This is a genomic window from Streptomyces sp. RLA012, from assembly GCF_056270325.1.
The window spans coordinates 4,979,312-5,036,982 of record NZ_JBWDPA010000002.1 but is presented as its reverse complement, the minus strand read 5'-3'; the positions used below and the strand labels follow the sequence as shown (position 1 = coordinate 5,036,982).

The 57,671-nt window shown below is 69.2% G+C and carries 46 protein-coding genes, 3 rRNA genes and 3 pseudogenes (2 of these 52 running past the window's edge); 33 read left to right on the top strand and 19 right to left on the bottom strand.

Annotation, left to right across the window (positions count from 1 at the left end):
• Both RV986_RS22915 and RV986_RS22910 read right to left on the bottom strand, forming a co-directional pair.
• Positions 1-262, bottom strand: partial view of a DUF5937 family protein gene (locus RV986_RS22915; protein WP_475919184.1) — the 5' portion only. Its footprint begins 845 nt before the window's first position; the window shows 262 of its 1,107 coding nt (coding positions 1-262); it begins with the start codon at positions 260-262; the stop codon falls past the left edge of the window.
• 356 nt (positions 263-618) lie between these two features.
• On the bottom strand, positions 619-1,797 hold the full coding sequence (locus RV986_RS22910; RefSeq protein WP_475924388.1) for a threonine aldolase family protein: 1,179 nt from the start codon (positions 1,795-1,797) through the stop codon (positions 619-621).
• A gap of 206 nt (positions 1,798-2,003) precedes the next feature.
• On the opposite strand from RV986_RS22910, the gene RV986_RS22905 reads away from it, so the two are divergent.
• The 10 genes from RV986_RS22905 to RV986_RS22860 all read left to right on the top strand — a co-directional run bounded on the left by RV986_RS22905 (position 2,004) and on the right by RV986_RS22860 (position 10,705).
• Entirely contained in the window at positions 2,004-2,936 is a 933-nt protein-coding gene (locus tag RV986_RS22905) for a Rossmann-like and DUF2520 domain-containing protein (protein ID WP_475919183.1), read from the top strand.
• On the top strand, positions 2,933-3,973 hold the full coding sequence (panC, locus tag RV986_RS22900; RefSeq protein ID WP_475919182.1) for a pantoate--beta-alanine ligase: 1,041 nt from the start codon (positions 2,933-2,935) through the stop codon (positions 3,971-3,973). Before RV986_RS22905 ends, panC begins: the two co-directional genes overlap by 4 nt.
• On the top strand, positions 3,970-5,781 hold the full coding sequence (locus RV986_RS22895) for an L-aspartate oxidase (protein WP_475919181.1): 1,812 nt from the start codon (positions 3,970-3,972) through the stop codon (positions 5,779-5,781). Before panC ends, RV986_RS22895 begins: the two co-directional genes overlap by 4 nt.
• Before the next feature lie 5 nt (positions 5,782-5,786).
• Positions 5,787-6,797, top strand: coding sequence for a carboxylating nicotinate-nucleotide diphosphorylase (nadC, locus tag RV986_RS22890; RefSeq protein WP_475919180.1), 1,011 nt, complete (start codon positions 5,787-5,789; stop codon positions 6,795-6,797).
• Positions 6,798-6,802: 5 nt separating this feature from the next.
• The gene (locus RV986_RS22885) at positions 6,803-7,600 is read left to right on the top strand and encodes a type III pantothenate kinase (protein ID WP_475919179.1); all 798 of its coding nucleotides are present in this window, start codon (positions 6,803-6,805) and stop codon (positions 7,598-7,600) included.
• Positions 7,601-8,115: 515 nt separating this feature from the next.
• The gene (locus tag RV986_RS22880) at positions 8,116-8,739 is read left to right on the top strand and encodes a hypothetical protein (RefSeq protein WP_475924387.1); all 624 of its coding nucleotides are present in this window, start codon (positions 8,116-8,118) and stop codon (positions 8,737-8,739) included.
• 13 nt (positions 8,740-8,752) lie between these two features.
• Positions 8,753-8,932 carry a hypothetical protein gene (locus RV986_RS22875; RefSeq protein WP_475919178.1) on the top strand — a complete coding sequence of 60 codons (180 nt, stop codon included), beginning with the start codon at positions 8,753-8,755 and terminating at the stop codon, positions 8,930-8,932.
• 127 nt (positions 8,933-9,059) lie between these two features.
• Complete coding sequence (locus RV986_RS22870; protein WP_475924386.1) at positions 9,060-9,581, top strand: BlaI/MecI/CopY family transcriptional regulator; 522 nt, start codon at positions 9,060-9,062, stop codon at positions 9,579-9,581.
• A gap of 10 nt (positions 9,582-9,591) precedes the next feature.
• Positions 9,592-10,143, top strand: coding sequence for an amino-acid N-acetyltransferase (locus RV986_RS22865; protein WP_475919177.1), 552 nt, complete (start codon positions 9,592-9,594; stop codon positions 10,141-10,143).
• Between the two features lie 226 nt (positions 10,144-10,369).
• A complete protein-coding gene (locus tag RV986_RS22860; RefSeq protein WP_327430632.1) occupies positions 10,370-10,705 on the top strand; it encodes a histone-like nucleoid-structuring protein Lsr2 in 336 nt (111 codons plus the stop codon).
• Between the two features lie 26 nt (positions 10,706-10,731).
• Here RV986_RS22860 and RV986_RS22855 read toward each other — a convergent pair.
• Together RV986_RS22855 and RV986_RS22850 are read right to left on the bottom strand one after the other, a co-directional pair.
• Positions 10,732-11,157 (bottom strand): annotated as a pseudogene (locus RV986_RS22855) (SCO3374 family protein); the annotation flags it as partial.
• A gap of 162 nt (positions 11,158-11,319) precedes the next feature.
• Positions 11,320-11,529 (bottom strand): annotated as a pseudogene (locus tag RV986_RS22850) (SCO3374 family protein); the annotation flags it as partial.
• 430 nt (positions 11,530-11,959) lie between these two features.
• On the opposite strand from RV986_RS22850, the gene RV986_RS22845 reads away from it, so the two are divergent.
• Entirely contained in the window at positions 11,960-14,485 is a 2,526-nt protein-coding gene (locus tag RV986_RS22845) for an ATP-dependent Clp protease ATP-binding subunit (RefSeq protein ID WP_475919176.1), read from the top strand.
• A gap of 566 nt (positions 14,486-15,051) precedes the next feature.
• Entirely contained in the window at positions 15,052-15,651 is a 600-nt protein-coding gene (locus tag RV986_RS22840) for a M23 family metallopeptidase (RefSeq protein WP_475919175.1), read from the top strand.
• Between the two features lie 15 nt (positions 15,652-15,666).
• Here the strand turns inward: RV986_RS22840 and RV986_RS22835 are convergent, their stop codons facing one another.
• Positions 15,667-16,266 carry a TetR/AcrR family transcriptional regulator gene (locus RV986_RS22835; RefSeq protein ID WP_475924385.1) on the bottom strand — a complete coding sequence of 200 codons (600 nt, stop codon included), beginning with the start codon at positions 16,264-16,266 and terminating at the stop codon, positions 15,667-15,669.
• Between the two features lie 171 nt (positions 16,267-16,437).
• Here RV986_RS22835 and RV986_RS22830 point away from each other — a divergent pair, with 171 nt between their 5' ends.
• The 3 genes from RV986_RS22830 to RV986_RS22820 all read left to right on the top strand — a co-directional run bounded on the left by RV986_RS22830 (position 16,438) and on the right by RV986_RS22820 (position 19,256).
• Positions 16,438-18,081, top strand: coding sequence for an MDR family MFS transporter (locus RV986_RS22830; RefSeq protein WP_475919174.1), 1,644 nt, complete (start codon positions 16,438-16,440; stop codon positions 18,079-18,081).
• Positions 18,082-18,244: 163 nt separating this feature from the next.
• Positions 18,245-18,652, top strand: a complete 408-nt coding sequence (locus RV986_RS22825) for a helix-turn-helix transcriptional regulator (protein WP_475924384.1) — start codon at positions 18,245-18,247, stop codon at positions 18,650-18,652.
• A 169-nt stretch (positions 18,653-18,821) separates the two neighbouring features.
• Positions 18,822-19,256: a VOC family protein gene (locus RV986_RS22820; RefSeq protein WP_475919173.1), complete on the top strand. Its 435-nt coding sequence runs from the start codon at positions 18,822-18,824 to the stop codon at positions 19,254-19,256.
• A gap of 45 nt (positions 19,257-19,301) precedes the next feature.
• Here the strand turns inward: RV986_RS22820 and cseC are convergent, their stop codons facing one another.
• The 5 genes from cseC to RV986_RS22795 form a co-directional block, all read right to left on the bottom strand.
• The gene (gene cseC, locus RV986_RS22815) at positions 19,302-20,711 is read right to left on the bottom strand and encodes a two-component system sensor histidine kinase CseC (RefSeq protein WP_475919172.1); all 1,410 of its coding nucleotides are present in this window, start codon (positions 20,709-20,711) and stop codon (positions 19,302-19,304) included.
• An 8-nt stretch (positions 20,712-20,719) separates the two neighbouring features.
• Positions 20,720-21,424 (bottom strand): two-component system response regulator CseB, encoded by a 705-nt coding sequence (gene cseB, locus RV986_RS22810; protein ID WP_475919171.1) that lies wholly within the window; start codon positions 21,422-21,424, stop codon positions 20,720-20,722.
• 19 nt (positions 21,425-21,443) lie between these two features.
• Complete coding sequence (locus RV986_RS22805; protein ID WP_475919170.1) at positions 21,444-22,040, bottom strand: hypothetical protein; 597 nt, start codon at positions 22,038-22,040, stop codon at positions 21,444-21,446.
• Positions 22,041-22,081: 41 nt separating this feature from the next.
• Positions 22,082-22,633, bottom strand: a complete 552-nt coding sequence (locus RV986_RS22800) for a SigE family RNA polymerase sigma factor (RefSeq protein ID WP_475919169.1) — start codon at positions 22,631-22,633, stop codon at positions 22,082-22,084.
• 268 nt (positions 22,634-22,901) lie between these two features.
• Positions 22,902-23,822, bottom strand: coding sequence for an HhH-GPD family protein (locus RV986_RS22795; RefSeq protein ID WP_475919168.1), 921 nt, complete (start codon positions 23,820-23,822; stop codon positions 22,902-22,904).
• 361 nt (positions 23,823-24,183) lie between these two features.
• Between RV986_RS22795 and RV986_RS22790 the strand changes: the two genes are divergently transcribed.
• Positions 24,184-24,987, top strand: coding sequence for a hypothetical protein (locus RV986_RS22790; protein ID WP_475919167.1), 804 nt, complete (start codon positions 24,184-24,186; stop codon positions 24,985-24,987).
• Positions 24,988-25,127: 140 nt separating this feature from the next.
• Here RV986_RS22790 and disA read toward each other — a convergent pair whose 3' ends face one another.
• The 3 genes from disA to RV986_RS22775 form a co-directional block, all read right to left on the bottom strand.
• Positions 25,128-26,252, bottom strand: coding sequence for a DNA integrity scanning diadenylate cyclase DisA (gene disA, locus RV986_RS22785; protein ID WP_475919166.1), 1,125 nt, complete (start codon positions 26,250-26,252; stop codon positions 25,128-25,130).
• 79 nt (positions 26,253-26,331) lie between these two features.
• A complete protein-coding gene (gene radA / locus RV986_RS22780; protein WP_475924383.1) occupies positions 26,332-27,741 on the bottom strand; it encodes a DNA repair protein RadA in 1,410 nt (469 codons plus the stop codon).
• 152 nt (positions 27,742-27,893) lie between these two features.
• Positions 27,894-29,495, bottom strand: a complete 1,602-nt coding sequence (locus tag RV986_RS22775; protein WP_475919165.1) for an MFS transporter — start codon at positions 29,493-29,495, stop codon at positions 27,894-27,896.
• Positions 29,496-29,524: 29 nt separating this feature from the next.
• Between RV986_RS22775 and RV986_RS22770 the strand changes: the two are divergent.
• Positions 29,525-29,679, top strand: a pseudogene (locus RV986_RS22770) (cobyrinate a,c-diamide synthase); the annotation flags it as partial.
• Positions 29,680-29,731: 52 nt separating this feature from the next.
• Here the strand turns inward: RV986_RS22770 and RV986_RS22765 are convergent.
• Together RV986_RS22765 and RV986_RS22760 are read right to left on the bottom strand one after the other, a co-directional pair.
• The gene (locus tag RV986_RS22765) at positions 29,732-31,102 is read right to left on the bottom strand and encodes an alpha/beta hydrolase (RefSeq protein WP_475919164.1); all 1,371 of its coding nucleotides are present in this window, start codon (positions 31,100-31,102) and stop codon (positions 29,732-29,734) included.
• A 249-nt stretch (positions 31,103-31,351) separates the two neighbouring features.
• Positions 31,352-32,188: a PaaX family transcriptional regulator gene (locus tag RV986_RS22760; RefSeq protein WP_475919163.1), complete on the bottom strand. Its 837-nt coding sequence runs from the start codon at positions 32,186-32,188 to the stop codon at positions 31,352-31,354.
• A gap of 205 nt (positions 32,189-32,393) precedes the next feature.
• Between RV986_RS22760 and RV986_RS22755 the strand changes: the two genes are divergently transcribed.
• Positions 32,394-34,256 carry a hypothetical protein gene (locus tag RV986_RS22755; RefSeq protein ID WP_475919162.1) on the top strand — a complete coding sequence of 621 codons (1,863 nt, stop codon included), beginning with the start codon at positions 32,394-32,396 and terminating at the stop codon, positions 34,254-34,256.
• A 158-nt stretch (positions 34,257-34,414) separates the two neighbouring features.
• Here RV986_RS22755 and RV986_RS22750 read toward each other — a convergent pair whose 3' ends face one another.
• Complete coding sequence (locus RV986_RS22750; protein ID WP_475919161.1) at positions 34,415-35,275, bottom strand: DUF3109 family protein; 861 nt, start codon at positions 35,273-35,275, stop codon at positions 34,415-34,417.
• 71 nt (positions 35,276-35,346) lie between these two features.
• Here RV986_RS22750 and RV986_RS22745 point away from each other — a divergent pair, with 71 nt between their 5' ends.
• The 4 genes from RV986_RS22745 to ilvD all read left to right on the top strand — a co-directional run bounded on the left by RV986_RS22745 (position 35,347) and on the right by ilvD (position 39,910).
• Positions 35,347-36,279: a Ppx/GppA family phosphatase gene (locus tag RV986_RS22745; RefSeq protein WP_475919160.1), complete on the top strand. Its 933-nt coding sequence runs from the start codon at positions 35,347-35,349 to the stop codon at positions 36,277-36,279.
• Between the two features lie 119 nt (positions 36,280-36,398).
• Positions 36,399-37,223: a sugar phosphate isomerase/epimerase family protein gene (locus RV986_RS22740; RefSeq protein ID WP_475919159.1), complete on the top strand. Its 825-nt coding sequence runs from the start codon at positions 36,399-36,401 to the stop codon at positions 37,221-37,223.
• Positions 37,220-37,840, top strand: coding sequence for a TetR/AcrR family transcriptional regulator (locus tag RV986_RS22735; RefSeq protein WP_475919158.1), 621 nt, complete (start codon positions 37,220-37,222; stop codon positions 37,838-37,840). Before RV986_RS22740 ends, RV986_RS22735 begins: the two co-directional genes overlap by 4 nt.
• A gap of 216 nt (positions 37,841-38,056) precedes the next feature.
• Positions 38,057-39,910: a dihydroxy-acid dehydratase gene (ilvD, locus tag RV986_RS22730; protein ID WP_475919157.1), complete on the top strand. Its 1,854-nt coding sequence runs from the start codon at positions 38,057-38,059 to the stop codon at positions 39,908-39,910.
• A gap of 245 nt (positions 39,911-40,155) precedes the next feature.
• Here the strand turns inward: ilvD and RV986_RS22725 are convergent, their stop codons facing one another.
• Positions 40,156-42,390, bottom strand: coding sequence for a serine/threonine-protein kinase (locus tag RV986_RS22725; RefSeq protein WP_475919156.1), 2,235 nt, complete (start codon positions 42,388-42,390; stop codon positions 40,156-40,158).
• A gap of 204 nt (positions 42,391-42,594) precedes the next feature.
• Between RV986_RS22725 and RV986_RS22720 the strand changes: the two genes are divergently transcribed.
• The 3 genes from RV986_RS22720 to RV986_RS22710 all read left to right on the top strand — a co-directional run bounded on the left by RV986_RS22720 (position 42,595) and on the right by RV986_RS22710 (position 44,701).
• On the top strand, positions 42,595-42,954 hold the full coding sequence (locus RV986_RS22720) for a hypothetical protein (protein WP_475919155.1): 360 nt from the start codon (positions 42,595-42,597) through the stop codon (positions 42,952-42,954).
• Positions 42,955-43,023: 69 nt separating this feature from the next.
• The gene (locus RV986_RS22715; RefSeq protein WP_475919154.1) at positions 43,024-43,521 is read left to right on the top strand and encodes an EamA/RhaT family transporter; all 498 of its coding nucleotides are present in this window, start codon (positions 43,024-43,026) and stop codon (positions 43,519-43,521) included.
• 367 nt (positions 43,522-43,888) lie between these two features.
• Positions 43,889-44,701 (top strand): class I SAM-dependent methyltransferase, encoded by an 813-nt coding sequence (locus tag RV986_RS22710; protein ID WP_475919153.1) that lies wholly within the window; start codon positions 43,889-43,891, stop codon positions 44,699-44,701.
• Here RV986_RS22710 and RV986_RS22705 read toward each other — a convergent pair.
• Entirely contained in the window at positions 44,665-46,086 is a 1,422-nt protein-coding gene (locus tag RV986_RS22705; protein WP_475919152.1) for a SulP family inorganic anion transporter, read from the bottom strand. The genes RV986_RS22710 and RV986_RS22705 overlap by 37 nt on opposite strands.
• A 246-nt stretch (positions 46,087-46,332) precedes the next feature.
• Between RV986_RS22705 and RV986_RS22700 the strand changes: the two genes are divergently transcribed.
• The 3 genes from RV986_RS22700 (at position 46,333) to proC (ending at position 48,960) form a co-directional block, all read left to right on the top strand.
• Entirely contained in the window at positions 46,333-47,208 is an 876-nt protein-coding gene (locus tag RV986_RS22700; protein ID WP_475919151.1) for an ABC transporter ATP-binding protein, read from the top strand.
• Positions 47,205-47,999, top strand: a complete 795-nt coding sequence (locus tag RV986_RS22695) for an ABC transporter permease (RefSeq protein WP_475919150.1) — start codon at positions 47,205-47,207, stop codon at positions 47,997-47,999. The genes RV986_RS22700 and RV986_RS22695 overlap by 4 nt, the downstream gene beginning before the upstream one ends.
• A gap of 151 nt (positions 48,000-48,150) precedes the next feature.
• A complete protein-coding gene (proC, locus tag RV986_RS22690; RefSeq protein WP_475919149.1) occupies positions 48,151-48,960 on the top strand; it encodes a pyrroline-5-carboxylate reductase in 810 nt (269 codons plus the stop codon).
• Positions 48,961-49,077: 117 nt separating this feature from the next.
• Here proC and trpS read toward each other — a convergent pair whose 3' ends face one another.
• Positions 49,078-50,076: a tryptophan--tRNA ligase gene (gene trpS / locus RV986_RS22685; RefSeq protein ID WP_475919148.1), complete on the bottom strand. Its 999-nt coding sequence runs from the start codon at positions 50,074-50,076 to the stop codon at positions 49,078-49,080.
• An 861-nt stretch (positions 50,077-50,937) separates the two neighbouring features.
• Between trpS and RV986_RS22680 the strand changes: the two genes are divergently transcribed.
• The 5 genes from RV986_RS22680 to RV986_RS22660 form a co-directional block, all read left to right on the top strand.
• A 16S ribosomal RNA gene (locus RV986_RS22680) occupies positions 50,938-52,463 on the top strand.
• A 314-nt stretch (positions 52,464-52,777) separates the two neighbouring features.
• Positions 52,778-55,901: ribosomal RNA gene (locus tag RV986_RS22675) — 23S ribosomal RNA — on the top strand.
• A gap of 95 nt (positions 55,902-55,996) precedes the next feature.
• Positions 55,997-56,113, top strand: a 5S ribosomal RNA gene (gene rrf, locus RV986_RS22670).
• The 16S, 23S and 5S rRNA genes sit together here, the layout of an rRNA operon.
• A 134-nt stretch (positions 56,114-56,247) precedes the next feature.
• Complete coding sequence (locus tag RV986_RS22665) at positions 56,248-56,892, top strand: HAD family hydrolase (RefSeq protein WP_475919147.1); 645 nt, start codon at positions 56,248-56,250, stop codon at positions 56,890-56,892.
• 134 nt (positions 56,893-57,026) lie between these two features.
• Positions 57,027-57,671, top strand: the 5' portion of a protein-coding gene (locus RV986_RS22660) for a VC0807 family protein (RefSeq protein ID WP_475919146.1). The gene runs 63 nt beyond the window's last position; 645 of the gene's 708 nt are visible here — the first part of the coding sequence; its start codon is at positions 57,027-57,029; its stop codon lies beyond the right edge, outside the window.

Sequence of the window (57,671 nt, the reverse complement as noted above, 5' to 3'; positions counted from 1 at the left end):
GGAGCGTGACCCGGCCGGGAAGACCGGCGTAGGGCAGGAACAGGTCCGAGAACGTCGTCCGCCACAGGAAGTCGGCCTCGCACATCCGGTCCGCGAGATGCGGGTCAAGCCGTGCGCTCACGCCGGTCGCCCAGCCCTGCAGCCCCGGGTGGTGCCCCGGCTCGGACAGCGCGTGCAGGGCCATCCCGAGCTCGGCCAGCGGAGACGGCACGACGGCGATCCGCTCCTGCCGCAGCCCGGTGACATCGATGTGCACGCTCATGACCTCATGGTGCACCCCGGCACCGACAACGCCGCCGTCGATTGACAGCGGCCGTCAATCGGGGCGACACGCACCGGGCGCGGCCGCAGCCTGGGACGACCGGGGCAACCGCGAGGGGCCCGCACAGCCCATTTCACGGCGAACAGGCCCCTCCGGCGCCCGGCGCGCACGACTGGCAGGTCGCCCGTGAGCTGCGCGACCACCGGCAGCTCCAGGCGGTCGTGGCGGGCCGCCCGGCCCACGGGCGGATACGGGCGGCCGTGGGCCGTTGGCTGCACGGGCGGCGGGCGCACACGAGCTGCTGACCGCCCTGCGGGATCGGCGGGCGCACACTGGCTGCCGACCGCCGTGCGGGGTCAGCGGGGCAGCCGCTCCACGAACTCCCGTACGGCCGCCTTGACGTCCTCGGCCGTCCACTCCAGACCGGCCGACGCCACGGTGACCTCGGTGAACGCCAGCCCCGGGCCGCCTCGCCACCAGCTCTGCGGGAAGAGGCTGGTCTTCGTCTCCTCGGTCTGCCGCAGCCCCGCGTCCGTGAGGACATCGGGGTCGTACGGCAGCCAGACCTGGAACTGGTGGGTGTGCGGCGGTTCGGGGTGGACCCGCACCCAGGGGACCCCGGCCTCCGTGAGCCCCTCGCGCAGGGCGGTGGCGACCACGCGCGCGTGGGCCACGTATTGCGGCAGCCGGGGCAGTTCCCGCTCCAGGCCGATGAGCGCCGCGAGCGCCGTCGGGAACTGCTGGAGGACCGTGCCGCCGTACCGGTGTCGCCAGGTCCTCGCCTCGTCGATCAGCGTCTTCGGGCCCGCGAGAGCCGCCCCGCCGAAACCGTCGAGCGACTTGTAGAACGACACGTAGACGCTGTCCGCGAGGTCCGCGATCTCGTCCAGGGGGCGGCCGAAGTGCGGGGTGCACTCCCACAGACGGGCCCCGTCGAAGTGGACCACCGCGTCGCGCTCGCGGGCGGCCTCCACGACCTCGGACAGCTCCTCCCAGGAGGGCAGCACGAAACCGGCGTCCCGGAGAGGCAGTTCGAGCAGCAGCGTCCCGAAGGGCTCCGGGAAGTCCCGTATCTCCTCGGCGGTCGGCAGCCTGGGCTCGTCGGTCACCCGGACCGGGCGCAAGCCGCTGACCTGGCTGAACGCATGCCGTTCATGGACTTCGGGGTGACCGAGCGCATGCAGTGCGACGGTCGGGTTCCCGGTGCGGCCCGCCCAGCAGCGCAGGGCGACCTGCTGGGCCATGGTGCCGGTGGGGAAGAAGGCGGCGGCCTCCTTGCCGAGCAGGCCGGCGACCCGCTCCTCCAGGGTCTCCATGATCCGGTCGCCGTACATGTCGACCTGCTGATCGAGGTCGTACACCCCCTCGGCCCCGTCGTTCAGCCAGGCCAGCCGTTCGCCCACCGACTGGTAGTAGCTGGGCCGCCACAGCACCCGTTCCGCCGCCCGCCAGGCGGCACTCCGCCGTTCCCGCTTCTGCTCGGGCGTCTCCTCGGCCGTTCCGCCGGCCGTCTCCTCGGCCGTGGCTTCGGGCATCTCTTCGGACTCTCGCTCCGCCGTATCGCTCATCCCCGGATCATGCCGCGAGCCGCTCCGCATCGGCACCCCAATTTCAGCACCCCTCGCGACCTGCGGAAACCCACAGCCTGTGGACAACCAAAACGGTGCTCGAACCAATCGCGTTAACATGACGAGAAATCGTCCGGTACCCCGAGCGGACTGGAACGGAAGGCCGCCGTCGAGTGAGTACATTCTCCCAACCAGACCCCAAGGACCGCCCCGCACGGCTGACCGTCGGTGTCGTCGGTGCGGGCCGCGTCGGCCCCGCCCTCGCCGCGGCCCTCCAACTGGCCGGACACCGCCCGGTGGCCGTCTCCGGGGTCTCCGACGCCTCCAAGCGGCGTGCCGCGCTGCTCCTGCCCGACGTGCCGGTGGTGTCCCCGGCGCAGGTCCTGGAGCGGGCCGAGCTGGTGCTGCTGACCGTCCCGGACGACGCCCTGCCCGGGCTCGTCGAAGGACTCGCCGAGACGCGTGCCGTACGGCCCGGACAGCTGCTCGTGCACACCTCCGGGCGGTACGGCGCGCGCGTGCTCGACCCGGCGCTCAGGGTGGGCGCCCTGCCGCTCGCGCTGCACCCCGCCATGACGTTCACCGGCACCCCGGTGGACGTCCAGCGGCTGGCCGGCTGCTCCTTCGGGGTCACCGCACCCGAGGAACTGCGGCTGGCGGCCGAGGCCCTGGTGATCGAGATGGGCGGCGAGCCCGAGTGGATCGCCGAGGAGTCCCGGCCGCTCTACCACGCGGCCCTCGCGCTCGGCGCCAACCACCTGGTGACCCTGGTCGCCGAGTCCATGGAACTGCTGCGCACGGCGGGCGTGGAGGCCCCCGACCGGATGCTCGGCCCCCTGCTCGGCGCCGCCCTCGACAACGCCCTCAGGTCGGGCGACGCGGCCCTCACCGGCCCCGTGGCGCGCGGTGACGCGGGCACGGTCGCCGCGCACGTCGCCGAGCTGCGCAAGCACGCCCCACAGACCGTCGCCGGCTATCTCGCGATGGCCCGCGCGACCGCCGACCGGGCGCTGGCCCACGGACTGCTGAAGCCGGAATTCGCCGAGGATCTCCTCGGGGTACTCGCCGACGGCGCGACCCTGCCCGACGACGGGAGCGACCGATGACCACCACCCTGCTGCGCACCGCCGACGAACTGCACGCGCGCGTGCGCCGCGGTCGACGGGCCGTGGTGATGACCATGGGCGCGCTGCACGAGGGCCACGCCACGCTGATCCGCGCCGCCCGTGAGATCGCCGGTCCCGAGGGCGAAGTCGTCGTCACGGTCTTCGTGAACCCCCTCCAGTTCGGCGCGGGCGAGGACCTCGACCGCTACCCGCGCACCCTCGACGCCGACCTCAAGATCACCGAGGAGGCGGGCGCGGACGCCGTGTTCGCCCCCCCCGTGGACGAGGTCTACCCGGGCGGCGAGCCCCAGGTGCGCCTTTCCGCGGGTCCGATGGGCGAGCGCCTGGAGGGCGCCGTGCGCCCCGGCCACTTCGACGGCATGCTCACCGTCGTCGCCAAGCTGCTGCACCTCACCCGGCCCGACGTGGCGCTGTTCGGGCAGAAGGACGCCCAGCAGCTGGCCCTGATCCGGCGCATGGTGCGCGACCTGAACTTCGGCGTGGAGATCGTCGGCGTGCCCACCGTGCGCGAGGAGGACGGGCTCGCCCTCTCCAGCCGCAACCGGTACCTGTCGCCCGTGGAGCGGCGCACCGCGCTCGCCCTCTCCCAGGCCCTCTTCGCGGGCCGCGACCGGCACGCCGCCCAGGAGGCCCTGCGCGCCCGCGCCCGCGAAGTGCCCGCCACGCGCGCGCGTGCCGAGGCGCTCAGCGCGATCGGCGAGTCCCGCGCGGCCGCCGACGCACATGCCGTCGCCAAGTCCCTCCCACCGTCCACCACCGCCCCTGCCGGAGACGCCTCGCGTCGCTTCTCCTCCTGTGGCCCCTCCGCCGTCCGCGCCGCCGCCCGCCTCGTCCTGGACGAGGCGGCCCGCCTCCAGCCGCCGCTGGCCCTGGACTACCTGGCGCTGGTCGATCCGTCCGACTTCACCGAGATCGAGGACGACTTCACCGGCGAGGCGGTCCTCGCCGTCGCCGCCCGGGTCGGGACGACCCGCCTGATCGACAACCTCCCCCTCACCTTCGGAGCCGCCTCGTGACCGGCACAGCCACAGGTACGGGTACACCCGGCGCAGGTACGGGTACACCCACCGGTACCGGCATACGACTGCACACGCCCGCCCCCGGCTGGGCCCTCACCGCGGACGTGGTGGTCGTCGGCTCCGGCGTCGCGGGCCTCACCGCGGCGCTGCGCTGCGAGGCCGCGGGCCTGACGACCGTCGTCGTCACCAAGGCCCGCCTCGACGACGGCTCCACCCGCTGGGCGCAGGGCGGCATCGCCGCGGCCCTCGGCGAGGGCGACACCCCCGAGCAGCACCTCGACGACACCCTGGTGGCGGGCGCCGGCCTGTGCGACGAGGACGCCGTACGCATCCTCGTCACCGAGGGCCCCGACGCCGTACGCCGCCTGATCGAGACCGGCGCCCACTTCGACGAGTCCACCGAAGGCGAGCTGGCACTCGCCCGCGAGGGCGGTCACCACCGCCGTCGCATCGCGCACGCCGGCGGCGACGCGACCGGCGCCGAGATCTCCCGGGCCCTCGTCGAGGCGGTACGCGCGCGTGGCCTGCGCACGGTCGAGAACGCGCTCGTCCTGGACCTCCTCACGGACTCCGACGGGCGCACCGCGGGTGTGACCCTCCACGTCATGGGAGAGGGCCAGCACGACGGCGTAGGAGCCGTCCACGCCCCCAACGTGGTCCTCGCCACCGGCGGCATGGGCCAGGTCTTCTCCGCGACCACCAACCCGTCGGTCTCCACGGGCGACGGCGTGGCACTCGCCCTGCGCGCGGGCGCCGAGGTCTCCGACCTCGAATTCGTCCAGTTCCACCCGACCGTGCTCTTCCTCGGCCCGGACGCCGAGGGCCAGCAGCCGCTGGTGTCGGAGGCGGTACGCGGCGAGGGCGCCCACCTGGTCGACGCGGACGGCGTGCGCTTCATGGTCGGCCAGCACGAGCTGGCCGAACTGGCGCCCCGGGACATCGTCGCCAAGGGCATCACGCGGCGCATGCAGGAGCAGGACGCCGAGCACATGTACCTCGACGCCCGGCACTTCGGCGCCGACATGTGGGAGCACCGCTTCCCGACCATCCTCGCCGCCTGCCGCGCCCACGGCATCGACCCGGTCACCGAGCCCGTCCCGGTCGCCCCGGCCGCCCACTACGCCTCCGGCGGCGTCCGCACGGACGCCCGCGGCCGCACCACGGTGCCGGGCCTGTACGCGTGCGGCGAGGTCGCCTGCACCGGCGTCCACGGCGCCAACCGGCTCGCCTCCAACTCCCTCCTGGAGGGCCTCGTCTACGCCGAGCGCATCGCCGCGGACATCGCGGAGACCCGCTCCGAGAACGGCCTGCACGCGCGCGTGCCGGAACCGGTCCCGCACCCCGAGAAGCCCGCGCACCCGCTGCTCGCCCCCGAGGCCCGGTTCGCCATCCAGCGGATCATGACGGAGGGGGCCGGTGTGCTGCGCTCCGCCGAGTCCCTCAGGGCCGCCGCCGGCCGGCTCCAGCGGCTGCACACCGACGCCCGTGACGCCCTCGACGAGAACGGCAAGACCTCCGAGCCCGGCGTCGACACCTGGGAGGCCACCAACCTCCTGTGCGTGGCGCGGGTCCTGGTCGCGGCCGCACGGCTGCGTGAGGAGACTCGTGGCTGCCACTGGCGCGAGGACCACGCCGACCGCGACGACGCCGACTGGCGCCGCCACATCGTCGTACGGCTGAATCCGGACCGCACGCTGGCCGTACACACCACGGACACCCCAGACTTCCCCCCGACCGTCCCGCAAGCCCTCGGCTCTCCCCGAACAGGGGAGACCCCCGTGCCCCAGCGCCTTCAGGAGCAGTGACAGCAGTGAGCACCCCCGACCTTCCCCTCGTCCAGAGCGGCGGCTGCGGCGACGGCTGCGGCTGCGGCGCCGACTTGGACGACGACACGTACATGGAGTGCGGCCTCGACCCCGCGCTCGCCGAGCTCCTCGCCGACGCCGGACTCGACCCGCTGGAGGTCGAGGACATCGCGAACGTCGCCATCCAGGAGGACCTCGACAACGGCGTGGACGTGACGACCGTCGCGACCATCCCCGAGGACGCCGTCTCCACCGCCGACTTCGTCGCCCGGGACGCGGGCGTCGTCGCGGGGCTGCGGGTGGCCGAGGCGGTCGTCTCCGTGGTCTGCACCGACGAGTTCGAGGTGGAGCGGCACGTCGAGGACGGCGACCGGGTCGAGCCCGGCCAGAAGCTTCTCAGCGTCACCACCCGCACCCGCGACCTCCTCACCGCGGAGCGCAGCGCGCTGAACATCCTGTGCCGACTGTCCGGCATCGCGACCGCCACGCGCGCGTGGGCGGACGCGCTGGAGGGCACGGACACCCGTGTCCGCGACACCCGCAAGACCACACCGGGACTGCGGTCCCTGGAGAAGTTCGCCGTACGCATGGGCGGCGGCGTCAACCACCGCATGTCCCTCTCGGACGCGGCGCTGGTCAAGGACAACCACGTGGTCGCCGCGGGCGGCGTGGCCCAGGCCTTCGAGGCCGTACGGGAGGCCTTCCCGGAGGTGGCGATCGAGGTCGAGGTCGACACGCTGCACCAGCTGCGCGAGGTCTTGGACGCGGGCGCCGACCTGATCCTTCTCGACAACTTCACGCCCGTCGAGTGCGAGGAGGCCGTCGCCCTCGTCGCCGGCCGGGCGCTCCTGGAGGCCTCGGGGCGCCTCACCCTCGGCAACGCCGAGGAGTACGCCAAGACCGGCGTCGACTTCCTGGCGGTGGGCGCGCTGACCCACTCTTCGCCGATCCTGGACATCGGCCTGGACCTGCGCGAGGCGACCACGGACGAGGCATCGACGGACGAGGCGGAGTAGAGCTCATGCTGCTCACCATCGATGTCGGCAACACGCACACCGTCCTCGGTCTCTTCGACGGCGAGGAGATCGTCGAGCACTGGCGCATCTCCACGGACGCCCGCCGTACGGCCGACGAGCTCGCCGTGCTCCTCCAGGGCCTCATGGGCATGCATCCGCTGCTCGGGGAGGAGCTGGGCGACGGCATCGACGGCATCGCGATCTGCTCGACGGTCCCGTCCGTCCTGCACGAGCTGCGCGAGGTGACCCGCCGCTACTACGGCGACGTTCCCGCCGTGCTGGTGGAACCGGGCATCAAGACCGGCGTACCGATCCTCATGGACAACCCCAAGGAGGTGGGCGCCGACCGCATCATCAACGCGGTGGCGGCCGTCGAGCTTTACGGGGGACCGGCCATCGTCGTCGACTTCGGTACGGCGACCACCTTCGACGCGGTCTCCGCGCGCGGGGAGTACGCGGGGGGTGTCATCGCACCCGGTATCGAGATCTCCGTCGAGGCGCTCGGGGTGCGGGGGGCGCAGCTGCGGAAGATCGAGCTGGCGCGGCCGCGGGCGGTGATCGGCAAGAACACCGTCGAGGCGATGCAGTCCGGCATCATCTACGGGTTCGCGGGGCAGGTCGACGGGGTCGTCAACCGGATGGTCCGCGAGCTCACGGAGGATCCCGACGAGGTCACCGTCATCGCTACGGGTGGGTTGGCTCCCATGGTCCTCGGCGAGTCCTCCGTCATCGACGAGCACGAGCCGTGGTTGACGCTGATCGGGCTGCGCCTGGTCTACGAGCGAAACGTCTCCCGCACCTGACCTCCCTCGCCCCCGCCGCCCCTACCCGTCCCATCCCTGGGAGCTCCGCCCCCAGACCCCCGCTTCGGCGTCGCCCCGCGCCCCGTCAGGGGCGCGGGGAACGGCGCGAGCAACCCCCACCGACCTGCGGCGAATCGATCTCGGGTGGATGGGGGGATCCGGGGCGCAGCCCCGGTCTCAGGGGCGCGGGGAACTGCGCGATCGGCCCCCACCGGCCCGCGGTCAATCGATCCGGGTGGGGCGAGGGGATCCGGGGCGTAGCCCCGGTTTCAAGGGGCGCGGGGAACTGCGCGGTCAACCCCCACCGGCCCGCGGCCAATCGATCCGGGTGGGGCGAGGGGATCTGGGGCGCAGCCCCGGTTTCAAGGGGCGCGGGGAACGGCGCGATCGGCCCCCACCGGCCCGCAGACGAACCCGCGCCACCCCCGGAGGGACACGCGCTTGCGCTATGCGGATTTTGTCTGATTAGCGCGTATCGTCGCCCCATGCCCACGCCCTACGGATCCCGCGGCGGCATGGCGTTCGGTGCGCAGGAGCTGCGTGTGCTCCGTCGCGCTCTCGCCCTCGCCCTCCATCCCACCCCCGCTTCGGCCGAAGACGTCCAGGACTGCCTCCGTCTCGCCGAGTCCGTCGACGAGGCGGCCCGCGAGGGAGCCAGGCTCCGGGCCTTCCTGCTGGCCGACCTGGCCCGCTACCGGGCCGCACTGCCCGGCACCGCCGCCGGCTACCTCGTACTCCTGGAGGAAGCCCTCGGCTCCGGCCACCGTCCGACCCCGGACGACCTCGCCGCCCTCCGTGCCCTGCGTGGCAACCCCACCGCGGCCGCCCTCCTGGACCGCTGCCTCGCCCTCGCCGAGCGGGACGTCCGCGCCCGCCTCACGGGCCGTACGGCCACGCCCAGGGTCCCGCCGTCCCGGACCCGCCTGACGGCCCTCCCGGGCGGCCTGGCCGCGGCCCCGCCCCCGGACGAGCCCGTGGAGGAGCCCGCGGCCGAGCCCGAGCCGCGGCCGCAGTCGCCGTCCCCGGTCAAGAGCCCGCGCCCGGACCGGCCCATCCCGACCCCGGGCGAGGTCTTCCCGCCGAAACGCAAGCCCGCGACGCCACCGGCGAACCCCCCTCAGCAGCTCGCCGCGGGCTAGCTACTCTGGAGCCATGGACTATGTCTCCGCGCTGGTGCCCCCCGTAGTGATGGCCGTGTTCTTCATCGGGTTGATCGTGACGATCGTGAAGACCCAGGGCGGGGCCAACAAGTCCAAGGAGGACGCCGTGGTGGACGCCGCCCTCGCGCGCGCGGAGACCGCCCGGCAGGCCTCCCGCGACAGCGAGGCCTGAGACGCTCATCGGCGTACGACTCATACGTTCTCATACGTTTTTCGAGTCGTACGCCCTTTTTGTTGCTGATCTCCCACTATTGTTCTGAACTGTGCCTCGCCCATTGGGAGAACTCGAAGACGCGGTCATGACGCGGGTGTGGAAGTGGAACCGCCCGGTGACCGTTCGAGAAGTCCTGGAAGACCTTCAGCAGGAACGGTCCATCGCCTACACCACGGTGATGACCGTTTTGGACAATCTCCATCAGAAGGGCTGGGTGCGCCGTGAGGCGGAAGGCCGGGCCTATCGATATGAGGCGGTCTCCACGCGTGCCGCCTACTCGGCCGCACTGATGAACGACGCGTGGTCCCAGAGTGACAACCCCGCCGCCGCTCTCGTCGCCTTCTTCGGGATGATGAGCGAGGAACAACGGCTTGCGCTGCGTGATGCCGTACACATCGTGCAAGGTCCCGAACAAGGCCCCGAACACGCTCGTGAACGCGGGCGCGAACAAGGGTCTGAACAAGGGCGCGAACAAGGGCGTGACGACGCCGAAACACGTGTAACCCCGGACGGTTCCGACGAGAACCCCGGTGAGAAGCCCGAGGAGAAGCCCGAGGGGACGTCGGGTGAGAACCCCGCCTCGGGCCCGGGCGGCTCCGGGCGATAGCGTCCGCCCCATGCCAGCAGAGCATCCAGCACCGCGTCCGGAAGACACCGCAAAAGCCCTCACCGTCCGGCGCGCCAGGACCGGCGATGTCCCGGCCGTGCGCCGACTCCTCGACGCGAACGTCCGCCGTGGCATCCTGCTCGACAAAGCCACGGTGACGCTTTACGAGGACATCCAGGAGTTCTGGGTCGCGGAACGCGATGCCGGCTCAAGTACTGAGGTCGTCGGCTGCGGTGCGCTGCACGTGATGTGGGAAGACCTCGCGGAAGTCCGTACTCTCGCGGTGAACCCCGCGGTCAAGGGCCTGGGCGTGGGCCATCAGTTGCTGGAGAAGTTGCTGCAGACCGCTCGTTGGCTCGGCGTTCGCCGGGTTTTCTGTCTGACCTTCGAAGTGGACTTCTTCGCGAAGCACGGCTTCGTGGAGATCGGCGAGACACCCGTCGACAGGGATGTCTACGCCGAGCTGCTGCGTTCCTATGACGAGGGCGTGGCAGAGTTCCTCGGTCTCGAACGAGTGAAACCGAACACCTTGGGCAACAGCCGGATGCTTCTGCATCTGTGATCGCCGGTAACTATTCCGCCAGGCTGCCTTGCCGGCGTTCCCTATGTCCGAAACGCGCACGTTTCCGGTCTTCCAGGGCCCTCAGGTCTCACACAGGGGTTTGTGTTTTTCCAGCAAAAGCGGTTTGCTTTCCGACGTACTGCAGTACTGCATATAACAGGGGACGTGAAACAGCGGCAGACGCCGCAGGCCCTCGGCCCTCAAGTTATCGATGAAAGGAAATCCGGTGGCACAGAAGGTTCAGGTCCTTCTTGTCGACGACCTCGACGGTGGCGAGGCGGACGAGACCGTGACGTTCGCGTTGGACGGCAAGACGTACGAAATCGATCTCACGACCGCCAATGCGGACAAGCTCCGTGGCCTTCTCGAGGCCTACGTGAAGGGTGGCCGTCGTACCGGAGGCCGCGCTTCGGGAGGTCGTGGAAAGGCGCGTGTCGCTTCCGGCGGCAGCCAGGACACCGCGCAGATCCGCGCGTGGGCGAAGGAGAACGGTTTCGAGGTCAACGACCGTGGCCGCGTTCCGGCGACCATTCGCGAGGCCTACGAGAAGGCCAACGGCTGAGGCGAGGCCCACGGCCGAACCAAGGTCTATGTGGAGGCCAACGGCTGTGCGCCCGCGCGCCGCAGCCGGACCCGGTGGCACTGTGTGGCCATCGTGTCCACGAGTCGTACGAGATCGGGGGCGCCCCCAACGCCCCCCACGGCCGACAGAGTCGGCAGCGAGGGTTCGACCTCGCACCCCGGCTCAGGGGGCCGCAGCCAGACGGCGGCCCCCTGTGTACCGGTCCCGCCCGCCGCGGTGAGCGGCCCCTCGGGCACCCCCGGCGGCAGCGGAGCCTCGATGCTCCCGCCCGCGCCGATCGCCGTCAGATCCAGCGCGAGAGACCCCCACTCCAGCCAGTCGAGCAGCCCCGGCAGTTCCTCGGCGCTCCCCGCGGCCACCAGCAGCCACATCCGCGGCCCGTACCGAGCCGGCCACTCTCCATGACGGACCGCCGGATTTCCGCGGGCCGCACCCGGATCGCCCCGAATCGGCGACGGTTCATCGCGCGGCACCGGTACTAGTGAATCCCCTGAATCTTGTGGATCTCCGCGCGGCACCCTCGAATCCCCGCGCGGCACCGGTGAATCCCGGCGCGGAACCCCCGAATCCCCGCGCGGCGCCGACCGGCTTTCGTGCAGCGCCACCGGAGACGCCGGCCCCAGATGTCGCAGGGCCGCGAAGCCCGCCTCCGCGGGAACTTCCAGAACGTCGAAGCGAAGGCCCGTGACCAGCAGAATCGGCGATCCGGGCACGGTTGCCCAGCCGAGTTCGTTCTCGTACCACTGGCGTACCCGATCGCTCGGGTCGAGCGGACGGCGCGGGAGGGGGACAGTGGGAACCATGACAGGAGAAACCGTCGGAAGAGCCCCGGAGTTACGCTGGGTATTCCTGTGTGTGCGAAGAGTGCCGGAAATGAGGGCGCGTGAGGGGGATGGGCGGCGCAAGGATGTTCGCCCATAGCGGAGGGAACCGGTGCACGCCGCATGGAGTGTCAGTGCGTACGGGTAAGACATCCCTAGTGGGAGGGGCGACACGCATGGCTCGGGCATCTCACGTTCGCCATCGGCGTACAGCTCGTGAGGGTATCTGCCTGGCCTGCGGGAACATCGTCTCGCACCATCAGGTTGGACAGGATGTCGGCGTTCGGGGTCAGGAGGCCAAGGACGGTGTCGGCAGTTGGAATGAGCGGTCCCCGCTTGCGGGACTAAGCTGCGGAAGGACAGGGAGGGGAGCGTCCCCTTACTGCCTGACCGCTCTGAGGAGCGATTAACGATGTTCGAGAGGTTCACCGACCGCGCGCGGCGGGTTGTCGTCCTGGCTCAGGAAGAAGCCCGGATGCTCAACCACAACTACATCGGCACCGAGCACATCCTCCTGGGCCTGATCCATGAGGGTGAGGGTGTCGCCGCTAAGGCCCTGGAGAGCCTCGGGATTTCGCTCGAGGCGGTCCGTCAGCAGGTGGAGGAGATCATCGGGCAGGGGCAGCAGGCCCCGTCCGGACACATCCCCTTCACCCCCCGTGCCAAGAAGGTCCTGGAGCTGTCGCTCCGCGAGGCCCTTCAGCTGGGCCACAACTACATCGGCACGGAGCACATCCTGCTCGGCCTGATCCGAGAGGGCGAGGGCGTCGCCGCCCAGGTCCTGGTCAAGCTGGGCGCAGACCTCAACCGGGTGCGGCAGCAGGTCATCCAGCTGCTCTCCGGCTACCAGGGCAAGGAGACCGCCACCGCCGGTGGTCCTGCCGAGGGCACCCCCTCCACGTCCCTGGTCCTCGATCAGTTCGGCCGGAACCTCACCCAGGCCGCTCGTGAGTCCAAGCTCGACCCGGTCATCGGGCGCGAGAAGGAGATCGAGCGGGTCATGCAGGTGCTGTCCCGCCGGACCAAGAACAACCCGGTCCTCATCGGCGAGCCCGGCGTCGGCAAGACCGCCGTCGTCGAGGGACTGGCGCAGGCCATCGTCAAGGGCGAGGTGCCCGAGACCCTCAAGGACAAGCACCTCTACACCCTCGACCTCGGCGCGCTGGTCGCCGGCTCCCGCTACCGCGGTGACTTCGAGGAGCGCCTGAAGAAGGTCCTCAAGGAGATCCGCACCCGCGGCGACATCATCCTGTTCATCGACGAGCTGCACACGCTCGTGGGTGCGGGTGCCGCCGAGGGCGCCATCGACGCGGCGTCGATCCTGAAGCCGATGCTGGCCCGCGGTGAGCTCCAGACCATCGGTGCGACGACCCTGGACGAGTACCGCAAGCACCTTGAGAAGGACGCGGCCCTTGAGCGCCGCTTCCAGCCGATCCAGGTGGCGGAGCCTTCCCTCCCCCACACGATCGAGATCCTCAAGGGCCTGCGCGACCGTTACGAGGCGCACCACCGCGTCTCCATCACGGACGAGGCGCTGGTCCAGGCCGCCACCCTGGCCGACCGGTACATCTCGGACCGCTTCCTGCCGGACAAGGCGATCGACCTGATCGACGAGGCCGGTTCCCGGATGCGCATCCGCCGGATGACCGCGCCGCCGGACCTCCGCGAGTTCGACGAGAAGATCGCGGGCGTCCGCCGCGACAAGGAGTCGGCCATCGACTCCCAGGACTTCGAGAAGGCGGCCTCTCTCCGCGACAAGGAGAAGCAGCTGCTGGCGGCGAAGGCCAAGCGGGAGAAGGAGTGGAAGGCCGGCGACATGGACGTCGTCGCCGAGGTCGACGGCGAGCTGATCGCCGAGGTCCTCGCGACCGCGACAGGCATCCCGGTCTTCAAGCTGACCGAGGAGGAGTCGAGCCGCCTGCTGCGCATGGAGGACGAGCTCCACAAGCGGGTCATCGGCCAGAAGGACGCCGTCAAGGCGCTCTCGAAGGCGATCCGTCGTACGCGTGCCGGTCTGAAGGACCCGAAGCGTCCCGGTGGTTCGTTCATCTTCGCGGGCCCGTCCGGCGTCGGTAAGACCGAACTGTCCAAGGCCCTCGCCGAGTTCCTCTTCGGTGACGAGGACGCGCTGATCTCCCTCGACATGTCGGAGTTCAGCGAGAAGCACACGGTCTCGCGTCTCTTCGGTTCGCCCCCCGGATACGTGGGCTACGAAGAGGGCGGTCAGCTGACGGAGAAGGTGCGGCGCAAGCCGTTCTCGGTGGTCCTCTTCGACGAGGTCGAGAAGGCCCACCCGGACATCTTCAACTCGCTGCTGCAGATCCTGGAGGACGGTCGCCTGACCGACTCCCAGGGCCGGGTCGTGGACTTCAAGAACACGGTCATCATCATGACGACCAACCTCGGCACGCGGGACATCTCGAAGGGCTTCAACCTGGGCTTCGCGGCCACGGGTGACACGAAGTCGAACTACGAGCGCATGAAGAACAAGGTCTCGGACGAGCTCAAGCAGCACTTCCGCCCCGAGTTCCTCAACCGCGTCGACGACGTGGTCGTCTTCCCGCAGCTGACGCAGGAGGACATCCTCAAGATCGTCGACCTGATGGTCGGCAAGGTGGACGAGCGCCTCAAGGACCGGGACATGGGCCTCGAGCTCTCCCAGTCCGCCAAGGAACTGCTGTCCAAGAAGGGTTACGACCCCGTCCTGGGCGCGCGGCCGCTGCGTCGCACGATCCAGCGCGAGATCGAGGACACGCTCTCGGAGAAGATCCTCTTCGGCGAGCTGCGCCCCGGTCACATCGTGGTCGTCGACACGGAGGGCGAGGGCGAAGCCAAGACCTTCACCTTCCGCGGTGAGGAGAAGTCGGCGCTGCCCGACGTCCCGCCGATCGAGCAGGCCGCGGGTGGGGCTGGACCCAACCTGAGCAAGGAGGCGTAGCGCTCGGCGCGCTCGCCCGAACAGAGGGGCTGCCCCGGGACTTCGGTCCCGGGGCAGCCCCTTTTCCGTGCTTCTGGGCAGCCGTTTTCGCGCTTTTCTGTGCCTCTTCCGGTTCATGCCGGCGGGAAAGAGAACCGGGGCGCGCCATGCGATCCCGTGCAGCGAAGGCTGTGTGTGACGGGCCTCGCGGTGACATGACGCACAGGCGATTTGTCCGTTACTAGGGCGGCTAGTAGCGAACGATGATCGGGCAAAACGGACGTATCGTGCGGAACCCCTCTGGGGTGTCGATGTCGGGGGTGGCGGGGTGTCGAAGGCGGCCCTCCCGGTGGAACGCAACACCTGGAAGTGGGGCTAAACGCCCTTGAGGGAAAAAATCAGGCACATCCACTATCAGATGGGGCGTCTGTCAAGAAGACATCATTTTTACGCAGAAGTACGATCTGGCGTCGTAGATCGTGTTTTTGGGGGTTGATGCGGACACGGGTTACCAAGGGATTGTTCATCCGGTGGCGGTTTGTGCACCGGGTGGTCCAGCCCCCTGTTTCCGTCCTCATGAGGTTCCGATGTCGAAGCGCGCCGTGTCCCGTCACTCTCGTATGTCCCTGCTCCGTACCCGGACGGCCGCCGTGGCCGTCGGTGTGGGTGCCTCGGTCGTACTGGGCGCCGGGGTCGCGGCCGCCGCAGGCACCACCAGCGTGCCGGTCCAGCAGACCGCCGTGAAGACGGCCGTCACCAAGACGGGCGGTTCCTGGGTCGACCCGGTGCGGAGGTACACGCTCTCCGCCGGCTTCAACCAGGCCGGCAATATGTGGCAGCACAACCACTCCGGGCAGGACTTCGCCGTGCCCGCCGGTACCGAGGTCCTCGCCGCGCACGGCGGCACCGTCGTCAAGGCCGGCGGCAACGGCGCCGGTGACGGTCCCGCGTACGGCAACGCCATAGTCATCAGCCACGGCAACGGGACCTACTCGCAGTACGCCCACCTGTCGCGGATCGACGTCAGGGTCGGCCAGGTCGTCGGGACCGGCCAGCACATCGCGCGGTCCGGCAGCACCGGCAACTCCACCGGGCCGCACCTGCACTTCGAGATCCGTACGACCCCGAACTACGGCTCCGCGGTCGACCCCGTCGCCTTCCTGCGCTCCAAGGGCGTGACGGTCTGAGGCGCTCGTGACGGTCTAGGACGCCACGGGGGTGGCGGTGGTGCCACCGTGCGCCTGCGTCACCAAGTCGATGGCGACCTCCAGGACGGCCTTGCGCTTCTCCTCGGGGTCGCCTTCGACGTCTCTGAGCGCGAACATCCCGGCGTGCATCGAGAAGAGTCCGGTGATGCAGCGGACCTGGTCGATCAGCGGCGCGTCCGGCTCCTTGATGATCTGTACGAGGCTGAGCATGCGGTGCTTGAATGTCTCGCCGATGCTCAGCTCCCGCACCGTCGCCTGGTTCTCCTGCATGAAGCGGAAGAGCGGCGCCGCGCCGCTGAGGGCCTCGCTGTAGCGGCGCAGTACTTCCTGCTTGGTCTCCAGGGTCTTCGGCTGCTGCCTGCCCCACTCCACCAGCTCGTCGAGCGGCCTCGTCAGATCCTCGAAGAGGCTGATGAGGATCTCTTCCTTGGTCTTGAAGTGGTAGTAGAGCGCCGCCTTGGTGACGTCGAGGTGCTCGGCGATCTCGCGCAGCGAGGTCTTCTCGTAGCCGTGCTCGGAGAAGAGTTCTAGGGCCACGTCCTGGATGCGCTGGCGGGTGTCCCCGCGGCGCTGCTGTCGCCTGGTGCCGTCCATGGTGTCGCCGCCCATCCTCGTACTCCCCGCACTCCTTGAACGTACGTGCCGTTCTCCTGGTAAATCCAGGAAAACTTACTTGACGCCCGGCTAGTTACGGGTCTACTTTCCCTCAGTGTAGTCAACTTGCCGGGCGGCAAGTAAGTAGCAGGACCCAGGGGAGTGGAAACGATGGCGGACGGCACGGAAGCGGCCATAGCGGGCGAGAAACAGGACGGGCACGCCGGACAGGCGGGGCAGGCCGGTCAAGAGGCGGCGGCGCAGACGGGGCCGCAGCCGCGCAGTACGCGCGTCGTGCTGCTCGCGCTCATGATCACGATGATGCTGGCGATGCTCGACAACATGATCGTGGGCACCGCGATGCCGACGATCGTGGGCGAACTGGGCGGTCTCCAGCACCTGTCATGGGTCGTCACCGCGTACACGCTCGCGACCGCCGCCTCGACCCCGATCTGGGGCAAGCTCGGCGACATGTACGGGCGCAAGGGCGCCTTCATGACCTCGATCGTGATCTTCCTGGTCGGCTCCGCGCTCAGCGGCATGGCCCAGGACATGGGGCAGCTCATCGGGTTCCGTGCCGTGCAGGGCCTCGGCGCCGGCGGCCTGATGGTCGGCGTCATGGCGATCATCGGCGACCTGATCCCGCCGCGCGAGCGCGGCAAGTACCAGGGCATGATGGCCGGCATCATGGCACTCGCCATGATCGGCGGACCGCTCATCGGCGGCACCATCACCGACCACTGGGGCTGGCGCTGGTCCTTCTACATCAACCTGCCGCTCGGCATCGTCGCGCTCCTCGCCATCAGCGCCGTACTGCACCTGCCGAAGAAGCGCCTCCAGGCGAAGATCGACTACCTCGGTGCCGGACTGCTGGCCCTCGGTATCTCGTCCATCGTGCTGGTCACCACCTGGGGCGGCAGCGAGTACGCCTGGGGCTCGGCCAGGATCATGGAGCTCATCGGTATCGGTGTCGCCGCGCTGGTCGGCTTCGTCTTCGTGCAGACCAAGGCCGCCGCGCCGATCATCCCGCTGCACATCTTCCGCAGCCGCAACTTCACGCTGATGTCGATCATCGGCTTCATCACCGGCTTCGTGATGTTCGGTGCGGTGCTGTTCCTGCCGCTGTACCAGCAGTCCGTGCAGGGCGCGTCCGCGACCAACTCCGGGCTGCTGCTCCTGCCGATGCTCGGCGCGATGCTGGTGACCTCGATGGTCGCCGGGCGGGTCACCACCGGCACCGGGCGCTACAAGGTCTTCCCGGTCGTCGGCAGCGTCCTGATGGCGGTCGGCCTGTTCCTGCTCGCCCAGATGGACACCGGCACCACCCGGCTGACCTCCGGGCTGTACATGGCCGTGCTCGGCCTCGGCATGGGCTGCCTGATGCAGATCACCATGCTGGTCGCGCAGAACAGTGTCGAGATGAAGGACATGGGCGTCGCGTCCTCGTCCAGCACGCTGTTCCGTACGCTCGGCTCGTCCTTCGGTGTCGCGATCATGGGTGCGCTGTTCAACCAGCGGGTCCAGGACGTGATGGCCGAGCGGGCCGGAGCATTGGGCTCCAAGGTCACCGAGCAGTCGGCGCAGCTGGACGCGGCGAGCCTGGCCAAGCTGCCGGCGGCGGCGCGTGAGGCCTACCAGTACGCGGTGTCGTCCGGTACGCACTCCGCGTTCATGCTGGGGGCGGTGGTGGCCCTGGTGGCCCTGGTCGCCGCGGTGTTCGTGACGGAGGTTCCGCTGCGGGGCGCGGGGTCGGCCGAGGCCGGGGGTGCCGTGAGCGATTCGGCGCCGAAGACGACCATGGCTGAGACCGTCTGAGTTCGCTGGTCCGACCTGACCTGACCTGACCTGACCCGATCCCTGCTTGATCCGAAGACCCCCGGCGTGTCCGCCCCGGGGGTCTTCGCCTGTGAGTGGGCTTGCGAGTGGGCTTGTCAGCGGGGGTGTCAGTGGGGCGTGTCAGGATCGAGGGGTGGAGAAGATGCGGCGACTCCGGCTCGCCAAGGACGCGATGGACCGTGACTGGGCCGAGCCGGGGCTCGACCTGGACACGGTGGCGGCGCACGCCGGGTATTCGCGGTTCCACTTCATACGGGCGTTCAAGGCGGCGTACGGGGAGACGCCGGGGCAGTATCTGACGCACCGGCGCATCGAGCGGTCGGAGGACCTGCTGCGCACGGCGAATCTGTCGGTGACCGAGATCTGTCATCTGGTCGGCTTCAGCAGCCTCGGTACCTTCTCGGCGAGCTTCAAGACCTGGACGGGGCTGACACCGAGTGAGTACCGGGCCAAGCACGTGGGGCGTGGGGCGGCGCTCATCCCCGGGTGTTACGCGATGCTCTGGGCCGGCGGATTCAGGCCACGGGTCTGCGATGAGGACACCGACTGAGGACAGCAGCCGAGGACAGCAACTGAGGACAGAGGACAGCAACCGAGGACAGCAACCGAGGACAGCAACTCTGGAGAAGCAGGCGAAGGCGGCTCCGGCCTACGGTGAGGGCGACGGCGGGGCCGAGGCGCCCGTACAGAATCCACCACCCCAACAGGAGAGCAGAGCCATGATCTTGGGCCTGGGCATCACCACCGTATGGACGCTCGATCAGGAGCGCACCAAGGCGTTCTTCACCGAGAAGCTCGGCTTCGAGGTGCGTGACGACATGTCCATGGGGGACATGCGCTGGATCACCGTCGGTGCCAAGGAGCAGCCGGACGTCATGCTGGCGCTGATGAGCCCGGACGGGCCCGGCCTCGACCCCGAGTCGGCCGAGGCCTTGAAGAAGCTGGTCAGCAAGGGGGTGTTGGGCGCCGGCGCGTTCCGTACGGACGACTGCCGTGGCGACTACGAGACGTTCAAGGCGCGGGGCGTGGAGTTCATCCAGGAGCCCGCCGAGCGGCCGTACGGTGTCGAGGCGATCTTCCGTGACGACAACGGCAACTGGTACTCGCTCACCGAGCGCAGCGACGAACTGGACCTGTCGAAGGACTGGGCCTGAGGCTGAGGCTTGTCCGACGTCCGGCGGGCACCCGTGCCCCGCTTGTCACGAGGGCAGCATCGGGTAGCTGCCGGTGTTCGTCGGCGCGTGTTCCGGCAGCCACAGCACCGCGACCGCGCCCTCCGCGGACACGCCCTCCGGCGCTCCCGCGGGCCGGACGTTGCGGAAGGTCAGCCGGGCGCCCAGCACCCGGGCCTGGCCCGCGGCGATGGTGAGGCCGAGGCCGTGACCGTGGCCCGAGCGGTCCCTGCTGCCCGTGCGGAAGCGGCTGGGGCCGTCGGCGAGGAGTTCCTCGGGGAAGCCGGGGCCGTGGTCGCGCACCCGGATGACCCGGCCCTCGACCGAGACCTCGATCGGCGGCTTGCCGTGCCGGGCCGCGTTGGCCAACAGGTTGATCAGGACGCGTTCCAGGCGGCGCGGGTCCGTGGTGACCTCCGACTCGTGGATCACGCGTACGTCGGCGTCGGCGTCCTTGGCGGCCACGCGCCGCGACACGAACTCACCGAGCAGGATGTCCTGCAGCTCGGCCCGCTCGGACGCGCCGTCCAGCCGCGCCACTTCGAGAACGTCCTCGACGAGGGTGCGCATGGCCTGGGCGCGGTCGCGGACGAGTTCCGTGGGGCGGCCGGGGGGCAGGAGTTCCGCCGCGGTCAGCAGACCGGTCACGGGGGTGCGCAGTTCGTGCGCGATGTCGGCGGTCACCCGGCGCTCGGCCTCGATGCGCTGCTGGAGCGCGTCCGCCATCGCGTCCACGGCGCGCGCGAGGTCGTCGGTCTCGTCGCGCACCACGCCGCCGATCGCCTCCCGTACCCGTACATGCGTCTCGCCCTTGGCGACCTGGTTCGCCGCGGCGGCGGCCTTGCGGAGCCGGCGCGAGAGCTGGCCGCCGATCAGCACGCCGAGCGCGCTGCCGCCGAGGACGACCGCGATCGAGCCGATGATCAGCGCCTGGTCGAGGTCCTTCATGACGTCGGTGTTGCGGTCCGTGAAACCGGTGTGGAGCGAGAGGACGCGGCCGTCCTTGAGGGGAACGGCCGCCCAGATGTCCGGCACGCCGTTCGGGCGGTCGGCCACATAGGTGGCCCGTCGCCCCTGCAGGACCTTCGCCAGCAGATCCTTGGGCATGGTCGGGTCGTCGACCTTGACTCCGAACGCCTGGGTGCGGCCGGACTCGTACATGCGCTCCGCGACCGTGATCCGCTCGTCCGCCAGGTCGCGCGAATTGTCGAGCATCGAGACGCGCGCCGCGTTGTGCACGACGAGGCTCAGGGCGACCGCCACCAGTGCGCCGACCAGGGCGATCGCCGCGCTGAGCTTCCACCGGATGCCGGTGCGGATGCCGGAGTTCCCGGCATCGGCCGGCCCGAGCGGCCCGAGCGGTCCGGTCCGGGCGGGCCGTCCGATGACCGGTCCGCCGCTGTCCGCCGGGTTCCGGCGCTGCAATATCCCCCGCATGTCCCTGCTCAGGCCTTCAACTTGTAGCCGAAGCCACGGACCGTCTCGATCCGGTCCTGGCCGATCTTCGTCCGCAGCCGCTGCACGTGGACGTCGACGACGCGGGTGTCCCCACCCCAGCCGTAGTCCCACACACGTTCGAGCAGCTTGTCGCGGCTCAGCACCGTACCCGGCGCGGAGGAGAATTCCAGCAGCAGCCGCATCTCGGTGGGCGTCAGGGCCACCGGCGTACCGCTCTTGTGCACTTCCATGCCCTCGGTGTCGATCTCCAGGTCGCCGAAGGAGAGCAGTCCGCCGTCGACCGGCGCGGGTGTCTCGGCGGATCCGTTCGGACCGTTCGCGTGTCCGAAGCGGCGCAGCACCGCGCGGATCCGGGCGACCAGGACGGCACCGTCGAAGGGCTTGGTCACGTAGTCGTCGGCGCCCGCCTCCAGACCGAGCACGACGTCGATCGAGTCGGCGCGCGCGGACAGCATGATCACCGGGACGGTGGACTCGTCACGGATGCGGCGGCACAGCGAGACGCCGTCGAGTCCGGGGACCATCACGTCCAGCAGGGCGATGTCGGGACGGTCGGCGCGGAACGCCTCCAGGCCCGACAGCCCGTCGGGCATGGCCGTCACCGCGAAGCCGTCGCGCTCAAGAGCGAGCTGTGTGGCCTCACGGATGACGTCGTCGTCCTCGACGAACAGGACATGGGTCTGCTCTGCCATCCGGTTGCTCCGTCTGCGCTCAGTTCGAGGGGGCGGGCGTGTCCGCGCCGCCCACGGCGTTGCTGTAGTCGTTGTGCGTCCGGGACTCCTCGGTGAAGTGGGTCGTGGTCCACCCGTAGGTGATCACTTCTTCACTGGAGGGGTACGACATCGGGTCGCCCTTCTTGTACAGCTGCTGGGTGACCACCAGATCGCCCCGGTCTATCTCCGCGTAGACCGGCGGCTCCTCGGTCTTGAAGACATTCTCGTACCTGCCGCTTTCCTCGCGGTACACGTACGAGCCGATCCCGACAGCATCCCCACAGGTCATGACGTTGACCACGACGTCGTCGTCGGTGCCTCCGGTGAGATCCCCGTACGACACGTCGACCGGGTACTCGTCGCCGACGCACGGTTTCGACAGGGCGCTCTTGACCGATGGGCCGACCTCCGGGTCGTCCCTGACGAGCTCGACCGCGTCGACGCGCTTGGACGTCCTGGCCGGGGAGGGGGCGGGGGCGGGGGTCGCGGGGCCCTTCGCCACCGCCTCACCGCCCGCCGGGCCCTCGTCGCGGGCGCCCGTGCCTCCGGTGGCGCAGGCGGTCAGGAAAAGGCCGATGGCGGCGAGCGCGGTCACCGCCGCGCTCCCCGCCTTCAGGACCTGTCTGGCCCGAGTTCCTAGGCCGCGCAACGCTCCCGCTCCTTACCCGCTTCGAGCGCGCGTGCGCCGCGCTCCTCGTAGTCCCGGCTCTCCAGCTCCTCGCGGAGCCGGGCCAGTGCCCGGTGCAGCGTGCTCTTGACCGTTCCGGCCGACATGCCGAGGGCGGCGGCCGTCTCCTCCGTGGACATCTGCTCCCAGTGTCGCAGCACCACGACGCTGCGTTGCTTGGGAGCGAGAACCTTCATGATGTCCATGAGGAGCGCGCGGTCCGCGTGCTGCTCGGTGGAGTCCTCGACACAGGCGTCCGGGAGCTGCTCGGTGGGCACCTCTTCGAGTTTCCGGGCCCGCCACCACTCGGTACGCGTGTTGATCATGACGCGGCGCAGGTACGCGTCGGCGAGCCGCTTGTCCGCGATTCCGTCCCAGCGGCCGTACGTCCGTACGAGCGCGGTCTGCAGCAGGTCCTGGGCGTCGACGGGATCGGGGACCAGACGGCGGGCACTGCGCAGCAGCGCGTCCTGCCGAGTGCGGACGTACTCCTCGAATTCGAGCACCTCGCCGTGCGCCATGATCAACCGCCTCCATCCCCGTTTCCGACCTGCCTGCTGTCGCCTGCCGCCGGTTGTCCGTTTCCTGTGTCCCGCTGTCGTTCTGCTGTGTGCGCGGTACGGAGATGAAGCTACGGAGGCGTTGTCACGGGGTTGTCCGAGGCAGCCTGCGGTGAGCGCTCGGCTGTACGTCGGTTGTGTAACGGAAGTACGAGGTGGGTAAGGCGGGTTGGTTATAAGTCCCGGTTGGGGTGGTTTTGTCGGGGGGTTGGGGGTGGTGGGGCGGTGACTAGGTCAAGGGCAGCCGATACAAACCACCCTGCAGTGGCTCCACGAGGCCGTCGGCGACGAGTCCGTCCAGGGCGCGGGCGCGCTGTACCGGCTCGCTCCACACCCGGTCCAGGGTCGACTGCGGGACCGGTGCGACGGCCTCGCGGAGTACGGCGAGGAGTTTGCCGCGGACCTGGCGGTCCGTGCCCGCGTACGTCTGTCCGCGCCGTGGCGGGCCGTCGTGCGCCGGCTTGCCCGCCAGCCGCCATGCGCACTGCGCGGCGATCGGGCAGCGGTGGCAGGTCTCGTTCTTCGCCGTGCAGATCAGTGCGCCGAGTTCCATGGAGGCGGCGGCCCAGCGGGAGGCGGCGCGCTCCTCCTCGGGGAGGAGGGCGCGGGCGAGCTTGCGCTCGGCGGCGGTGGTGGCGTTCGGGGGGTACTGCACGCCCGTCACGACCCGCGCGAAGACCCGTCGGACATTCGTGTCCAGTACGGCATGGCGTTGCCCGTACGCGAAGGACGCGACCGCGGCGGCCGTGTACTCCCCGATGCCGGGGAGCGCGAGCAGCTGCGCGTGCTCCGTGGGTACGTCGCCGCCGTGCCGTTCCGTTATGGCGACCGCGGCGCCGTGCAGCCGGAGTGCGCGGCGGGGGTAGCCGAGGCGTCCCCAGGCGCGGACGGCTTCGCCCGGGGCCTCCTTGGCCAGGTCGGCGGGGCGGGGCCAGCGGGCCACCCACTGTTCGTACACGGGCAGGACCCGGCTCACCGGGGTCTGCTGCAACATGAACTCACTGACCATCACGCCCCAGGGGCCGGCGTCGGGGCGGCGCCAGGGGAGATCGCGGGCGTTCGTGTCGAACCAGGTGATGACCGGCTCGTGCAGGGTCTCGCCGGGGGTGTTGGGCGGGGGGCTGGGTGTGGGCATGGTGGGTGCAGTCATGGCGGTTCCGATCCTGCCATGTGGGGGTGGGGCTGTGCGGTTCCCCCGGGGGCGCGGTGGAGTGGCTTTTCGCCCCCCGCCGCCCCTACCCGTTCCCTCCACACCGGGGGCGGGTCCAGGTCCCGGGTGTCTTTCTGCTGCGGGTGGGTGGGGGCTGGGTGCGCAGTTCCCCGCGCCCCTGAAGGGTCGCTCCGGCCGGCCGGAGCGACCGGGTGCGGGATGGGACGGGGGCGCGGCGGGGGCGAGAAAATAGGGTTGGGGGTAACTCGGGTGTTCTGCCGGGATGATGATCCGGAAAAGTTGACGCTCAGGGCGGCGGGTGGGGCAAGCACCGGCGTGGATCTCTCGTACAGTTTGCGCCGTGGGATCTATGCGCAATCCGGTCGGGCCACTTCCCTCCACCATCTACTGGCGTCGGAGGGCCGTTCTGCTGTCCCTGGTAGCGGTGTTGATGCTGCTGATCATCTGGATCGTCAGCAGCGGCGGCGGAGGCGGCCAGAAGAACACGGACGGGTCCAACGGAAAGAACCCCGTGGACACGATCACTCCGGGCCCCTCCAGCTCGGGCCCCGCGATCAGCCAACACCCGGGCGGGCGTGACGAGTCCAGCGGCAGCGCCAGCGCAAGTACAGGAGCGGGCGGCGGTAGCGGCAGTGGCTCCGCCGGGACCGGCAGCGGTTCCACCACGGGCAGCGGCTCGGAGGACGGTTCCAACGGAAGCGGCGGCGGCTCCGCCGATCAGGTTCCGGCCGGGTCCACCCTCCCCAACTGCACCGCCGCCACCGTCAAGTTGACACTGCGCAGTGTGCACAACACCTACGCCACCGGCGACAAGCCCTCGATCGAGCTCATCGCGAAGAACTCCTCCAGCAGCGACTGCAAGGTCGATCTCGGCCCGAAGAGCGCCGTCCTGACGATCACTCAGGCCGGCGGAGACCAGAGCTTCTGGTCCTCGGACGACTGCCCCAAGGACGCCGTCAGCCTCTTCTTCCGCGTTCCGGCCGACGGTCAGGTGACCTACACGGTCGACTGGGACCGCACGGCCAGCGCCCCCCAGTGCGCCACGCCCCCGGCGGGCTCGGCCACCGCGGGCACCTACCTGGTGGAGGCGAAGGCACCGGGGCTGACGAAGGCGACGACGTCGTTCGTACTGTCCCAGGACTGAGGGACTGAAGGACTGAAGGACTGCTGAGGGACCGCTCAAGGACTGGCCGAAGTGGGAGCCGGCGCGGACGTTCCGTACCGCTCCAGGGAGCACGTCCCCCCGCTTCAGGGAGTACGTCCCCCAAGTCGGGCCGAGGGCCCTCAGACGTACCGCTCCAGGATCGACGACTCGGCCAGCCGTGACAGCCCCTCGCGCACGCTGCGCGCTCGCGCCTCGCCCACCCCGTCGACCGCCTGAAGCTCGTCGACACTCGCGGCGAGCAGCTTCTGCAGACTGCCGAAGTGTTCGACGAGCCGGTCGATGATCGCGCCGGGGAGGCGCGGGACCTTGGCGAGGAGGCGGAAGCCGCGCGGTGAGACCGCCGAGTCGAGCGCCTCGGGAGAGCCCGTGTAGCCCAGGGCTCTGGCCACCGTGGGCAGTTCGAGCAGTTCCGCGTGGCTGAGGGCGTCCAGCTCGGCGAGCGCCTCGTCGACCGTGCGGGAGCGCTTCGCGGTCGGCTCGGGCACGTAGTCCCGGACCACCAGCTCGCGCTCCGGCTCCACGCCCGCGATCAACTCGTCCAGCTGCAGCGCGAGCAGCCGTCCGTCCGTGCCCAACTCCACCACGTACTCGGCGATCTCCGTCGCGATACGCCGGACCATCTCCAGCCGCTGGGCCACCGCCGACACGTCCCGGACGGTGACCAGGTCCTCGATCTCCAGCGCGGACAGCGTGCCCGCGACCTCGTCGAGGCGGAGCTTGTAGCGCTCCAGGGTCGCGAGTGCCTGGTTGGCGCGGGAGAGGATCGCGGCGGAGTCCTCCAGGACGCGGCGCTGACCGTCGACGTACAGGGCGATCAGGCGCATCGACTGGGAGACCGAGACGACCGGGAAGGCGACCTGCTTGCTCACCCGGTCCGCGGTGCGGTGCCGGGTGCCCGTCTCCTCCGTGGGGATCGTCGGGTCGGGCACCAGCTGCACACCCGCCCGCAGGATCTTGGTGATGTCCTTGTCGATGACGATGCCGCCGTCGAGCTTGCACAGCTCGCGCAGCCGGGTCGAGGTGAACTCCACGTCCAGCACGAAGCCGCCCGTGCACATCGACTCGACGGTCTTGTCCCAGCCGAGCACGATGAGCCCGCCCGTGTTGCCGCGGAGGATCCGCTCAAGCCCGTCGCGCAGCGCCGTGCCGGGTGCCACGGCGCTCAGTGAGGCGCGCATCAGGCCATCGGCACCGGAGCTCCCGCCGGACTTTCCGGGAGCTGTTGCCCGGTCGTTGGCTGCCACTGCACTCCTCCGGTCGCGGGTTTCCGGTCGCCCCTGGGGCGTCCGAGGTTCGTACGGACGGGCGAGACCAGGGCAAAGTCTACCGGCGCTGTTCCTCGTCCCGTGGGGCCTCTCTGTGACGGGAGCGTGGAAGGACTCGCAGCGCGTCGCCCATGTCGGCGACTTCCAGGACCTTCATGCCGGGAGGGATCTTGCCCGGATCGCTCGGAACGAGGGCGTGGGTGAAGCCCAGGCGGTGGGCTTCCGCGAGGCGCCGCTGCACTCCCGTGACCCGTCTGACCTCGCCCGCGAGCCCCACTTCGCCGATCGCCACGAGGTTCTTGGGGAGCGGGGTGTCACTCGCCGCGGACGCCAGCGCGAGGGCGATCGCGAGGTCCGCGGCCGGCTCGGAGAGCTTCACGCCGCCCACCGTGGCCGAATAGATGTCCCGCTTCCCGAGAGCGGTGATCCGGCCCCGCTGCTCCAGCACCGCCAGCATCATCGAGACCCGGGAGGTCTCCAGACCGGAGGTCGTACGACGGGGGGAGGGGATCTGTGAGTCGACGGTGAGGGCCTGGACCTCCGCCACCAGTGGGCGCCGGCCCTCCAGGGTGACGGTCAGGCAGGTCCCGGGGACGGCTTCGGCACGGCGGGTGAGGAACAGGCCCGAGGGGTCGGCCAGGCCCGTGATGCCCTCGTCGTGCAGTTCGAAGCAGCCGACCTCGTCCGTGGTCCCGTACCGGTTCTTGACCCCTCGGACGAGCCTGAGGCGCGCGTGCCGGTCGCCCTCGAAGCTCAGGACCACGTCCACGAGGTGTTCGAGCAGACGGGGGCCCGCGATGGCGCCGTCCTTGGTGACATGTCCCACAAGAAGCGTGGACATGCCGCGCTCCTTGGACGCCCGGATGAGGGCCCCGGCGACCTCCCTGACCTGTGCCATGCCACCGGGGGCGCCGTCGATCTCGGGGGAGGCGATGGTCTGGACCGAGTCCAGGATGAGAAGCGACGGCTTGACGGCGTCCAAGTGGCCGAGCACGGCGGCGAGATCGGTCTCGGCGGCGAGATACAGGTGGTCGTCGATCGCCTTGATGCGGTCGGCGCGCAGCCGGACCTGGCTGGCCGACTCCTCACCCGTCACGTACAGCGTGCGGTGTTCGTCGCTCGCCGACTTCGCCGCCACGTCCAGGAGGAGCGTGGACTTGCCGACGCCGGGTTCGCCCGCGAGCAGGACGACCGCGCCGGGCACGAGACCGCCGCCGAGGACGCGGTCCAGTTCGGGTACGCCGGTGGAGCGGGCCGTGGCCTGACGGCCGTCGACCTGCCCGATCGGTACGGCGGAGGTGGTGACGCGGCCCGGAGAGGTCGTGCGGACCGCGGGTGTGCCGTACTCCTCGACCGTGCCCCATGCCTGGCACTCGGGGCAGCGGCCGAGCCACTTGGCCGTCTGCCAGCCGCACTCGGTGCAGCGGTAGGACGGACGGTCCTTCGCGGATTTCGTACGGGCAGCCATGACGGAACCGTAGCCGAGGGCACCGACAGCGCGGGGCGCGCTGTGGACGAGGACGGTGTTCCGGCATCTGATGACGTTGCTGATCACCTCGCTGATCACCCCGCCAGGGTCATCGCACGGCTACCATTCCCGCCCTGAGTACGGCGACACGATCATCCTGTCGTCGCCACCGCCGCCGCCTCTTCGTCCGTTCCGCCCGTTCCGTCCGTCCCGTTCATCCCGTCCGCGGGCTGGTTCTGCGGGCCTCCGCGCAGCGCCGGCAGTACCAGCAGTGCCGCGAACAGGGCCGCGGAGCCGCAGACCACGAAGCCGATCGAGTAGCCGTGGCCGAGCGCGTCGAGCGCGTACGAGCGGGCCGCGCCCGGTGGGGAGGCGGCCGGGACCGAGTTCAGGGCGAGCGGGCCGCCCTCCTTGAGGACCTCGTGGGCCGCGGCCTGCGAGGCCGGGGCCAGCCGTGAACCGGCCAGCGAACTCGTGACCTGGGACGCGGCCTGGCTCAGGGCGACCGCGCCGATCACGGCGGGGCCGAGCGTGAAGCCGAAGTCGCGCAGCAGGTTCGTGGAGGCGCTGGCCATGCCCGCGAGACGCACCGGAACGGTGTTCACGGCCGTCGCCGTGATCGACGACACAGTGAGCGCGAAGCCGGTGCCGACCAGGCCGAGGGGCGCGATCAACGAGGTCAGGGCACGGTCGTCGACCGCGAGCGTGGCCGCCAGGAAGTCGCCGGCCGCGATCAGCAGCAGGCCCGCCGTGAGCAGCCTGCGCGCGGAGACCCGGGCGAGGAGGCGGGAGGTGAGCGGGGTCAGGAACGGGGTGATGCCGTTGAGGAGCAGGAACGCGAAGGCCGTACGCATCGGGGTCTGGTGCTGGATCGGGCCGAGCCGGATGCTCGCCGCGTACGCCGTGCCGAGGAAGCTGAACATTCCTACGACGGCCACGATCGACGCGATCGCGAAGGAGCGGTTGCGGAACAGGTCGAGACGCAGGAGAGGTGAGGCGGCCTTGCGCTCGGCGGCGACGAACAGGGTCAGGAACGCCGCCGCGATGACGAAGGCGACGACCACCGGAGTCGAGGCCCAGCCGTCCGTCGGGCCCTGGATGACGGCGTAGAGGAGGGCGAAGAGACCGACCCCGATGGTGACCTGGCCGCCGATGTCCAGCGAACGCCCCTCCGGGGAGCGGGAATCGATGGCGAACAGGACGCTCACCAGGGCGCTGACCGCCGCGACGATCGCCACGACCACGAACGACCAGCGCCACGAACCGTAGGTTCCGGTGATGCCGCCGAGCAGCGGTGCGAGGAAGCCGCCCGCGGAGAGGCTGGACGCCCAGACGGCGATCGCGCGGGCTCGTTCGGCGTGGGAGTGCGTGCCCGCGGCGATCATCGCGAGCGAGGTCGGGAAGAGCGCCGCCGCGCCGAGGCCGGCGAGCGCCTGGCCCACCCACAGTTGGTGGACGCCCGCGCCGGTGGCCGCGACGACCTCGCCGGCGCCGAGCAGGAGCGCGCCGCCGACGAGCAGGCGCTTGCGTCCGAAGAGGTCGCCGAGGACTCCGAAGGACAGCTCCAGGACGGTGACCGGGAGGAGGAAGGCGTCCGATATCCATGTCAGTTGCGAGCCGACCGGGTGCAGATGTTCCTGGAAGAGGCCGTTGAGGGTGGCGGGGATCGCGATGCCGATCTGGGCGAGGCAGACGGCCAGACAGCCTGCGACGAGGGTGCCGAGCGGGAGGTGTGAGGAGGGGGATTTCAGCATGGGGAGTCCCTGGGGTGCGTGCCGGAACTGGGGAAACACGTGTTTCTTCGCCCCCGCCGCCCCTACCCGTCCCACCCTGGGGGCTGCCGCCCCCAGACCCCCGCATCGGCCTGAACGGCCTCGTCCTCAAACGCCGGACGGGCTGAAGGAGCGCGAGCCAGGGCTTTTAGGGGCGCGGGGAACTGCGCGACCAGCCCCCGGGGGGACGGGAACGGGTAGGGGCGGCGGGGGCGCGATCACCGGGGCGAGGTCGCGCGGCCCACGGTCAACTCGGCCGGCCGATACGGGACGTACGCCGCCCCGTCGAGCCCCAGACCGAGCGCCGCCTTCTGGAGGGCGCCCGAGGCGGCGCCGCCGTCCCAGCGGCCGGTGGCCACCCGGTGTTCGACGGCGTTCAGCGCGGCGATGGTCTCGGCCGTGGTGAAGTTGCAGTGGCCCTGACGCTCGACGTACGCCTGGCGCAGCAACGCACCGTCACCGGACGCCCGTACACGATCCGCGAACCGTTCCTCCTGCTCCACCGGTACGAGGTTGTCGGCCGTGGTGTGCACGTCGAGGAGGGGTACGCCGAGCCCCTGCCCGGCGGAGGAGGTGCGCTCCGCCGTGCGTACGGCCAAGGGGTCCGCGGTGATACCGGCCCCGTGGGTGAGGGTCTTGAGGTCCGCGTGGAGGTCGAGGCCCGCCGCTCGATACAGCGCGCGGACCTGCGGGGCGTGGACGGAGCGGGCCGGCAGAAGGGTGTAGTCGACGCCCTCGTTCCAGGAGTTGTTGCCGCCGACCGACTGTTCGACGGCGTAGCGTCCGCCCTCGACGAAGGACAGCAGGCCCTGGGCCAGCCATACGTACTGCTGCTCCTCCTGCCCCGCCCAGTCGTCGGCGGCGGGGCGGTCCTGGCCGGGGGCCCACGCCGGGAGGTTGAGCAAGGCGGCGGCAAGGGCGACGCGGGCCCGGCCCGAAGGAGTGGCCTGGGCGGCGGTGACGGCCGCGGTGAGGCGGTCCGCGGTGGCCGCCGCCTCGGTGGCCGAGGCGAAGTTCACCAGCTTCAGGTCCTCAGCGGGCAGCAACAGGCGGGCGATCGCGTACTCGGCGTCCAGTTGGTAGTTGTCCAGGTCGGTGCCGCCCGCGACCAGTCCGCACAGGCCGAGCGCGCCGTCGACGCGGCCCGCGCCGTCCCGGGCGATTTGAGCGTTGACGAGACCGCCCATGGACTGGCCGACGGCGTATGTGCGCCGGGGCTCGCCGATCTCCCCCTTGACGGCGTCGAGCGTGGCGAACTGGTCGCGCTCCGCGCTCTGGAGGGCCCACATGGACCCCTTCGGGTCGTACGAGGACCCGGCCAGCGCGTATCCCTGCGCGAGCAGTTCGGTTCGGACGGCGGGTGAGGGCGCGTCCTGGGCGACGGTCGGGCCGAAACCGTGGCTGAACAGCAGCAGCGTGCCGTTCCAGTCCGCCGGTACGTCGGCGATCCAGGTCGCGCCATCGGTGAGGGTGCCGGTCAGGTGCCGGGGGTCCACCGCGTCCGCGTGGGCCGCGGGGGCGGTGACGGAGAGGACGACAGCGGCGCCCAGAGCGGCTGTCGTACGGGCCAGGCGGGTGCGTGCGGGCATGTCCAGGGGCTTCGATCTGTGGGGGGAACGGGGAGCTCTGTGTGCGAATGCTCAGTGCACTGAACGCCACGGAATGTAGGGCGGCTATCTGACTGCCGTCAACGGAATGCACAACATCGGTTGAGGGGAGGGGCGGTTGTGAGCCACGGGAGGGCCGATGAGGGGGAAGTGCGAAGGGCGGGGAGTACGGGGAGTGCGGGGGCGTGGGGGTGTGGAGGTGAAAGGTGCCGTACGGGAAGGGGGGGCGGCCTACGCCTCCGTCGGCACCGTCTCCAGTACGCGCCGTGCCGTTTCCCGGGCGGGGCCGTCCAGGCGTGCGTGCACCGCACGGAATGTCTCCTCCGCCGAGCCCGCGGGCCAGTCGGCGGGCAGGTGCTGCACGGGCAGCCGCGGGTCACCTCGGATGACGTCCAGCCACTCGGTCGCGAGCCGCAGCCGCTGCGCGAGGGCGTCCTCCCCGGTGGCGGGGGTCTCGGCGCCCGCCCGCCCCCGGAGCGGGCGCCACGCGGCGTCGAACGCCTGGTAGCGGTTGGCGAGTTCGGCGAGATCCCAGGTGTCGTTGATCATCTCGGCGATGTCCATGCCGAGGTCCGCCCGCGCGCGGAACACCTTGACGTGCGCGGACAGCCCGAGCTCCGCGACGATCCCGGAGACGTCGACCTCACCGGGCGCGATCCAGAGGCCGCTGAACAGTGGCCCGAAACCGGCCCAGGTGAGCTGTGAGCGCAGATCGTGCCGCTGGCGCTGCCACGACTCGGGCAGTGAGAAGCCGAGCAGCGACCAGGTGCCGTCCCAGTCGCGGTTGACCGCTCCGGACTTCCAGATCCGCTGCTCGCCGTCGCGCAGGATCGCCTCGGAGCGATCGGTGAGCCCGAAGTACATCCGACGGCCCTCGCGGCGGCGGCGCAGCAGTCCGCGGTTCACCATCCGGGTCAGGGTCGAGCGGGTGGCGTGCTCGCCGACCCCGGCCCGCGCGAACACCTCGATGACGCTCCCCGAGTACACGCACACGCCCCGGCCCAGTACCTGGTCGCTGAGGAAGGTCAGCATCAGGGACTGCGGGCGCGGGGCGTTGTCGGTGGCCACGGGGGTACGGTACGACGCCCGGTGGGCGCCGGGGGAGCGGCGGCCGCTCCGCATATGCCATCGACTGCCGTTGCCGCCTGTGACGGTGTGGGCCATGGAATCGGACGTTCCTGTCCCCTTATGAGGGATCGTTTCACCCGTACGGATTAAATGTGCTCAAGGGGGAAGAAGGGGCCACCTCGGGGCACCTACGGTCGCACGGGTGATGAGCAGCAGTCCGGAGACCTCCATGCACACCACCGGCGCATACCGGGCGCACGGAGACGCGCGCAAGCGGGTGGCCGCGCCACGGGGCGCGAGCACCCGCACCCTGGCTCAGCGCCCTCCCGCGCGCTACGAGCCCTACCTGGACGGCCTGTTCACCTACTGCCTGTCCGTGCTGTGCGACCACGACGCGGCCGTCGCCGCGCTCGGGGACGCCCTCGCCCTGGCCGAGCGCCGCGGGCCGCGCGGGCCGCGTGGGCCGGAGGCCGCGGACGACCGCAGGGCCTGGCTGTACGCGCTGGCCCGCTGGTCCTGTCTGTGCAAACTCACCGAGGCCCGGCGCAGGCGTCAGGCGGCGCACGCCTCCGGTCGCCGTACGCCCCCGAAAGGCCACAGAGCCGCCCTCAAAGGCCACCAGGAGGCCTCCGATCGGCGCGCGGCCGAAGCGCTGAGCGCTCCCACATCCGCTCCTGTCTCCGCTCCCACCTCCGCCCCCACCTCCGCCTCCGCCTCTGTCTCCGGCTCCGCCTCTGTCTCCGGCTCCGCCCCAGGCTTCGAGGAGGCCCAGGCCCAGCGGCAGCGCGAACTCGCCCTGCTGGCCTGGCCGGAGGCCGCCGGCGCCACCCCCGAGCAGCGCGAAGCGCTCGAACTCGCCGTACGCCACCAACTCGCCGCCCCCGAGGTCGCCGCCGTCCTCGGCCTGGACCTCGCCAAGGCGCGCGAACTGCTCGCCACCGCCGCCTGCGAGGTCGAACGCACCCGTGCCGCCCTCGCCGTCGTGGAGACCGGCACCTGCCCGAGCGTCGCCCGCCTCACCGGCGACAACCAGCTCGTCCTGAGCACCACCCTGCGCCGCGAACTCGTCCGGCACGTCGACGACTGTCCGCGCTGCCGCCGTACCGCCGAGCGCGCGGTCCCCGGCACCTGGCCCGGCACCAGCGTCACGCCCGCCGCGCTCCCCGTCCTGCAGGCCCCGCGCGCGGCCCTGCACATCGCGATGGCACACGTCCCGCGCGCGCGGGGCACCGCTCCACGCTTCGACCGGCGCGGCTTCCCGATGGACCCCAAGGACCACGCCGCCCGCAGGGACCGGCTACGCGCGCGTGCCGTCACGACCACGGTGGTCGCCACCGTCATCGCCGCACCCGTACTCGCCCTCTGGGCGGCCTACCGCGGCGCACCCCTGACCGGCGAGGGCGCCGACGGACACTCGGTCACCGCGAGCGAGGCACAGGGCCAGGACGGCATCGACGGCGAAGAGGCGGGCGGCTACCAGAACGCGGGCAACGCGGGCGTCAAACCCGGCACCCGCTTCACCAAGAGCGGCCGCTCGCCCGACGTCTCGGTGGAGGTCATCAGCACCCCCGGTACGGGACACGGCGCCGGACACCTCTCGGTACGGGCCACCGGCAGCGGCGACACGACCCTCGTCACGCTGTCCGCGTCCGGGAGTTCACCAGTGCGCTGGTCCGCGGACACGGGGGCGTCGTGGCTCTACTTCAGCCGGTCCTCGGGAACGCTCGCCCCGGGCGAATCGTTCACGATCAAGGTGTACGTCGATCATCTTCGCGAGCCGGTGGGCCCCTGGGGCGCGCGGGTGTCGATCGCGCCGGCGGGGGCGGTGGTCACGATCGAGGGGTATGGAAACGCGGGTCCGTCCGCCCCGGTCGGCTCCGACCCCGGCCCGACCCCGCCCGGAAACCCCCCACCGTCAACCCCCGACCCCACCCCGACCCCCTCCGACCCCAGCCCGACGCCCAGCGACCCCCGGCCGACCCCCACATACCCGTCGCCCCCGGCCGACCCGGGCGGCTCGACACCCCCGCCCAGCGACAGCACCGACCCGAGCAGCCCGCCCTCGTAGCACCGAGAGCAGGGCCACGCGGTGGTGGCCGGTCAGCAACAGGGCCACGCGGTGGTGGCCGGGCGGAAGCAGGGCCACGCGGTGGTGGCCGGGCGGAAGCAGGGCCACGCGGTGGTGGCCGGGCGGAAGCAGGGCCACGCGGTGGTGGCCGGAAGGTCTCAGGCGACCGGGTCCGCCGGGTGCGGTGCCAGCAACGGCAGCTGCGAGGCCAGCCGCTCCTCGCAGAGCTCGACCAGCCGGTCGTACCCCGCCTTGCCCATCAGCTCGACCAGCTCCGGGCGGTACGAGACGTACACCGGGTCGCCCGCGCCGTGCGCCGAGGTCGCCGATGTGCACCACCAGTGCAGGTCGTGGCCGCCCGGACCCCAGCCCCGGCGGTCGTACTCACCGATCGAGACCTGCAGCACACGTGTGTCGTCGGGCCGGTCGATCCACTCGTACGTCCGGCGCACCGGCAGCTGCCAGCAGACGTCCGGCTTGGTCTCCAGGGGCTCGCGCCCCTCCTTGACCGCCAGGATGTGCAGCGAGCAGCCCGCGCCGCCGGCGAAACCGGGCCGGTTCTGGAAGATGCAGGACCCCTGGTACGGCCGTGTCTGCCGCTCGCCGTCCTCGTCCTGCGACACCCAGCCGGTCTTCAGCCCCACGTCATGGTGCTGCCAGAGGTCCGGCGTGAGCCGCGCCACGTGCTCGGCCACCCGCTTCTCGTCGTCCTCGTCGGAGAAGTGGGCCCCGAGCGTGCAGCAGCCGTCGTCGGCGCGACCGGCCTGGATGCCCTGGCAGCCGCTTCCGAAGATGCAGTTCCAGCGAGAGGTCAGCCATGTCAGATCGCACCGGAAGACCTGCTCGTCATCGGCGGGATCCGGAAATTCCACCCATGCGCGAGCGAAGTCGAGTCCCTTCTCGTCCGACACGCCGGCCTTCTTCGGAGACGTCGTCGGTGACTTCTTGGACACGGAGGCCTTCGCCTGCGAAGAACCCTTGGCCGATTTGTCGGGCTTCGCCTTTTTCGTCTTTGGCACCCGTCCAGGGTAAGTCGCCGGGGGCCGCTCCGGGGACGGTCGGCGGCCGTACGCGCAGTAGCGTTCCGTACATGAGACTCGGTGTCCTCGACGTGGGTTCGAACACGGTGCATCTGCTGGTGGTGGATGCACACCCCGGCGCGCGCCCGCTGCCCGCGCACTCGCACAAGGCCGAATTGCGGCTCGCCCAATTGCTCGACGAGAGCGGGGCGATCGGCCCCGAGGGCGTCGACAAACTGATCGAGACGGTCCAGGACGCGCTGGAGGCAGCCGAGGACAAGGGCGTCGAGTCCCTGCTGCCGTTCGCGACCTCCGCCGTGCGCGAGGCGGACAACGCCGATGACGTACTGGCCCGGGTACAGGCCGAGACCGGGGTCGAGCTGCAGGTCCTGACCGGCGCGGAGGAGGCCCGGCTGACCTTCCTGGCCGCGCGCCGCTGGTTCGGCTGGTCGGCGGGGAAACTCCTGGTCCTCGACATCGGCGGCGGCTCGCTGGAGATCGCGTACGGCATGGACGAGGAACCGGACGCGGCGGTGTCGCTGCCGCTGGGCGCGGGCCGGCTGACCGCGGGCTGGCTGCCGACCGACCCGGCCTCCCCGGCGGAGATCAGGACGCTGCGCCGCCATGTCCGGGCACAGATCGCCCGTACCGTCGGAGAGTTCAGCCGCTTCGGCGCCCCCGATCACGTGGTCGCCACCTCCAAGACCTTCAAGCAGCTCGCCCGGCTGGCCGGCGCGGCCCGCTCCACGGAGGGCCTGTACGTCCAGCGCGAGCTCAAGCGCCGCACCCTGGAGGAGTGGGTTCCCCGCCTCGCCGCCATGACCGCCGAAGAGCGCGGCGCACTCCCCGGTGTGTCCCCCGGCCGCGCCGGCCAACTCCTCGCGGGCGCCCTGGTCGCCGAGGGCGCCATGGACCTCTTCGCCGTGGAAACCTTGGAAATCTGCCCCTGGGCCCTCCGGGAGGGCGTCATCCTGCGCCGCCTGGACCAGATGGAATCGGAGTGACCGAGTAACCCGACGCCCCGTGTGCCGCGCCCCGAAAAGGGGCGCGGGGAACCGTGTGACCAGCCCCACCCAACCCCCACCGCCCCCCGCCCAACCGCCGGAGCCTTACGCTGTCCCTCGTGGCAGAACCAGTCGTGCGCATCCCGGATGCGAAGGTCGCGCTGTCCACGGCGTCCGTGTATCCGGAGTCGACGGCGACGGCCTTCGAGATCGCCGCACGCCTCGGCTACGACGGCGTGGAGGTCATGGTCTGGACCGATCCGGTCAGCCAGGACATCGAAGCCCTGCGCCGGCTCAGCGACTACCACCGGATCCCGATCCTCGCCGTCCACGCCCCCTGTCTGCTGATCACCCAGCGCGTCTGGTCCACCGATCCCTGGGCCAAGCTCCAGCGCGCCCAGGCGGCGGCGGAGAAGCTGGGAGCGTCGACGGTCGTCGTCCACCCCCCCTTCCGCTGGCAGCGCCAGTACGTGCGTGACTTCGTCACCGGGATCTGGCGGATGGCCAACGAGACGGACGTCCGGTTCGCCGTCGAAAACATGTACCCCTGGCGTTACCGCGACCGCGAGATGCTCGCGTACGCCCCCGACTGGGACGTGACGAAGGACGACTACCGGCATTTCACGATCGACCTCAGCCACACCTCGACCGCCCGCACCGACGCCCTGCACATGATCGACCGCATGGGCGACCGCCTCGGCCACGTCCACCTCGCCGACGGCAACGGCTCCAACAAGGACGAGCACCTGGTCCCGGGCCGCGGCACCCAGCCCTGCGCCGAACTGCTGGAGCGCCTCGCCCTCTCCGGCTTCGACGGCCATGTCGTCATCGAGGTCAACACCCGCCGCGCGATGTCCAGCGCCGAACGCGAGGCGGACCTGGCGGAGGCCCTGGCCTTCACCCGCCTGCACCTCGCCTCCGCGGTGAAGGTGCCCCGCCGGTGACGGACGCCGCCGCCCCCCGCCGCGGCCGGGGACGCCCCACCCGTACGCAGTCGGAGGCGGCCCCCGCCACCCGCGACCGCATCCTGGAGGCGGCCCGCGAGGAGTTCTCCGAGCGCGGCTACGAGAAGACCTCGGTGCGCGCCATCGCCAAGGCCGCCGGTGTGGACTCGGCCCTCGTGCACCACTACTTCGGCACCAAGGAACAGGTCTTCGAGGCGGCCATCGAGGTCGCCTTCGCCCCCGCCCTGGCCGCGTCGACCGCGGTCGAGGACGGTCCCCTGGACGCTGTCGGCGAGCGCCTGACCCGCTTCCTCTTCGGCATCTGGGAGAACCCCGCCACCCGGACCCCGCTGCTCGCGATCGTCCGTTCCGCCGTGAACAACGAGACAGCGGCCGCCGTCTTCCGCCGCCTGGTCGCAGCCCAGCTGCTGCGCCGTGTCGCGGGCCGGGTCGACCTCCCCGACGCGGAACTCCGCGCCGAGCTGGCGGCGGCCCAGCTGGTGGGCGTGGCGATACTCCGCTACGTCATCAAGATCGAGCCGCTGGCCTCGGCGGACGTGGAACGCATCGTCGAGCGAGTCGCCCCGGTGGTGCAGGGCCACTTGACAGCCCCGTGAGCCGAGCGCCCCTTGAAGGGCGCGGGGCTGTGACATTGCGCGGCTCCGCCGCGTGGGCGCGCTCAGCCGCATCGGACCCGCCCCCACCCACCGAGAACAGCCCTCCGGTACTCGGCCACCGAGACATGCATCCCGCATTCCGGACGCCCCGTCCGAATCCTGGCGCACGGGCGTAGGCTCGACCTCAGTCATTACTCTCCGAAGGAGCGAGCGACGATGCCCGAGCTGAGGTCCCGCACAGTCACCCACGGTCGCAACATGGCGGGCGCACGCGCCCTTATGCGCGCCTCCGGTGTACCGGGTGCGGACATCGGACGGAAGCCGATCATCGCGGTCGCCAACTCCTTCACGGAGTTCGTGCCGGGCCACACCCATCTGCAGCCGGTCGGCCGCATCGTCAGCGAGGCGATCACGGCCGCCGGGGGCATCGCGCGCGAGTTCAACACGATCGCGGTCGACGACGGCATCGCGATGGGCCACGGCGGCATGCTGTACTCCCTGCCCTCCCGCGACCTGATCGCGGACTCGGTGGAGTACATGGTCGAGGCGCACTGCGCCGACGCCCTGATCTGCATCTCGAACTGCGACAAGATCACCCCCGGCATGCTCATGGCGGCCCTGCGCCTGAACATCCCGACGGTCTTCGTCTCCGGCGGCCCCATGGAGTCCGGCCGCGCCACACTGGTCGACGGCACGGTCCGTACGCTCGACCTGGTCGACGCGATCTCCGACGCCGTGAACGACAAGATCTCGGACGAGGACATCCTCCGTATCGAGGAGAACGCCTGTCCGACCTGCGGCTCCTGCTCGGGCATGTTCACCGCCAACTCGATGAACTGCCTGACCGAGGCCATCGGCCTGTCCCTCCCCGGCAACGGCTCGGTCCTCGCCACCCACACGGCCCGCAAGGGCCTGTACGAGGACGCGGCCCGCACGGTCGTCGACATCACGCGTCGCTACTACGACCAGGACGACGAGTCGGTCCTGCCCCGCAACATCGCTACGCACGCCGCGTTCGAGAACGCCATGGCCCTCGACATCGCCATGGGTGGCTCCACCAACACGATCCTGCACCTGCTGGCCGCGGCCCAGGAGGCGGGCGTTCCCTTCGGCCTGGACGAGATCAACGAGGTCTCGCGCCGTGTGCCGTGCCTCGCCAAGGTCGCCCCGAACGTGGCCAAGGACCGCACGTACTACATGGAGGACGTGCACCGCGCCGGCGGCATCCCCGCCCTGCTGGGCGAACTGCACCGCGCGGGCCTGCTCAACGAGGACGTCCACTCGGTCCACAGCCCGTCCCTCTCCGACTGGCTGAAGACGTGGGACGTGCGCGCCGGTTCCCCGTCTCCCGAGGCGATCGAGCTGTGGCACGCGGCCCCCGGCTGCGTCCGCTCCTCCGAGGCCTTCTCCCAGTCCGAGCGCTGGGAGGCCCTCGACGAGGACGCCGAGAACGGCTGCATCCGCTCCGCCGAGCACGCCTACTCCCAGGACGGCGGCCTCGCGGTCCTCAAGGGCAACCTGGCGGTCGACGGCTGCGTCGTGAAGACGGCGGGCGTCGACGAGTCCATCTGGACCTTCGAGGGTCCGGCGGTCGTCTGCGAGTCGCAGGAGGAGGCCGTCGACAAGATCCTCCGCAAGGAGATCACCCACGGCGACGTCGTGGTCATCCGCTACGAGGGCCCCAAGGGCGGCCCGGGTATGCAGGAGATGCTCTACCCGACGTCCTTCCTCAAGGGCCGTGGCCTCGGCAAGACCTGCGCGCTGATCACCGACGGCCGCTTCTCCGGTGGCACGTCCGGCCTGTCCATCGGCCACGCCTCCCCGGAGGCCGCCTCCGGCGGCACCATCGCCCTGGTCCAGGACGGCGACCGTATCCGCATCGACATCCCGAACCGCACCATCGAACTCCTGGTCTCCGACGAGGAACTGGCCACCCGTCGCGAGGCTCTGAACGGCGTCTACGCCCCCGCGGCCCGCGACCGCAAGGTCTCCGCCGCCCTCCGCGCCTACGCCGCGATGGCGACGAGCGCGGACAAGGGCGCGGTGCGAGACGTCTCGCAGCTCGGCTGACGATCACGTTCGGCGGGTGAAGGGGCCGCTCCCCAGGGGATGCTGTTGGCCAACCCGGTCGGCCACGTCGGCTCCGCGGCATGTGTGCCGGAAACCGTGAGCACTAGATCGGTCTAGTGCTCACGGCTTCCGGGGAGAGTGGTCCCCGCGGTGGATTTGCCAACAGCATCCTCAGAGGAGCGGCCCCTTCACCTGTCACAGCATCAGAGCAGTAGAGCGTCAGAGCAGTAGACCAGCGGCACGGCTCACCAGGCCGACGGATCGTCCGACGCCACCGCGAACACGGTCCCGTCGGGCGCACCCGCGTACACATGGCCATCCGCGACCAGCGGTGTCGGCAGCGCGGACGGCACCCGGTCCGACTGCGCTCCGAGCCGCGTCCGGGTCTGCCCGACGAGCTTCCCCCGGGCCGCGTCCACGGCGAGCAGCCGTCCGTCCGCCGCGGTGAAGTAGACGTGTCCGGCGTCGGCGACGGGTGTCGAGCCCTGGCTCACCGACGTCTCCAGGCGCCAGCGCTGCTCCCGCGCGTCCATGTCGACGGCCACCAGTGCGCCGAGGGTGCCCACCAGATACACGGTGTCGCCACGGACGGCTGCCTGAGCCTGGGGCACCGCCACGGCCAGCTCGAACCGGTGCGAGACGCTGCTCCCGGGGTCGTACTGAACCAGGGCCTCGGTCTCGGTGCTCTTGTTCACGGACGTGAAGAGAACGGTGCCCCGCCAGGTGCCGACCGGATACAGCGTGCCCTTCAGACGGGCGCTCCACCGTACGTCCCCGGTCTCCGGGTCCACCGCGGACACCCGTGTACGCGATCCGTCGTTCGTCGTGCTCATGGCGTAGGCGAGGCCGTCCCCGGCGAACGCGGCGAGGTTGGGCGAGGCCTGGTCCGGCACCCGGCGGGTCCAAAGGGTCTTGCCCGAAGAGCCGTCCACCCCGATGAGCGTCCCGTCGGCACGGGTGAGGAGCACCGTGCCACCCGCGTGCTGCAACCGGCTGTACGCCGAGAGGTCCATCGTCCAGCGCCGCGTGCCGGAGGCAGGATCGAGCGCCTCCAGCAGCCGGCCGGCATGTGTCACGGCATGCACCAGCCCGCCCGACATGACGGGTACCCCACCCGGAAGGCTCCGCTCGGTGGAAGCGTGCCGCCACAGCACCCTGCCGTCGACCGGGTCGAGGGCGGAGACCAGCCCGGGCTGGGCGCAGAACAACTTCCCGCCGCCGTACGAGCACTGCGGCGTCCCACTCTCCCCCGCCGCGGGCTTTGTGTCCCACCCGCTGAAACCTGCCGGCGCGGACCGGGTCCGATGGTCCTGGGGAGCGGTGCCACCGCGGTCGTCCTGCCCCAGTAACTGGGTCGTCGTCAGCGTCCCGCCGGCGGTCAGGACAAGAGCCCCGGCGGCGAGGGCGATGCGCTTGCGCACCCGGCTCCCGGGCCGTCGCGCGGCCGAAGCGACCTCCACACCGCCGGGCGCGGGCGCCTCGGAGGGCGTGAGCGATACCTCGCGCGCCCCCTCGCCCGCTCCTCCGCCCTTTCCCGCACTTCCGTCCTGACCTTCGTCCTCTGCCTCTGCCTCTGCCTCTCCTTCGCCTTCGCCCTCTCCCTCGGGCTGGGAGGTGCGCTGGGTGGGGATGAACGCCTGGGTGTCGTACGAGGCCGCCACCGAGCGCAGCTCCCGCATCAGCTCGTCGGGGGTCGGCCGGTCCTCGGGTTCCTTGGCGAGACAGCGCGTGATGAGCGGTGCGAGGTTCCCGGGCACATCGGTCAAGTCCGGCTCGTCGTGCACGACTTGATAGGCGACGATGTACGGGCTGTCCGAATCGAAGGGACCGCTCCCCGTCGCCGCGTGCACCACCACCGAGCCCAGGGCGAAGATGTCGGCGGCGGGTCCCACCTCACGCGGGCGGCGGAACTGCTCGGGCGCCATGAAGGGCGGTGTCCCGATCAACTTGCCCGTTTCGGTGCGCAGTTCGCTGTCCGACGGCCGGGAGATGCCGAAGTCGATGACTTTGGGGCCGTCCTCGGCGAGCAGGACGTTACTGGGCTTGAGATCCCGGTGTACGACTCCCACCCGATGGATGTCGCGCAGCGCCTCGGCCAGTCCGGCCATCATCCGACGCAGCTGGGAGGCAGGCATGGGGCCGTTCCGCTTCACCTGCTCGGCGAGGGTCGGGCCCGGTATGAACAGGGTCGCCATCCACGGACGCTCGGCCTCCGAGTCCGCATCGACCACGGGCGCGGTGAACGCTCCGCTGACCCGCCGCGCGGCGGCGACCTCCTGCCGGAACCGCCCCCTGAACTCGGGATCCTTGGCGAACTCGGCATGTACGACCTTCACGGCGAGCCGCAGCCCCGAGCCGCTGCGGGCCAGATGGACAACGCCCATACCGCCGGACCCGAGGCGCTCCTCAAGGCGGTACTGCCCCGCGTACTCGGGAAGTTCCGCTTCCGGACCCGCTCCGGTGTTCCGCTGTGGCGCCATGGACCCACCCCCGTGCTGTTCGTTCGCACGCGCGACGCACGGAGCCTAGTCGATTCCTCGTACGAGACCGAGGCGGCTTGCTAGCCTCCGCGTGCGGCAGGCGTACACATGCATGTGTACGCGTTCCGCAAGTCCACCAGATCCACCACATCGAACAGATCCAACAGATCAAACAAATCCAAGAATTCAACGGGGGAGGCCTCCATGGCTGTTGAGGGCATCGAAGGCAGCGACATCAAGGAGCGTGCCGAGGAAGCGACGTCCACGGCGACGTCGACGACGGTGAACGCGAACGCGAACGTGGCCGCCGCACAACAGACGACCTACCCGCTCGCACCCGGCTACGCCGTGAACGTCCGCAGCGGCCCCGGCACCAGCTACAGCGTCGTGCGTGTTCTGCCCGAGGGCTCACACGTATCGATCTTCTGTCAGCGCCCGGGCTCATCCGTGAGCGGTCCGTACGGCACCACGAGCATCTGGGACAACATCGCCAGCGGCGAATACGTCTCGGACGCCTATGTGAAGACCGGCAGCGACGGCTACGTGGCTCCGCACTGCGCCTGACGAACGCGAACAATCGCACAGGGCACAGGGGCCAGGGGCCCCGCGGCGGACCGGAGCGATAATCGTCGAGTGAGCGACGAGAACGAAACCGGCACCGGCACCCCCGCGGGACCCCGGCCCGAACCCCTGCGTTTCTTCGGGACGACCTGGGTGGAGCACGACGGCGGCTACACCACCCGCCGCATCGGCGTGGCCGTCGGCTCACTCGCCGCGGCGGTGGCCGCCTGCGTCGTGCTCCGCTTCGCCTACCAGGGCCTCGCGATCGCCGACGTGGGCAGACCTGTGACGGTCCTGGTCGTGGTGATGTTCGTGGTGTGCAGCGCGCTCGCGTTCCGTAACACCTGGGACGCCTTCGCCAAGCGCCCCGACCCCGCCCGCCAGGCCTCCCTCCGCGGCCTCCTCGCGATCGGCTTCATCGGCTCCCTCCTCGCCTACTCCTTCCGCACCCTCACCGAGGCCCCGGGCGAGAAGCTCGCCCGCGAGGAGTACGAAGCGGCCCGCCGAGACTACGAACGCCGCACCACCCGCCGCACAGGCAACCCAGCAAAAAAACGCCGCCACCCCTGACAACCACAACCACAACCAACACCCCACCCACCCCGGCCCACACCCCTCAGCCCGTCGGGCACGTGGACCGAGCCCGCATCTCACCGACTTCGGCCCGGACCATTCAGCCTGTCAGTCGTGTGGGCTGCGGCGGGCCCGCACCCACCCACCCCCGCTCACCCACCCACCCCCGGCGAGCACCCTCCAGCCCGTCCGGCGCTTGAGGACAAGGCCGTTCAGGCCGATCTCGGGGGTCTGGGGGCGGAGCCCCCAGGTTGGGGATGATGGGGGTCCCCTGCTCGAGCGAAGCCGAGAGCTTGGGGGAGGGTAGGGGCGGCGGGGGCGAAAATCGCTGTTCCCCACCCCCAACCCTCGCCACCATGCCCCTATGACCCCCTCACCTTCCTCTCCCTCATCGCCCCCTCCTTCCCCCTCCCACACCCCCCGAGCCCACTCCTTCAACACGGCCGCAGCCCAGTACGCCGCGAACCGCCCCTCCTACCCACCCGCCCTCTTCACCACGATCGAAGACCTGACCGGCCGCCCCCTCAAGGGCGCGAAGGTCATCGACGTAGGCGCGGGCACCGGCATCGCCACCACCCTCCTGCACGCCCGCGGCGCGAACGTCATCGCCGTAGAACCCGGCGAGGGTATGGCCCAGGAATTCCGCCGCGCCCTCCCCGACATCCCCCTCGTCAGAGGAACCGGCGACTCCCTCCCCCTCGCCTCCGCCTCCGCCGACCTCGTCACCTACGCCCAGTCCTGGCACTGGACGACCCCGGCCCACTCCCTCCCGGAGGCCCTCCGCGTCCTGCGCCCCGACGGTGCCCTGGCCCTCTGGTGGAACACCGACGTCGTCGACGTCCCGTGGATCGCCGCGGCCACCGACCGCGTCGAGCGCTACCTCGGCATCGACCCGGTCGTGGAGAAGACCGGCAGCGGCGCCCGGGCCGCGGCCGCGCTCTCGGCCGACCCGAGCGCCCCACTGAAGATCGCCCGCCGCACGGTCCGCTGGAGCCGTCACGTCCCCCTGGACACCCACCTCGCCAACGTCGGCAGCCACTCGGCCTTCCTGGTCCTCGGCAAGGAAGGCACCGACGCCTTTCTCACCGAGGAGCGCGCCCGCCTCCTGGAGACGTTCCCGGACGGCCGGGTCGAGGAGGTCTACGACGTACTGGTGATCGTGGCCACCCGCTCGTGATCCCGCGCGGCGGCCCACCGCTCCAGGGCCGCCGCGCACGCGTGATCCACATGCCGCAACCCGCCCAACTCCAGCCGTACGTCACGGTCGTGCGGCAGCGCCTCCAAGGCGTCCAACAGCTTCGGCAGCCGCAGGAACGTGGCGTTCCCGACCACCCGTACGACCATCCCCGCGGCCCCTCGATCCTCTGTTTCCACATGCACATGGCTGATGTCCCACGCGGTCTTGGCCACGGCGAGCGCCAGTCCGATCAGTACCCCCTCGAACAGATTCCCCACCACGATGGCCACCGCCGTCACACCCAGCACGACCACCTCTCCGCGATGCCCACGCCACAACACCCGCACCTCTCGCACCGGAACCAACTTGCAGCCCGCGTGCACCAGCAACCCCGCCAGTGCCGCCACCGGAATGATCCCGAGCACCCCGGGCACCACCGCCGTGAAGACCAGCAACCACACCCCGTGCAGCACCCGTGAGGCCTTCGTCTCCGCTCCGGCCTGCACATTCGCCGCACTCCGCACGATCACCGCGGTCATCGGCAGCGCCCCGAGCGCCCCGCACACGGTGTTCCCCGCACCCTGCGCGATCAGCTCGCGGTCGTAGTCGGTCCGCGGCCCTTGGTGCAGCCGGTCCACCGCCGCCGCGCTGAACAGCGACTCGGCGGAGGCGATCAACGCGAAGGCGACCACCGTCCCGAGCATGCCCACTTCCGTGAGCCGCCCCAGCTCCGCCAACCCCGGCGGCTGTACGGCATCGAGCAGCCCCCGCACCTCGACCCGCCGCACCGACAGGTCGAACACCCCGGTCACGCCCGCCGCGAGCGCCACGGCCAGCAACGGGGCCGGTACGACCCGCGCCCCGCGCCGCCACCGCGGCCACAGCACCAGTACGACCACGGTGGCGCCGCCGACCGCGAGGGCCACCGGGTCCGCGTCGCCGGGCAGCGAGACCAGCCCGGCGATCTTCCCGAGCCCGTTCGCGGGCGCCGAGGCGTCACCCATCGCGTACACCTGACCCGCGATCAGCACGAGCCCGATCCCGGCGAGCATCCCCTGCACCACCGCGACGGACACGGCCCGGAACCACCGTCCGAGCCGCAGCACCCCGAGCGCGAGCTGCACCAGCCCGGCTCCGAGCACCAGCACACCCAGCGCCCGCAGCCCGTACGACTGCACCGCCTCGTACACCAGCACGGTCAGCCCGGCCGCCGGCCCGCTCACCTGCAGGCTGCTGCCGGGCAGTACTCCGGCGACCAGCCCTCCGACTATCCCGGTCACCAGCCCCAGTTCGGCCGGCACACCCGAGGCTATGGCGACGCCTACACACAACGGCAACGCGACGAGAAACACGACGAGAGACGCGAACAAATCGGCTTTACGCATGGCAGCGGCACCTCCGGTTGAGAGCGGGAGATGCGTGGGTGCCGAGCCGGGGGAGGGCGCGGCGGACGTACGGGCGCGGCACGAAGGCCTGTAGGGGTACGACCGCGCACTGATATCCATTGTCGGTAACGGGAGTTGATCGCGCACCCCTTCCGCGTAACCGTCGAGTGAACGTGGAAGCGCACCACCCCGCCGCGCGCCGGAGCGCCCTCTTCCGATCGCGCCCCCACGCGCCTGCGCCGTCGAATGCGACCGGGCTTGACGACCCCACACCGCGAGAGCATTATTCATCACATGATGAATTTCAATGGGGCGGGCCCGTCCGACCCCGCAGGGCCACCCGGCACCTCCCTCCAACCCGCCATCCGCGCCGAAGCCCTCACCGTCGTCCGCGGCCCCCGCACCGTCCTGCGCGGCCTCGACTTCGCCGTCCCCCGCGGCCAGATCACCGGACTCCTCGGCCCCTCCGGCTGCGGCAAATCAACCCTCATGCGCTCGACGGTCGGCACCCAGGCCAACGTCACCGGCACCCTCGAAGTCCTCGGCCACGCCGCCGGCCACGCCGCCCTCCGCTCCCGCATCGGCTATGTCACCCAAGCCCCCTCCGTCTACGACGACCTGACCGTCCGACAGAACCTCGACTACTTCGCCGCGATCCTCGACCCCGGCCGCGCGTCCGCCGAACGCCGCCGCGCCCACGTCACCCAGGTCATCACCGACGTCGACCTCACCGGCCATGCCGACTCCCTCGCCGGCAGCCTCTCCGGCGGCCAGCGCAGCCGCGTCTCCCTGGCGGTAGCGCTCCTGGGCACCCCCGAACTCCTGGTCCTCGACGAACCCACCGTCGGCCTCGACCCGGTCCTGCGCCGCGACCTGTGGACCCTCTTCCACGCCATCGCCGCAGAGCGGAACGCGACCCTCCTCATCTCCTCCCACGTCATGGACGAGGCCGAGCGCTGCCACCGCCTCCTCCTGATGCGCGAGGGCGAGATCCTCGCCGACGACACCCCCGACGCCCTGCGTGAACGCACCGGCTCCGACACCGTCGAGGCCGCCTTCCTCCGCCTGGTCGACGAGGCGACCGCGACCGCCGCGCAGCCCCGCAAGGAGACCGCCCGATGAGCACGACCACGCCTCCTGCCACGCGCCCGGCGGCCCCCACCCGCCCGACCCCGCTCAACCACGCCCGCACCACCGCCACCGCGACCCGGGTCCTGCGCCAGCTCCGCCACGACCCGCGCACCATCGCGCTGATGATCCTCATCCCCTGTCTGATGCTGGTGCTCCTCCGCTACGTCTTCGACGGCAGCCCGCACACCTTCGACTCCATCGGCGCCTCCCTCCTCGGGATCTTCCCGCTGATCACGATGTTCCTGGTCACCTCCATCGCCACCCTGCGCGAGCGCACCTCGGGCACCCTGGAACGCCTCCTCGCCATGCCCCTGGGCAAGGGAGACCTGATCGCCGGCTACGCCCTCGCCTTCGGCGCCCTGGCCATCGTCCAGTCGGCCCTGGCCACCGGTCTCGCGGTCTGGTTCCTGGGCCTCGACGTCACGGGCTCTGCGTGGCTCCTCCTGCTCGTCGCCCTCCTCGACGCCCTTCTCGGCACGGCCCTCGGCCTCTTCGTCTCGGCCTTCGCGGCCTCGGAATTCCAGGCGGTCCAGTTCATGCCGGCGGTGATCTTCCCCCAACTCCTCCTCTGCGGGCTGTTCACCGCCCGCTCGGACATGCACCCCGTCCTGGAGGCCCTCTCCAACGTCCTCCCCATGTCCTATGCCGTCGACGGCATGAACGAAGTCCTCAAACACACCGACATGACGGCCGACTTCGTCCGCGACGCCCTGATCGTGGCGGGCTGCGCCCTGCTGGTCCTGTGCCTGGGCGCGGCCACCCTGAGGCGCCGAACGGAATAACCCGCCCACACTCTTCACGCAGGTCCGCGGTCCTTCAGGCCGTCCGGCGTTTGAGGACGAGCCGTCCGCCCAGCGGACAGCCCACCCCGGCGAACCCCCCCGAGTGCGAGGATGACCCCAGGACGACGCACCCCCGGAGGGCACCCGCACCATGACCCAGAAAGTCGCAGTCCTCGGCACCGGCAAGATCGGCGAAGCGCTGCTCAGCGGAGTGATCCGGTCCGGCTGGGCCCCCACCGATCTACTGGTCACGGCCCGCCGCCCCGAGCGGGCCAAGGAACTCCAGGAGCGCTACGGCGTCACCGCCGTCACCAACGCCGAGGCCGCCAAGACCGCCGACACCCTGATCCTCACGGTCAAGCCGCAGGACATGGGCACCCTCCTCGACGAACTCGCCCCGCACCTCCCCGCCGACCGCCTGATCATCAGCGGCGCCGCCGGTATCCCCACCTCCTTCTTCGAGGAGCGCCTGGCCGCAGGCACCCCGGTCGTCCGTGTCATGACGAACACCCCCGCGCTCGTCGACGAGGCCATGTCCGTCATCTCGGCCGGCAGCCACGCCACCGCCGAGCACCTTGCCCATGCCGAGGAGATCTTCGGCGCCGTCGGCAAGACCCTCCGCGTCCCCGAGTCCCAGCAGGACGCCTGCACCGCGCTCTCCGGCTCGGGACCGGCGTACTTCTTCTACCTGGTCGAGGCCATGACGGACGCGGGCATCCTGCTCGGCCTGCCCCGCGACAAGGCCCACGACCTGATCGTCCAGTCCGCGATCGGCGCCGCCGTGATGCTCCGCGACAGCGGGGAGCACCCCGTGAAGCTCCGCGAGGCCGTCACCTCTCCCGCGGGCACCACGATCAACGCGATCCGTGAACTTGAGAGCCACGGTGTGCGCGCCGCCCTGATCGCCGCACTGGAGGCAGCCCGCGACCGCAGCCGCGAACTCGCCTCCGGCAACAGCTGAAGGAAGCGGGGCCGGGCCCGCCCCCGGCCCCACCGTCCTTCAGCCCGCCACCGCGCAGTTCGGCCGCCCGGCGCCACCTGGGCGCGCCACCGCCCGGCTCAGCCCAGTCGGCCGAGCTCAGCCGGCCTCCAGCAATCCGATCGCCCGGTACGCCGCGTCGACCATCGGCCTTGCCATCTCCCTGGCTTTCTCCGCACCGTCCCGCAACACCCCCTCCACATACGCAGAATCCGCGCACAGCCTCTTGTGCCTGTCCTGTACGGGCCTGAGCAGTTCGACCACGGCCTCGGCGGTGTCCTTCTTCAAAGCGCCGTACGACTCATATACACCGCTCAAGGCTTCGGGGTTCCCACCTTCACAGGCAGCGAGAATCTCCAGCAGATTCGAGACCCCCGGCCGTGTCTCGGGGTCGTACACGACGTCCTGTCCGCTGTCGGTCACGGCCCGCATGATCTTCTTCCGTACGGCATCCGGTTCGTCGAGCAGATAGACGACCCCGGGCCCGACGTCATCGCTCTTCCCCATCTTCGACGTCGGCTCCTGCAGATTCATGACGCGCGCCGCGATCCGGGGCCGGGTGGCCCGGGGCACCACGAACGTGTGCCCGTATCGCTGGTTGAACCGCACCGCGAGATCCCGCGTCAGCTCCACATGCTGCGTCTGGTCGTCCCCCACCGGCACCTCATCGGTCCCGTACGCCAGGATGTCCGCCGCCATCAGCACGGGATACGTCAGCAACGACAGCCGCACACTTCCGCCGCGCCCCCGCTCCCGCGCGGCCTTCTCCTTGTACTGGATCATCCGCCGCATCTCCCCGTCGGTCGCGACGCACTCCAGCAGATAGGACAGCCGCGCGTGCTCGTCCACATGACTCTGTACGAACACGGTGCACAGCTGTGGATCGAGCCCCGAGGCCAGCAACAACGTCGCCGCCTGCCTACTGAGTCTGCGCACCCGCCCCGGATCGTGGTCCACGGTCAACGCGTGCAGATCGACGACGCAGAACAGGGCGTCGGCCTGGTGCTGATCGACATCGGCCCACCGCCGGATGGCCCCCAGATAGTTCCCCAGCGTCAGATGTCCGGTCGGCTTGATCCCGCTGAAGACCCGTGTCATCTCTCCACCTCCTGGTCGAGGCCACCGCACCCGCCGGCCGGTCCTCCAGGAAGGAGACACAAAAAAGGCCGCCGAGGCGGCGGCCGTTGTGTACATACGTGAGTACGGCCGCCGTCAGGTGGCCCACCACTGCTGGGTGCACGTATGCGTAGTCATGACCACGAGACTACGCCTCCGGAGTCCCGTCCGGAGCCGAGTTGACACGCCCCCACCCCGTACGTAGTGTTCTCCGAGTTGTCCGACGTGAGCGCCGACCCCGGTCGGTCCCCGGACAGCCATTCCGCAACAAGCACTCAACGAACGGCGACCCGTCGTCGGCTCGTTTTCATGCGTGTTTGCGAAATGAGGAATCCGCGTTCGAAAGGGCGCCACCCCGATTAGCTCGGGAGCCAGGAATCCGCTAAAGTCTCACTCGTCGGAACGGCCCAACGGCCGCGAAGACAAGCCCCACCGGCAGGGAATCGGGTCCGAAAGGATCTGATAGAGTCGGAACCGCCGGAAAGGGAAACGCGAAAGCGGGAACCTGGAAAGCACCGAGGAAATCGGATCGGGAAACGGTCTGATAGAGTCGGAAACGCAAGAACAAAGCAAGACCGAAGGGAAGCGCCCGGAGGAAAGCCTGAGAGAGTCTCTCGGGTGAGTACAAAGGAAGCGTCCGTTCCTTGAGAACTCAACAGCGTGCCAAAAATCAACGCCAGATATGTTGATACCCCGTCTCCGGCCGATCGGTCGGGGCGTGGTTCCTTTGAAAAAGTCCTGCCGGGCATTGTCCGGTAGGCGCACAGCGAGGACGCTGTGAACCTTCCGATTATTCCTCGGGGGGTTCCGCTCTCGTGGTGTCGTCCCGATTACGGGAAAACATTCACGGAGAGTTTGATCCTGGCTCAGGACGAACGCTGGCGGCGTGCTTAACACATGCAAGTCGAACGATGAAGCCTTTCGGGGTGGATTAGTGGCGAACGGGTGAGTAACACGTGGGCAATCTGCCCTTCACTCTGGGACAAGCCCTGGAAACGGGGTCTAATACCGGATAATACCTGCCTGGGCATCTGGGTGGGTTGAAAGCTCCGGCGGTGAAGGATGAGCCCGCGGCCTATCAGCTTGTTGGTGAGGTAGTGGCTCACCAAGGCGACGACGGGTAGCCGGCCTGAGAGGGCGACCGGCCACACTGGGACTGAGACACGGCCCAGACTCCTACGGGAGGCAGCAGTGGGGAATATTGCACAATGGGCGAAAGCCTGATGCAGCGACGCCGCGTGAGGGATGACGGCCTTCGGGTTGTAAACCTCTTTCAGCAGGGAAGAAGCGCAAGTGACGGTACCTGCAGAAGAAGCGCCGGCTAACTACGTGCCAGCAGCCGCGGTAATACGTAGGGCGCAAGCGTTGTCCGGAATTATTGGGCGTAAAGAGCTCGTAGGCGGCTTGTCGCGTCGGTTGTGAAAGCCCGGGGCTTAACCCCGGGTCTGCAGTCGATACGGGCAGGCTAGAGTGTGGTAGGGGAGATCGGAATTCCTGGTGTAGCGGTGAAATGCGCAGATATCAGGAGGAACACCGGTGGCGAAGGCGGATCTCTGGGCCATTACTGACGCTGAGGAGCGAAAGCGTGGGGAGCGAACAGGATTAGATACCCTGGTAGTCCACGCCGTAAACGGTGGGAACTAGGTGTTGGCGACATTCCACGTCGTCGGTGCCGCAGCTAACGCATTAAGTTCCCCGCCTGGGGAGTACGGCCGCAAGGCTAAAACTCAAAGGAATTGACGGGGGCCCGCACAAGCAGCGGAGCATGTGGCTTAATTCGACGCAACGCGAAGAACCTTACCAAGGCTTGACATACACCGGAAACGGCCAGAGATGGTCGCCCCCTTGTGGTCGGTGTACAGGTGGTGCATGGCTGTCGTCAGCTCGTGTCGTGAGATGTTGGGTTAAGTCCCGCAACGAGCGCAACCCTTGTTCTGTGTTGCCAGCATGCCCTTCGGGGTGATGGGGACTCACAGGAGACTGCCGGGGTCAACTCGGAGGAAGGTGGGGACGACGTCAAGTCATCATGCCCCTTATGTCTTGGGCTGCACACGTGCTACAATGGCAGGTACAATGAGCTGCGAAGCCGTGAGGCGGAGCGAATCTCAAAAAGCCTGTCTCAGTTCGGATTGGGGTCTGCAACTCGACCCCATGAAGTCGGAGTTGCTAGTAATCGCAGATCAGCATTGCTGCGGTGAATACGTTCCCGGGCCTTGTACACACCGCCCGTCACGTCACGAAAGTCGGTAACACCCGAAGCCGGTGGCCCAACCCCTTGTGGGAGGGAGCTGTCGAAGGTGGGACTGGCGATTGGGACGAAGTCGTAACAAGGTAGCCGTACCGGAAGGTGCGGCTGGATCACCTCCTTTCTAAGGAGCATCTAGGCTGCCGGGCTTGCCCGGTGGTCCAGGGCCATTACGTCGGCAGATGTTCGACGGTGGTTGCTCATGGGTGGAACGTTGATTATTCGGTGCACTTGACTGTCTTCTCCTTCCAGTACTGCTCTTCGGGGCGTGGAACGAATGAGGGAAGCGGCAGGGGTGCCGGGCACGCTGTTGGGTGTCTGAGGGTTCGGCCGATCATGGCTGCCTTCAGTGCCGGCCCCAGTGAACTTGCCGTGTGCGGCAGGGTGGTGGGTGGTTGGTCGTTGTTTGAGAACTGCACAGTGGACGCGAGCATCTGTGGCCAAGTTTTTAAGGGCGCACGGTGGATGCCTTGGTACCAGGAACCGATGAAGGACGTGGGAGGCCACGATAGTCCCCGGGGAGTCGTCAACCAGGCTTTGATCCGGGGGTTTCCGAATGGGGAAACCCGGCAGTCGTCATGGGCTGTCACCCATACCTGAACACATAGGGTATGTGGAGGGAACGCGGGGAAGTGAAACATCTCAGTACCCGCAGGAAGAGAAAACAACCGTGATTCCGGGAGTAGTGGCGAGCGAAACTGGATGAGGCTAAACCATATGCGTGTGAGACCCGGCAGGGGTTGCGTATGTGGGGTTGTGGGATTTCTCTTTTACGGTCTGCCGGCCGTGAGACGAGTCAGAAACCGTTGATGTAGGCGAAGGACATGCGAAAGGTCCGGCGTAGAGGGTAAGACCCCCGTAGTCGAAATGTCAACGGCTCGTTTGAGAAACACCCAAGTAGCACGGGGCCCGAGAAATCCCGTGTGAATCTGGCGGGACCACCCGCTAAGCCTAAATATTCCCTGGTGACCGATAGCGGATAGTACCGTGAGGGAATGGTGAAAAGTACCGCGGGAGCGGAGTGAAATAGTACCTGAAACCGTGTGCCTACAAGCCGTGGGAGCGTCGCGCATCGAGTTTACTCGGTGCGTCGTGACTGCGTGCCTTTTGAAGAATGAGCCTGCGAGTTTGCGGTGTGTTGCGAGGTTAACCCGTGTGGGGAAGCCGTAGCGAAAGCGAGTCCGAATAGGGCGTTTTAGTAGCGCGCTCAAGACCCGAAGCGGAGTGATCTAGCCATGGGCAGGTTGAAGCGGCTGTAAGAGGTCGTGGAGGACCGAACCCACCAGGGTTGAAAACCTGGGGGATGACCTGTGGTTAGGGGTGAAAGGCCAATCAAACTCCGTGATAGCTGGTTCTCCCCGAAATGCATTTAGGTGCAGCGTCGTGTGTTTCTTGCCGGAGGTAGAGCACTGGATAGGCGATGGGCCCTACCGGGTTACTGACCTTAGCCAAACTCCGAATGCCGGTAAGTGAGAGCGCGGCAGTGAGACTGTGGGGGATAAGCTCCATGGTCGAGAGGGAAACAGCCCAGAGCATCGACTAAGGCCCCTAAGCGTACGCTAAGTGGGAAAGGATGTGGAGTCGCAGAGACAACCAGGAGGTTGGCTTAGAAGCAGCCACCCTTGAAAGAGTGCGTAATAGCTCACTGGTCTAGTGATTCCGCGCCGACAATGTAGCGGGGCTCAAGCGTACCGCCGAAGTCGTGTCATTCATACAATAGGGCCAACGCCTGTATGGATGGGTAGGGGAGCGTCGTGTGCCGGGTGAAGCCGCGCCGGAAGGCAGTGGTGGACGGTTCACGAGTGAGAATGCAGGCATGAGTAGCGATACACACGTGAGAAACGTGTGCGCCGATTGACTAAGGGTTCCTGGGTCAAGCTGATCTGCCCAGGGTAAGTCGGGACCTAAGGCGAGGCCGACAGGCGTAGTCGATGGATAACCGGTTGATATTCCGGTACCCGCTGTGAAGCGTCAAACATTGAACCAGGCGATGCTAAGTCCGTGAAGCCGTTCCGGACCCTTCGGGGAATGGAAAGTGGTGGAGCCGACGGTCCAGACCTGTAGTAGGTGAGTGATGGGGTGACGCAGGAAGGTAGTCCATCCCGGGCGGTGGTTGTCCCGGGGTAAGGGTGTAGGCCGTGTGATAGGTAAATCCGTTGCACATTGAGGCTGAGACCTGATGCCGAGCCGATTGTGGTGAAGTGGATGATCCTATGCTGTCGAGAAAAGCCTCTAGCGAGTTTCATGGCGGCCCGTACCCTAAACCGACTCAGGTGGTCAGGTAGAGAATACCGAGGCGTTCGGGTGAACTATGGTTAAGGAACTCGGCAAAATGCCCCCGTAACTTCGGGAGAAGGGGGGCCATCACTGGTGAGAGGATTTACTCCTTGAGCTGGGGGTGGCCGCAGAGACCAGCGAGAAGCGACTGTTTACTAAAAACACAGGTCCGTGCGAAGCCGTAAGGCGATGTATACGGACTGACGCCTGCCCGGTGCTGGAACGTTAAGGGGACCGGTTAGTCACTCTTCGGGGTGGCGAAGCTGAGAACTTAAGCGCCAGTAAACGGCGGTGGTAACTATAACCATCCTAAGGTAGCGAAATTCCTTGTCGGGTAAGTTCCGACCTGCACGAATGGCGTAACGACTTCTCGACTGTCTCAACCATAGGCCCGGTGAAATTGCACTACGAGTAAAGATGCTCGTTTCGCGCAGCAGGACGGAAAGACCCCGGGACCTTTACTACAGTTTGATATTGGTGTTCGGTTCGGCTTGTGTAGGATAGGTGGGAGACTTTGAAAGCGCGGCGCCAGCCGTGTGGGAGTCGTCGTTGAAATACCACTCTGGTCGTGCTGGATGTCTAACCTGGGTCCGTGATCCGGATCAGGGACAGTGTCTGATGGGTAGTTTAACTGGGGCGGTTGCCTCCTAAAGAGTAACGGAGGCGCCCAAAGGTTCCCTCAGCCTGGTTGGTAATCAGGTGTTGAGTGTAAGTGCACAAGGGAGCTTGACTGTGAGACCGACGGGTCGAGCAGGGACGAAAGTCGGGACTAGTGATCCGGCGGTGGCTTGTGGAAGCGCCGTCGCTCAACGGATAAAAGGTACCCCGGGGATAACAGGCTGATCTTCCCCAAGAGTCCATATCGACGGGATGGTTTGGCACCTCGATGTCGGCTCGTCGCATCCTGGGGCTGGAGTCGGTCCCAAGGGTTGGGCTGTTCGCCCATTAAAGCGGTACGCGAGCTGGGTTTAGAACGTCGTGAGACAGTTCGGTCCCTATCCGCTGTGCGCGTAGGAATATTGAGAAGGGCTGTCCCTAGTACGAGAGGACCGGGACGGACGAACCTCTGGTGTGCCAGTTGTCCTGCCAAGGGCATGGCTGGTTGGCTACGTTCGGGAGGGATAACCGCTGAAAGCATCTAAGCGGGAAGCCTGCTTCGAGATGAGTATTCCCACCCCCTTTGAGGGGTTAAGGCTCCCAGTAGACGACTGGGTTGATAGGCCAGATCTGGAAGCACCGTAAGGTGTGGAGGTGACTGGTACTAATAGGCCGAGGGCTTGTCCTCAGTTGCTCGCGTCCACTGTGTTGGTTCTGAAACCACGAACAACCCCATGCCCCGGGGCCACTGGGTATGGTGCGGTAGTTACAGTTTCATAGTGTTTCGGTGGTCATAGCGTGAGGGAAACGCCCGGTTACATTCCGAACCCGGAAGCTAAGCCTTACAGCGCCGATGGTACTGCAGGGGGGACCCTGTGGGAGAGTAGGACGCCGCCGAACAAATTTTGAGGAGACCCCCGTACCGGGAAATCGGTACGGGGGTTTTCTGCATTCCGGGATCTTTTTATTTTGCTGGCCCAACAAGCTGTCGGAGGCTCCACCGGGGGATTCGGGACAAGCCGTAGGGTCGTGCCATGCGCTACGACTTGGTGATTTTCGACAACGACGGCGTCCTCGTGGACAGTGAGCCGATCTCCAACACGATCCTGGCCGCCTATCTGACCGAGCTCGGGCATCCGACCTCGTACGAGGAGTCGGTCAGGGATTACATGGGGTCCGCGATGCACCGCGTTCACGAGCTTGTCCGGGAGCGCAGTGGGCAGCGGTTGCCGGACGAGTTCGACGATGTCTTTCACGGGCGGGTGTTCGCCGCCTTCGAGCGTGAGCTGCAGCCCGTTCCCGGCGCGGTGCAGGTGCTGGAGAAGCTGGCCGGGGACGGGGTTCCGTACTGTGTGGCCTCCTCCGGGAGTCATGAGCGGATTCGGGTGGGGCATCGGAAGACGGGCCTTGACCGGTGGTTCGACGAGGGGCGCGTCTTCAGTTCCCAGGATGTGGGGCGGGGCAAGCCGGCTCCGGATCTCTTCCTGTATGCCGCCGAGCGGATGGGCGTGGCTCCCGAGCGATGTGTCGTCGTCGAGGACAGTCCGCTCGGAGTGCGGGCGGCGAACGCTGCCGGGATGGACGTGTACGGCTTCACGGCCATGACCCCGGCCGCCAGGCTCGCCGATGCCACTCGACTCTTCTCCGACCTGGGCGAGTTGACTGACCTGCTCGTATGACGGAACCCCTCGCACGGCACTGACATTTGTCATGCCGAGCTCCGGACGATCGATTCTGTTGGCCGAGGGGGGCCGGCCGCGAAGCTGAGTACATCGAAACGGGACGTACACAGTGACGACGGAGGGACCCGATCATGAGCATCACGGCCATCGAGACCAGCACTGGAGCGACCGCCGCCGAGGCGACCGGCACGACCACGGTCGCCGCCAAGCCCAGCTTCCTGCCGCTGATCCTGGACGTGGCGGTGCCGGTCGGGTCGTACTACGTCCTGAAGAACGGGCTCGGGATGAGCGTCGTGGCGGCGCTCGGCTGGAGCAGCGTGGTGCCGGCCGCGCGGACCGTGTGGAGCGTGGCGAAGGAGCGCAAGGTCAACGCTCTGGCCGGGCTGATCCTGTTCGTCAACGTCGTCGGCCTGGCGCTCAGTCTCGTCGCCGGTGACCCGCGGCTGATGCTGGCCAAGGACAGCGGGATCAGCAGCGCGATCGGCATCGGCATCCTGATGTCCGTGAAGCTCGGCAGGCCGATGATGACGGAGGGTATGAAGCCGTTCCTCGTCAAGGGCGACGCGGCCAAGAGCGCCGCATGGGACCGGCTGGCGACCGGCTCGCCGCGGTTCCGGAAGGCCGAGCGGACCTTCTCCCTCGTGTGGGGCGTGGTGCTGCTCGCGGAGTGCGTGGCGCGGGTCGTGGGCGCCTACACGCTGCCGGTCGACACCATGGTCTGGCTGGGCACGGTCGTGATGATCAGCTCGATGGTGGTGGCCATTCTGGTCGGCGGG

What these genes read in the sequence shown, in the direction of transcription:
- RV986_RS22745 (WP_475919160.1), top strand. Translation starts at nt 35,347, where the DNA reads ATGAGACTCGGTGTCCTCGACGTGGGTTCGAACACGGTGCATCTGCTG.
- RV986_RS22665 (WP_475919147.1), top strand. Translation starts at nt 56,248, where the DNA reads ATGCGCTACGACTTGGTGATTTTCGACAACGACGGCGTCCTCGTGGAC.
- RV986_RS22835 (WP_475924385.1), bottom strand. Translation starts at nt 16,266, where the DNA reads ATGGACGGCACCAGGCGACAGCAGCGCCGCGGGGACACCCGCCAGCGC.
- RV986_RS22765 (WP_475919164.1), bottom strand. Translation starts at nt 31,102, where the DNA reads ATGCCCGCACGCACCCGCCTGGCCCGTACGACAGCCGCTCTGGGCGCC.
- RV986_RS22910 (WP_475924388.1), bottom strand. Translation starts at nt 1,797, where the DNA reads ATGCCCGAAGCCACGGCCGAGGAGACGGCCGGCGGAACGGCCGAGGAG.
- RV986_RS22820 (WP_475919173.1), top strand. Translation starts at nt 18,822, where the DNA reads ATGATCTTGGGCCTGGGCATCACCACCGTATGGACGCTCGATCAGGAG.
- RV986_RS22695 (WP_475919150.1), top strand. Translation starts at nt 47,205, where the DNA reads ATGAGCACGACCACGCCTCCTGCCACGCGCCCGGCGGCCCCCACCCGC.
- RV986_RS22725 (WP_475919156.1), bottom strand. Translation starts at nt 42,390, where the DNA reads ATGGCGCCACAGCGGAACACCGGAGCGGGTCCGGAAGCGGAACTTCCC.
- RV986_RS22845 (WP_475919176.1), top strand. Translation starts at nt 11,960, where the DNA reads ATGTTCGAGAGGTTCACCGACCGCGCGCGGCGGGTTGTCGTCCTGGCT.
- RV986_RS22755 (WP_475919162.1), top strand. Translation starts at nt 32,394, where the DNA reads ATGAGCAGCAGTCCGGAGACCTCCATGCACACCACCGGCGCATACCGG.
- RV986_RS22830 (WP_475919174.1), top strand. Translation starts at nt 16,438, where the DNA reads ATGGCGGACGGCACGGAAGCGGCCATAGCGGGCGAGAAACAGGACGGG.
- ilvD (WP_475919157.1), top strand. Translation starts at nt 38,057, where the DNA reads ATGCCCGAGCTGAGGTCCCGCACAGTCACCCACGGTCGCAACATGGCG.
- RV986_RS22880 (WP_475924387.1), top strand. Translation starts at nt 8,116, where the DNA reads ATGGCGTTCGGTGCGCAGGAGCTGCGTGTGCTCCGTCGCGCTCTCGCC.
- proC (WP_475919149.1), top strand. Translation starts at nt 48,151, where the DNA reads ATGACCCAGAAAGTCGCAGTCCTCGGCACCGGCAAGATCGGCGAAGCG.
- cseB (WP_475919171.1), bottom strand. Translation starts at nt 21,424, where the DNA reads ATGGCAGAGCAGACCCATGTCCTGTTCGTCGAGGACGACGACGTCATC.
- RV986_RS22870 (WP_475924386.1), top strand. Translation starts at nt 9,060, where the DNA reads ATGACGCGGGTGTGGAAGTGGAACCGCCCGGTGACCGTTCGAGAAGTC.
- RV986_RS22865 (WP_475919177.1), top strand. Translation starts at nt 9,592, where the DNA reads ATGCCAGCAGAGCATCCAGCACCGCGTCCGGAAGACACCGCAAAAGCC.
- panC (WP_475919182.1), top strand. Translation starts at nt 2,933, where the DNA reads ATGACCACCACCCTGCTGCGCACCGCCGACGAACTGCACGCGCGCGTG.
- RV986_RS22705 (WP_475919152.1), bottom strand. Translation starts at nt 46,086, where the DNA reads ATGCGTAAAGCCGATTTGTTCGCGTCTCTCGTCGTGTTTCTCGTCGCG.
- trpS (WP_475919148.1), bottom strand. Translation starts at nt 50,076, where the DNA reads ATGACACGGGTCTTCAGCGGGATCAAGCCGACCGGACATCTGACGCTG.
- RV986_RS22720 (WP_475919155.1), top strand. Translation starts at nt 42,595, where the DNA reads ATGGCTGTTGAGGGCATCGAAGGCAGCGACATCAAGGAGCGTGCCGAG.
- RV986_RS22710 (WP_475919153.1), top strand. Translation starts at nt 43,889, where the DNA reads ATGACCCCCTCACCTTCCTCTCCCTCATCGCCCCCTCCTTCCCCCTCC.
- RV986_RS22840 (WP_475919175.1), top strand. Translation starts at nt 15,052, where the DNA reads ATGTCGAAGCGCGCCGTGTCCCGTCACTCTCGTATGTCCCTGCTCCGT.
- RV986_RS22700 (WP_475919151.1), top strand. Translation starts at nt 46,333, where the DNA reads ATGCGACCGGGCTTGACGACCCCACACCGCGAGAGCATTATTCATCAC.
- RV986_RS22875 (WP_475919178.1), top strand. Translation starts at nt 8,753, where the DNA reads ATGGACTATGTCTCCGCGCTGGTGCCCCCCGTAGTGATGGCCGTGTTC.
- RV986_RS22795 (WP_475919168.1), bottom strand. Translation starts at nt 23,822, where the DNA reads ATGACTGCACCCACCATGCCCACACCCAGCCCCCCGCCCAACACCCCC.
- radA (WP_475924383.1), bottom strand. Translation starts at nt 27,741, where the DNA reads ATGGCTGCCCGTACGAAATCCGCGAAGGACCGTCCGTCCTACCGCTGC.
- RV986_RS22885 (WP_475919179.1), top strand. Translation starts at nt 6,803, where the DNA reads ATGCTGCTCACCATCGATGTCGGCAACACGCACACCGTCCTCGGTCTC.
- cseC (WP_475919172.1), bottom strand. Translation starts at nt 20,711, where the DNA reads ATGCGGGGGATATTGCAGCGCCGGAACCCGGCGGACAGCGGCGGACCG.
- RV986_RS22775 (WP_475919165.1), bottom strand. Translation starts at nt 29,495, where the DNA reads ATGCTGAAATCCCCCTCCTCACACCTCCCGCTCGGCACCCTCGTCGCA.
- RV986_RS22800 (WP_475919169.1), bottom strand. Translation starts at nt 22,633, where the DNA reads ATGGCGCACGGCGAGGTGCTCGAATTCGAGGAGTACGTCCGCACTCGG.
- RV986_RS22825 (WP_475924384.1), top strand. Translation starts at nt 18,245, where the DNA reads ATGCGGCGACTCCGGCTCGCCAAGGACGCGATGGACCGTGACTGGGCC.